The organism is Corynebacterium glutamicum ATCC 13032 (genome assembly GCF_000011325.1).
Taxonomy (GTDB): Bacteria; Actinomycetota; Actinomycetes; order Mycobacteriales; family Mycobacteriaceae; genus Corynebacterium; species Corynebacterium glutamicum.
On sequence record NC_003450.3, the window covers coordinates 805075 to 862745 of the forward strand.

The 57671-nt window shown below is 54.1% G+C and carries 48 protein-coding genes, 2 tRNA genes, 3 rRNA genes, 1 other RNA gene and 1 pseudogene (2 of these 55 only partly in view); 39 read left to right on the forward strand and 16 right to left on the reverse strand.

Annotation, left to right across the window (positions count from 1 at the left end; all coding sequences use genetic code 11):
• Window positions 1-226 carry the 3' portion of a mycothiol system anti-sigma-R factor gene (gene rsrA / locus CGL_RS03825; RefSeq protein ID WP_003858161.1) on the forward strand. It extends 44 nt beyond the left edge of the window, so 226 of the gene's 270 nt are visible here — the last part of the coding sequence; its start codon lies beyond the left edge, outside the window; the stop codon is at window positions 224-226.
• 45 nt (window positions 227-271) lie between these two features.
• Here rsrA and CGL_RS15865 read toward each other — a convergent pair whose 3' ends face one another.
• Together CGL_RS15865 and whcE are read right to left on the reverse strand one after the other, a co-directional pair.
• The gene (locus CGL_RS15865) at window positions 272-346 is read right to left on the reverse strand and encodes a 50S ribosomal protein bL37 (RefSeq protein WP_020948532.1); all 75 of its coding nucleotides are present in this window, start codon (window positions 344-346) and stop codon (window positions 272-274) included.
• A gap of 111 nt (window positions 347-457) precedes the next feature.
• Window positions 458-718, reverse strand: a complete 261-nt coding sequence (gene whcE / locus CGL_RS03830) for a WhiB family transcriptional regulator WhcE (protein ID WP_003858159.1) — start codon at window positions 716-718, stop codon at window positions 458-460.
• Window positions 719-1243: 525 nt separating this feature from the next.
• Between whcE and CGL_RS03835 the strand changes: the two genes are divergently transcribed.
• Window positions 1244-1666 carry a hypothetical protein gene (locus CGL_RS03835; protein ID WP_003858157.1) on the forward strand — a complete coding sequence of 141 codons (423 nt, stop codon included), beginning with the start codon at window positions 1244-1246 and terminating at the stop codon, window positions 1664-1666.
• Here CGL_RS03835 and CGL_RS03840 read toward each other — a convergent pair.
• Complete coding sequence (locus CGL_RS03840; protein ID WP_011013875.1) at window positions 1663-2865, reverse strand: Rv3212 family protein; 1203 nt, start codon at window positions 2863-2865, stop codon at window positions 1663-1665. The genes CGL_RS03835 and CGL_RS03840 overlap by 4 nt on opposite strands.
• Before the next feature lie 3 nt (window positions 2866-2868).
• Window positions 2869-4143 (reverse strand): DEAD/DEAH box helicase, encoded by a 1275-nt coding sequence (locus CGL_RS03845; RefSeq protein WP_011013876.1) that lies wholly within the window; start codon window positions 4141-4143, stop codon window positions 2869-2871.
• A gap of 68 nt (window positions 4144-4211) precedes the next feature.
• On the opposite strand from CGL_RS03845, the gene CGL_RS03850 reads away from it, so the two are divergent.
• Genes CGL_RS03850 through CGL_RS03885 form a run of 8 tightly spaced genes read left to right on the forward strand, consistent with a single transcriptional unit; the run spans window position 4212 to window position 16216 of the window.
• Window positions 4212-4439 carry a DUF3107 domain-containing protein gene (locus CGL_RS03850; RefSeq protein WP_011013877.1) on the forward strand — a complete coding sequence of 76 codons (228 nt, stop codon included), beginning with the start codon at window positions 4212-4214 and terminating at the stop codon, window positions 4437-4439.
• Window positions 4440-4453: 14 nt separating this feature from the next.
• On the forward strand, window positions 4454-5323 hold the full coding sequence (locus tag CGL_RS03855; RefSeq protein ID WP_011013878.1) for a DUF3152 domain-containing protein: 870 nt from the start codon (window positions 4454-4456) through the stop codon (window positions 5321-5323).
• 7 nt (window positions 5324-5330) lie between these two features.
• Complete coding sequence (locus CGL_RS03860; protein ID WP_003858145.1) at window positions 5331-6092, forward strand: TIGR02569 family protein; 762 nt, start codon at window positions 5331-5333, stop codon at window positions 6090-6092.
• 3 nt (window positions 6093-6095) lie between these two features.
• Complete coding sequence (locus CGL_RS03865; protein WP_011013879.1) at window positions 6096-9146, forward strand: ATP-dependent helicase; 3051 nt, start codon at window positions 6096-6098, stop codon at window positions 9144-9146.
• The gene (locus tag CGL_RS03870) at window positions 9139-12351 is read left to right on the forward strand and encodes an ATP-dependent helicase (RefSeq protein ID WP_011013880.1); all 3213 of its coding nucleotides are present in this window, start codon (window positions 9139-9141) and stop codon (window positions 12349-12351) included. Before CGL_RS03865 ends, CGL_RS03870 begins: the two co-directional genes overlap by 8 nt.
• A gap of 39 nt (window positions 12352-12390) precedes the next feature.
• Complete coding sequence (locus CGL_RS03875) at window positions 12391-13452, forward strand: potassium channel family protein (protein WP_003863539.1); 1062 nt, start codon at window positions 12391-12393, stop codon at window positions 13450-13452.
• The gene (locus CGL_RS03880) at window positions 13449-14165 is read left to right on the forward strand and encodes an NUDIX domain-containing protein (RefSeq protein WP_011013881.1); all 717 of its coding nucleotides are present in this window, start codon (window positions 13449-13451) and stop codon (window positions 14163-14165) included. Before CGL_RS03875 ends, CGL_RS03880 begins: the two co-directional genes overlap by 4 nt.
• A gap of 14 nt (window positions 14166-14179) precedes the next feature.
• On the forward strand, window positions 14180-16216 hold the full coding sequence (locus CGL_RS03885) for an ATP-dependent DNA helicase UvrD2 (protein ID WP_011013882.1): 2037 nt from the start codon (window positions 14180-14182) through the stop codon (window positions 16214-16216).
• Here CGL_RS03885 and CGL_RS03890 read toward each other — a convergent pair.
• Window positions 16213-17013, reverse strand: a complete 801-nt coding sequence (locus tag CGL_RS03890) for a hypothetical protein (protein ID WP_011013883.1) — start codon at window positions 17011-17013, stop codon at window positions 16213-16215. The two genes, CGL_RS03885 and CGL_RS03890, sit on opposite strands and share 4 nt — an antisense overlap.
• Window positions 17014-17109: 96 nt before the next feature.
• On the opposite strand from CGL_RS03890, the gene CGL_RS03895 reads away from it, so the two are divergent.
• A complete protein-coding gene (locus CGL_RS03895) occupies window positions 17110-17598 on the forward strand; it encodes a M48 family metallopeptidase (RefSeq protein WP_011013884.1) in 489 nt (162 codons plus the stop codon).
• A 4-nt stretch (window positions 17599-17602) separates the two neighbouring features.
• Here the strand turns inward: CGL_RS03895 and CGL_RS03900 are convergent, their stop codons facing one another.
• Complete coding sequence (locus CGL_RS03900; protein WP_003858132.1) at window positions 17603-19030, reverse strand: zinc-dependent metalloprotease; 1428 nt, start codon at window positions 19028-19030, stop codon at window positions 17603-17605.
• 85 nt (window positions 19031-19115) lie between these two features.
• On the opposite strand from CGL_RS03900, the gene CGL_RS03905 reads away from it, so the two are divergent.
• The gene (locus tag CGL_RS03905) at window positions 19116-20168 is read left to right on the forward strand and encodes a YlbL family protein (protein WP_011013885.1); all 1053 of its coding nucleotides are present in this window, start codon (window positions 19116-19118) and stop codon (window positions 20166-20168) included.
• On the opposite strand, the gene CGL_RS15615 is transcribed toward CGL_RS03905, so the two are convergent.
• Window positions 20165-20842 (reverse strand): hypothetical protein, encoded by a 678-nt coding sequence (locus CGL_RS15615; protein WP_011265619.1) that lies wholly within the window; start codon window positions 20840-20842, stop codon window positions 20165-20167. The two genes, CGL_RS03905 and CGL_RS15615, sit on opposite strands and share 4 nt — an antisense overlap.
• Before the next feature lie 76 nt (window positions 20843-20918).
• Window positions 20919-21443: a PPA1309 family protein gene (locus CGL_RS03915; RefSeq protein WP_003858126.1), complete on the reverse strand. Its 525-nt coding sequence runs from the start codon at window positions 21441-21443 to the stop codon at window positions 20919-20921.
• A 98-nt stretch (window positions 21444-21541) separates the two neighbouring features.
• Here CGL_RS03915 and CGL_RS03920 point away from each other — a divergent pair, with 98 nt between their 5' ends.
• Window positions 21542-24499, forward strand: coding sequence for a UPF0182 family protein (locus CGL_RS03920; RefSeq protein WP_011013886.1), 2958 nt, complete (start codon window positions 21542-21544; stop codon window positions 24497-24499).
• 50 nt (window positions 24500-24549) lie between these two features.
• On the opposite strand, the gene pdxR is transcribed toward CGL_RS03920, so the two are convergent.
• A complete protein-coding gene (gene pdxR, locus CGL_RS03925) occupies window positions 24550-25911 on the reverse strand; it encodes a pyridoxine biosynthesis transcriptional regulator PdxR (RefSeq protein WP_011013887.1) in 1362 nt (453 codons plus the stop codon).
• Window positions 25912-26000: 89 nt separating this feature from the next.
• On the opposite strand from pdxR, the gene pdxS reads away from it, so the two are divergent.
• The 3 genes from pdxS (at window position 26001) to CGL_RS03940 (ending at window position 27666) form a co-directional block, all read left to right on the forward strand.
• The gene (pdxS, locus tag CGL_RS03930; protein ID WP_003858119.1) at window positions 26001-26900 is read left to right on the forward strand and encodes a pyridoxal 5'-phosphate synthase lyase subunit PdxS; all 900 of its coding nucleotides are present in this window, start codon (window positions 26001-26003) and stop codon (window positions 26898-26900) included.
• Window positions 26897-27499, forward strand: a complete 603-nt coding sequence (gene pdxT / locus CGL_RS03935; protein WP_011013889.1) for a pyridoxal 5'-phosphate synthase glutaminase subunit PdxT — start codon at window positions 26897-26899, stop codon at window positions 27497-27499. The genes pdxS and pdxT overlap by 4 nt, the downstream gene beginning before the upstream one ends.
• A 93-nt stretch (window positions 27500-27592) precedes the next feature.
• Window positions 27593-27666: transfer RNA gene (locus CGL_RS03940), tRNA-Met, on the forward strand.
• 51 nt (window positions 27667-27717) lie between these two features.
• Here the strand turns inward: CGL_RS03940 and CGL_RS03945 are convergent.
• A complete protein-coding gene (locus CGL_RS03945) occupies window positions 27718-28083 on the reverse strand; it encodes an SdpI family protein (protein ID WP_011013890.1) in 366 nt (121 codons plus the stop codon).
• Window positions 28084-28497: 414 nt separating this feature from the next.
• Here CGL_RS03945 and CGL_RS03950 point away from each other — a divergent pair, with 414 nt between their 5' ends.
• From CGL_RS03950 to CGL_RS03980, 7 genes are all read left to right on the forward strand, one after another.
• Window positions 28498-29562, forward strand: coding sequence for a S1 family peptidase (locus tag CGL_RS03950; protein WP_011013891.1), 1065 nt, complete (start codon window positions 28498-28500; stop codon window positions 29560-29562).
• 290 nt (window positions 29563-29852) lie between these two features.
• Entirely contained in the window at window positions 29853-30317 is a 465-nt protein-coding gene (locus tag CGL_RS03955; protein ID WP_011013892.1) for a hypothetical protein, read from the forward strand.
• A complete protein-coding gene (locus CGL_RS03960) occupies window positions 30311-30766 on the forward strand; it encodes a hypothetical protein (RefSeq protein ID WP_011265621.1) in 456 nt (151 codons plus the stop codon). Before CGL_RS03955 ends, CGL_RS03960 begins: the two co-directional genes overlap by 7 nt.
• Window positions 30767-31015: 249 nt before the next feature.
• Window positions 31016-31177: a hypothetical protein gene (locus CGL_RS03965; protein ID WP_011265622.1), complete on the forward strand. Its 162-nt coding sequence runs from the start codon at window positions 31016-31018 to the stop codon at window positions 31175-31177.
• 1060 nt (window positions 31178-32237) lie between these two features.
• Window positions 32238-33821 carry an LGFP repeat-containing protein gene (locus CGL_RS03970; protein ID WP_011013894.1) on the forward strand — a complete coding sequence of 528 codons (1584 nt, stop codon included), beginning with the start codon at window positions 32238-32240 and terminating at the stop codon, window positions 33819-33821.
• Between the two features lie 29 nt (window positions 33822-33850).
• Complete coding sequence (locus CGL_RS03975; RefSeq protein WP_003858105.1) at window positions 33851-34282, forward strand: hypothetical protein; 432 nt, start codon at window positions 33851-33853, stop codon at window positions 34280-34282.
• Between the two features lie 273 nt (window positions 34283-34555).
• A complete protein-coding gene (locus tag CGL_RS03980) occupies window positions 34556-35068 on the forward strand; it encodes a hypothetical protein (RefSeq protein ID WP_011013896.1) in 513 nt (170 codons plus the stop codon).
• 291 nt (window positions 35069-35359) lie between these two features.
• Here CGL_RS03980 and CGL_RS15520 read toward each other — a convergent pair whose 3' ends face one another.
• The 3 genes from CGL_RS15520 to CGL_RS04000 all read right to left on the reverse strand — a co-directional run bounded on the left by CGL_RS15520 (window position 35360) and on the right by CGL_RS04000 (window position 38104).
• Entirely contained in the window at window positions 35360-35635 is a 276-nt protein-coding gene (locus CGL_RS15520) for a hypothetical protein (protein WP_172769599.1), read from the reverse strand.
• 804 nt (window positions 35636-36439) lie between these two features.
• Window positions 36440-37222: a histidinol-phosphatase gene (gene hisN, locus CGL_RS03995; RefSeq protein WP_011013898.1), complete on the reverse strand. Its 783-nt coding sequence runs from the start codon at window positions 37220-37222 to the stop codon at window positions 36440-36442.
• Between the two features lie 6 nt (window positions 37223-37228).
• On the reverse strand, window positions 37229-38104 hold the full coding sequence (locus CGL_RS04000; RefSeq protein ID WP_011013899.1) for an inositol monophosphatase family protein: 876 nt from the start codon (window positions 38102-38104) through the stop codon (window positions 37229-37231).
• Between the two features lie 78 nt (window positions 38105-38182).
• On the opposite strand from CGL_RS04000, the gene prfB reads away from it, so the two are divergent.
• The 8 genes and pseudogenes from prfB to CGL_RS04040 all read left to right on the forward strand — a co-directional run bounded on the left by prfB (window position 38183) and on the right by CGL_RS04040 (window position 43351).
• Complete coding sequence (prfB, locus tag CGL_RS04005; RefSeq protein ID WP_003863507.1) at window positions 38183-39289, forward strand: peptide chain release factor 2; 1107 nt, start codon at window positions 38183-38185, stop codon at window positions 39287-39289.
• Window positions 39290-39420: 131 nt separating this feature from the next.
• Entirely contained in the window at window positions 39421-40110 is a 690-nt protein-coding gene (ftsE, locus tag CGL_RS04010) for a cell division ATP-binding protein FtsE (protein ID WP_003858089.1), read from the forward strand.
• A 13-nt stretch (window positions 40111-40123) separates the two neighbouring features.
• Window positions 40124-41026, forward strand: a complete 903-nt coding sequence (gene ftsX / locus CGL_RS04015) for a permease-like cell division protein FtsX (RefSeq protein ID WP_003858086.1) — start codon at window positions 40124-40126, stop codon at window positions 41024-41026.
• A gap of 36 nt (window positions 41027-41062) precedes the next feature.
• Entirely contained in the window at window positions 41063-41557 is a 495-nt protein-coding gene (gene smpB, locus CGL_RS04020) for an SsrA-binding protein SmpB (protein ID WP_003858084.1), read from the forward strand.
• Entirely contained in the window at window positions 41558-41911 is a 354-nt protein-coding gene (locus tag CGL_RS04025; RefSeq protein WP_011013900.1) for a DUF488 domain-containing protein, read from the forward strand.
• Window positions 41912-41999: 88 nt separating this feature from the next.
• Window positions 42000-42376, forward strand: a transfer-messenger RNA (tmRNA) gene (gene ssrA / locus CGL_RS04030).
• A gap of 276 nt (window positions 42377-42652) precedes the next feature.
• Window positions 42653-42952 (forward strand): annotated as a pseudogene (locus tag CGL_RS04035) (transposase); the annotation flags it as partial.
• A gap of 325 nt (window positions 42953-43277) precedes the next feature.
• Window positions 43278-43351: transfer RNA gene (locus tag CGL_RS04040), tRNA-Met, on the forward strand.
• A 70-nt stretch (window positions 43352-43421) separates the two neighbouring features.
• Here the strand turns inward: CGL_RS04040 and CGL_RS04045 are convergent.
• The 3 genes from CGL_RS04045 to CGL_RS04055 all read right to left on the reverse strand — a co-directional run bounded on the left by CGL_RS04045 (window position 43422) and on the right by CGL_RS04055 (window position 45925).
• Window positions 43422-44249: a siderophore-interacting protein gene (locus CGL_RS04045; protein WP_011013902.1), complete on the reverse strand. Its 828-nt coding sequence runs from the start codon at window positions 44247-44249 to the stop codon at window positions 43422-43424.
• On the reverse strand, window positions 44249-45169 hold the full coding sequence (locus CGL_RS04050) for an iron-siderophore ABC transporter substrate-binding protein (RefSeq protein ID WP_011013903.1): 921 nt from the start codon (window positions 45167-45169) through the stop codon (window positions 44249-44251). Before CGL_RS04050 ends, CGL_RS04045 begins: the two co-directional genes overlap by 1 nt.
• A 165-nt stretch (window positions 45170-45334) precedes the next feature.
• Window positions 45335-45925, reverse strand: coding sequence for a vitamin K epoxide reductase family protein (locus tag CGL_RS04055; protein ID WP_011013904.1), 591 nt, complete (start codon window positions 45923-45925; stop codon window positions 45335-45337).
• Between the two features lie 351 nt (window positions 45926-46276).
• Here CGL_RS04055 and CGL_RS04060 point away from each other — a divergent pair, with 351 nt between their 5' ends.
• From CGL_RS04060 to CGL_RS04095, 8 genes are all read left to right on the forward strand, one after another.
• A complete protein-coding gene (locus tag CGL_RS04060; RefSeq protein WP_011013905.1) occupies window positions 46277-47293 on the forward strand; it encodes a siderophore ABC transporter substrate-binding protein in 1017 nt (338 codons plus the stop codon).
• A 250-nt stretch (window positions 47294-47543) separates the two neighbouring features.
• The gene (locus CGL_RS04065; protein ID WP_003863480.1) at window positions 47544-48545 is read left to right on the forward strand and encodes an ABC transporter permease; all 1002 of its coding nucleotides are present in this window, start codon (window positions 47544-47546) and stop codon (window positions 48543-48545) included.
• A complete protein-coding gene (locus CGL_RS04070) occupies window positions 48538-49653 on the forward strand; it encodes an iron chelate uptake ABC transporter family permease subunit (protein WP_003863478.1) in 1116 nt (371 codons plus the stop codon). Before CGL_RS04065 ends, CGL_RS04070 begins: the two co-directional genes overlap by 8 nt.
• On the forward strand, window positions 49650-50405 hold the full coding sequence (locus tag CGL_RS04075; RefSeq protein ID WP_011013906.1) for an iron ABC transporter ATP-binding protein: 756 nt from the start codon (window positions 49650-49652) through the stop codon (window positions 50403-50405). Before CGL_RS04070 ends, CGL_RS04075 begins: the two co-directional genes overlap by 4 nt.
• A gap of 637 nt (window positions 50406-51042) precedes the next feature.
• Window positions 51043-52567, forward strand: a 16S ribosomal RNA gene (locus CGL_RS04080).
• Between the two features lie 391 nt (window positions 52568-52958).
• A 23S ribosomal RNA gene (locus CGL_RS04085) occupies window positions 52959-56038 on the forward strand.
• Between the two features lie 113 nt (window positions 56039-56151).
• Window positions 56152-56268, forward strand: a 5S ribosomal RNA gene (gene rrf / locus CGL_RS04090).
• The 16S, 23S and 5S rRNA genes sit together here, the layout of an rRNA operon.
• Window positions 56269-56517: 249 nt before the next feature.
• Window positions 56518-57671, forward strand: partial view of a pyridoxal phosphate-dependent aminotransferase gene (locus CGL_RS04095; protein WP_011013907.1) — the 5' portion only. The gene runs 10 nt beyond the window's last position; 1154 of the gene's 1164 nt are visible here — the first part of the coding sequence; it begins with the start codon at window positions 56518-56520; its stop codon lies beyond the right edge, outside the window.

The following is a 57671-nucleotide window of genomic DNA, read 5'->3' on the forward strand; positions in this document are numbered from 1 at the left end:
CCCTGAATTCTTCGATGAAATGTATCAGCTACTCGACGATCAACTCAGCGAGTCCGCCTGCGAGCGTCTGCGGATTCACGCGGCAGGCTGCCCGGCATGCCAGCAACTGCTAGAGGCCGAATCGGAGTTTCGTAGTCTGTTGCGCAAGTGCTGCTGCGAATCGGCACCTGTGGAGCTCCGTCAGCGAATTTCTTACCGAATTCGTGTCGAGCATCATCTGGAATAGAAAAAACCGCCTGGAAGAAAATGTCTTCCAGGCGGTTACTCTTTCTTAAGAGTTAGGGCGACGTCCGTGGTTCGCGCCCTTCTTGCGACGATCCTTACGCTTACGTCCTCGCTTGCTCATGAGTCCTCCTTTTAGTTCAAATGTTGATCAACTGTAGATACTTTAGCGGGTGCTCATCAGCGGAACAAAGATGAGGTTACGCAGCGGGAAAAATGTAGTTGTGAAAGTTGTTTAAACTGCGATGCGTGCGCGACCGCGGCCACGGTTCTTGCGGCGCTTGAGAGCGCGACGCTCGTCTTCGCTCATGCCACCCCAAACGCCAGCATCCTGACCGGTTTCCAGCGCCCATGCAAGGCACTGGGAGGTAACTGGGCAGCGGTTGCAGACCATCTTTGCGGATGCGATCTGTGCGAGTGCTGGGCCGGAGTTGCCGACTGGGAAGAACAGTTCGGGATCCTCTTCACGGCAGATTGCTTCGTGGCGCCAATCCATTTCGATAACTCCTTTTCGTAAAAGCCTGTTGTTGTCACTGGTCCGGGCGCGCAGGAAGGAGACCATCTAGTGGCCTGAAGAGTGGATTTCACAACCCGCGATCGATAAATACGGACGCTCTTTGCGTCCTGCCGTTTACCTGGGGTTCATCTTGCGCTGCACCGGTGTTAAGAATCAGTTTTTTCTGAGTTCTTTTTGGTACTTGAAAATAGTCTCATGTACACCCGCTGTTGGCTAGACCTAGACCCCATTTTGTGAGGTAATTCACATATTCAGGCCGAGTTTTAATCGAATTCAAGGCATATATTGTGGGGTGGAACACATTGCCCTGCTGTTTGAGGCGTGTTAAAAGGCGGACTACCTGTAGTTTCTTGAAAACTAGAGAAAGAACACTCTCGCCCGATGTGTCAAATCCCCTTAAAGCTTTCACCGGAAAGTATTGTCACCTGGTGCAATATAAAAGTTAACCAACCAGTCATCCAATATGTCGCCTAAGTAGTCTTCCCAAAGTTAACAGCTAGAATCATGGCCGTGACTTCTCCGAACATGCCTGCATCAATTCGCTGGGGCGGCATCGTCGCCCTCATTCAATCCACCATCGGATTCGGTTACGCCTTTTTCCTTATTTACAGGGAAGCTACGGGCGAGACGGATCCAAGCATCGTCTACGAAACCGATAACGCCAACACGTGGGTTGGCTACGGTACCGCTGCATTCTTCATCATTGTGTTCGGAACGGTTGTTGCAGGCGCAATCAACATGATGAAGGGGCATCGCTGGGGACGCGGAGCTGTCGTCATGCTGAATATTATTTTGTTGCCGGCTGCGTATTACATGTTTATCGAAGGCCGATTCTCCTGGGCGATCGTCACAGGAATCTCAGCTCTCTTCGTTTTGGGCGCACTGTTTAATAAGCGCGCCGTCCTTTGGGCTAACAACGAGATCTAGCCTAGAGCAACGATCTCAGAGCCACGCTTTTCGACGATCACCTGCCCTACAACGCCGAGCGCAACTTCACCGTCGTAGCCCGCACGGTCCACCGGAATGGTGCGCTGCACCTCTCCGGTGTCCCAATTAGCTACCGTGATGCCCTCAGCGGTGGGGTAGAGGAGACTTCCGTTCAACGCAATGCCGGTTCCTAAAGCATCATTGAAGCTTTGTCGTACATTGAGCTGAGTGGGAGAGAACAGTACGAGGCTGTCTCCGTTGAACCAACTCATATGGTGTGGAAGATCAGCGGTCGCGCTTTGAAACGGCGGATCCGGGAACTCAACCTCATCGACTGCTTGTTCTCCAACTAGTTCACCATCATCGTTGTAGGAGACGATTCGAGGCGAAGGATCGTTTGTATACACCGCAGCCACTGATTGACCGATGGCAACGATCCTGCCATCGGTTATTTCTATGTCTTGGGTGATTTCAGGAGTTCGGGAATCGTCTGGTGTTGTGCCCATGAACCTCAAGTAAGAAGATCCGTCAGGGCAATCCTCGGTGATAGCCAATAGATCTTTGCGTGTCATGGCGGACGTAATCGAGCATTCCGGATGTGGTTGTTGCCCAGATTCTTGAGGAGCTTCCACATCGCCGTATTCGATGGTTCGCACCAGATCGGATCGCCAAAGCTCCAAGCGTTCTGTCCCGAGAACACCGATCCGATCGTTCGAGGAGATCGGTGCTACGTGGTCGCTGGAGATTGCGCTGCGTGTTGCTTGGTATTGGCCGTCGTTGGCGTTGATGGCGGTGACGTCGCCACATCCGATTCCGGTTTTGTAGGTGGCGACGGCGGCGTCGAATCCTACGGAGAGGCTGCAGAGTTCTTTGTCGCGTTCGTAGCTCCACAGGAGGGCGCCGTCGGGGGTGTAGGTCTTGATGGTGTTGCCGTCGGCGGTGGAGATGACTCCGCCGGTGATGAGGGGTTTGTGGTTTGTTGAGGTGTCGGTGGCTCGCCAATGTTCGCTGAGTGTTTCGGGGATGGCGTCCAGTGTGGTTGAGGCGATGAATGGTTCGTCGGCGGGGGTGAGTTCAGATCCTCGTATTGGTGCGGTTGCCCAGACCGTGCCGACGCCAATGACTGCTAGTGCTGTGATGACACCGGTTGCGATGAGGTCTTTTTTGGTGCGTTTGAGTGGTTGAAGCTTTGCTGCCATAAGTTATTTCCGGGTGCGGCGTGGTGGTCGTGGGGCTGTTCCGCCTAGAACTTTGGTTGGTGGTCCGACTCGTTCGGTGACACCTTCTGGGATGTCGAGTGTTTCAAGCAGCTCTGGTGAGGTGGAGAACCATTGTGGTGGGTTTGGTTGGCCGAGTTCGAGTTCGTTGTCGATGACAGTCCATTTGAGGGTTTCGTCGTAGCCGACAAGAGTGACGGCTGTTCCGTTGTGCCCTGCGCGTCCCGTGCGTCCGATACGATGGACGTAGGTCATAGGATCGTCGGGGGTTTGGTAGTTGATGACGTGGGTGACGTCATCAACATCGATGCCTCGGGCGGCTACGTCTGTGGCTACAAGGATGTCAATTTTTCCTGTGCGGAATGCGTTGAGTGATTTCTCGCGGGCTGGTTGGCCCATGTCGCCGTGCACTGATCCGACGGAGAATCCTCTGGAGGCTAGGTCTTCGGCAACTTGCGCTGCGGTGCGTTTCGTGCGGGCGAAGATGATCGTTTTGCCGCGATCTTTCGACTGCAGAATTTTCGCGGTGATGGCTTCCTTGTCCATTTTGTGTGCCTGAAAAACCACTTGTCTGGTGGTTTTGTGTGTTGCTGAGGCGTCCGATGTCTCGGCTCGGATGTGCACTGGTTTGTTCAGGAAGCTGCGTGCGAGTGTGAGGATCGCGCCGGGCATCGTGGCAGAGAACAGCATGGTTTGATGCTGGTGGGTGAGGGCACGGAGGATTTTTTCGATGTCGGGCAGAAAGCCCAGATCGAGCATTTCGTCGGCTTCATCGAGGACTAAGATCGCTACTTTGTCGAGCGATAGCGCGCCTCGTTTGTGCAGGTCGAGTAATCGTCCGGGTGTGCCTACGACAACGTCGACGCCGACTTTGAGTGCGTCGATCTGTTCTTCGTAGGGGGTGCCGCCGTAGAAGGTGAAGATCTTTAGCGGCAGGTTGGTTGCTGCGCGTTGGAGGTCGTCGCCGACTTGGACTGCGAGTTCTCGGGTGGGCACGATGACGAGGGCTCGGGGGGTACCGTCGGTTTCTGCGACGTCGGCTGAGTCGAAGACTCTATCGAGGAGTGGGACACCGAATCCGTAGGTTTTGCCCATGCCGGTGCGGGCTTGGCCGATGAAGTCGTGGCCGTCGAGCGCGATGGGAAGTGTGTACTCCTGGATCGCGAAAGTTCGGTTGATGCCGAGGGCTTCGAGTGCGTCGGTGATTTCCACCGCAACGCCGAGCTCTGTGAACGTAGGTCTGGGGCTTTCAGAAGACACAACTTAGATACTATCGTTGCACGGTTACAATAGGGTCATTCCAATACAACGATTCTTTTAGGAGAGCTATGGATATCAAGATCGGATTTGCCGATACTGCCCGTGAACTGGTCATTTCTTCTGCTTTGCAGCAGGATGAGGCCGCTGCGAAGGTGTCGGAGGCTTTGGCTAATGATTCTGGCGTTTTAGATTTGAGCGATGAAAAGGGTCGCCGTTACATTATTCGTAATAGCCGAATCGCTTATGTTGAGGTCGGCACGAGTGCTCCTCGTACTGTCGGCTTCGCTGGCGCATAGGGGCTTTTAGACACGTGTCGTCTAAGGAACCTTTTTTGGTCCGCTTTGCGCGGGATTATGGTTGGCGTGCGTACGCCATCCCGGTGTTGACGGTCATTACTGTTTGGGTGCTGTTCGACGTGTTTTCTGCCGATCAGCCCGCTAATGGTGCGAGTGGGGAAGCGTCGACAAGCTTATCGACGCCCACCTCCACCCTCCGCGCCGGCCCCGACCCCGCGCAGGCCGAACCGCAAAGCGTTCCGCTGACGGAACTGCCGCCTGGCGGCAGCTACACCGAAACCGGTGCTGGCACTTTCCGCCAGGTCGGCGCTGCTCTTCCTCGCGTGGGCGAGGGGCAGGAACAAACTTTTACGTACGTCATTGAGATTGAGGATGGCGTCAACACGGCCGCTTATGGTGGCGACGATGCGTTCGTCGCAGCCGTCGATGCGACCTTGTCCGACCCCAAAGGCTGGACCGCCGACCCCGCGTTTGCCTTCGAGCATATTTCTGGCGACGAGGACCCGGATCTGCGCATTCAACTGACCTCGCTGAGCACTACGCATGAGTTGTGTGGGAATGACATCGAGATGGAAACGAGCTGTTTCTACTCCGATGGCGGACGCGTCATGATCAACGAATCACGATGGATCCGTGGAGCCGCACCTTTTAAGGGCGATCTGGGCTCTTACCGCCAGTACTTAATCAATCACGAAGTCGGGCACGGCCTCGGCTACGCCGCCCATGATGCCTGCACCGCCCCTGGCGAGCTCGCTCCGATTATGATGCAGCAAACTTTGAGCTTGAATAATTCTGAACTTTTCCGCATCGACCCAGATGAGGTTTACCCCGACGACGACGCCACCTGCGAATTCAACCCATGGCCGTATCCTCGCGGATTTTAGGAGATAAATGTCTAATCAATTACCCGATCACGTCCGCGACGCCTTCCAAGTAGGTGCGGGACCTGCCGAACAACTCGGTCAAGCTTGGGACTTCGGATTCCGCGTCGGCAACACTGTGTTCGCCAAAGTGACGGCGCCGGAAGTGTCGGGCTGGTCGTCGAAAACCCGCGAAACCCTGAAACCAGAAGGCGTGCGCGTCGTACGACCGATCCGCTCCACCGACGGCCGATTTGTGGTTGCGGGGTGGCGCGCATCGGTGTTCTCTACGGGAACGATCAGCAAGCGAGTCGATGAGACGGTCGTTGCGGGTCTTCGTTTGGCAGATGCATTAGTGGATACGCATGCACCGGAACCTGTGGACAATGTGTTTAACCGTGCTGATGTGCAGGCCTGGGAAGAGCAGCCCGGTCGAATCGGTGAATTGTTGGAGCCGATTAATCGCGTGAACCAGGTTGGTCATGCGGATATGTTGGCGACAACGCTGTATGCGGGAACTCAGCCACCTGCAGTGACGGATTTGGTGCCAGTGCTGCGTCCGCATGGTTTCACTGCGGCATTGGTGATCGTTGATGGGTTGCTGCTGGGTGCGGTTGATGAGGGAATTCTGCGGAGGTTTTCGCATTTGCCGGAAATTGAGCAGCTGGTTTTGAGGGCATTTTTGTTCCGTCGAAACTTGCAGGAGTTCTCTGAGAACAACGATCCGAATGTTATTTCGAACCTAAACAGGGTGGAATCGACACTCGTGTCGTATGTTTCTGACAAGATTTGAGGTATGTCGGAATACAAACCACCCATTCCATCGGATCCACAAGTTCGGCTGATTAAGCCAACATCCAAGCTTCGTCCTCGTTCGTGGGAGGGCGAAGTTTCGCATTTAGTTAAACAAGGCACCGGTTTGTGGCGGGTGACTGGTGAGGCGGGCTCGGGGGTGAGCTCCGCTGTTGTCGATACTGTCCTTGAACGCATTCGCCAAGGGTGGGAGCCGTCATCGATGTTGGTTGTCGCCACGTCGAAAGAGGCGGCGAGTCGCTTGAGGCAAGAGATCTCGGAATCCGTAGCCCAGATGGATTATGTGTCGGAGGGGCCGTTGGTGCGATCGGTGCACTCGGTGGCTTTCGCGCTGATTCGTGATGCGTCGGATGATGATGTGCGGTTGATTACGGGCGCTGAGCAAGATGCGGTGATTCGGGAGTTGCTGCGTGGTCATGCTGATGATGGTCGTGGGGGGTGGCCGCAGGAGCAGCGTGAGGGTTTGCGGATGGTGGGGTTCGCTAGGCAGTTGCGTGACTTTTTGCTTCGTGCGGTGGAGCGTGGTGTGGGCCCTGATGAGTTGGTGGAATTGGGGGAGCGATTTGAGCGCGCCAATTGGGTTGCTGCGGGTGAGTTCCTTCGTGAGTACAAGCAGGTGATGAAGCTGTCGGGGGCGCATAGTTTTTCTGCGTCTGAGTTGGTGACTGAAGCGCTGCGTGGTCCTGAGCCGTCGGTGAAGTATCGCGGTGTGTTTATTGATGATGCGCAGCATTTGGATCCGAAGTCGGCGGAACTTGTGTCGCGGTTTTTCCCTGAGGCGGAGTTGGCTGTGGTGGCGGGTGATCCGCAGCAGTCGGTGTTTAGGTTCCGTGGTGCGAATCCGGATTTTCTCACCAAGTTGAGTGTGGATCACGAGGTGGTGTTGAAGGGGAGGAGGAAAGCGTCGACAAGCATTGTCGTGGCAGAGACCGAGTCGGCGCATGCGGACCTGCTTGCTGACACGGTGCGGCGCGCGCATCTCATTGATGGGCGCAGCTGGTCGGAGATCGCTGTTATCGTGCGCTCGGCCGGCATGATTGCGCCGATTTGGCGCACCCTGCTGGCCGCCGGCGTGCCCGTGCACATCAGCCCGACTGATGTGGTGCTCGCCGAACAACGTATCGTTGCCGCAATGATTCTCGGGCTGCGCGCGCTGACGGAATCGCTCAACGCCATCGAGTTGGAGGATCTTCTCCTAGGACCGATCGGTGGCGCCGATCCGGTGACTCTGCGTCGTTTGCTGCGCGGGTTGCGGCAGGCGGAGATGAAGATGGGTGGGCAGAGGCGAGCGATCGAGGTGCTCAGAAGCCTGCTCGCAGAGTCGGATGCGGAGATGTTGGGCTTTTTGACCGATCGTGAGCTGAATTTGCTCGAGCGGGTGCGATCTGTGTTGGAAGCGGGTCGTGAAGCGCTCGCGGAACACGGCAGTATCGAAGAGGTGTTGTGGGCGCTGTGGTCGGCGACCGATCTGTCGAACTCGTTGTCCGCGATCAGCCTTCGAGGCGGCGCATCGGGGTCCCAGGCCGATCGCGATTTGGATGCGATGATGGCGCTTTTCGACGCCGCCGGCGACTACGTGGAGCGCTACCCGTCAGCGGGCGTGCGGAGTTTCATTCTGCATATTTCTGAGCAGGAACTTCCGACCGGCATGCGTGAGCGACGCGGCGCGATCCCGGAGGCCGTCGAGGTGCTGACGGCGCACGCGACGACGGGTCGTGAGTGGAAGCGCGTGATCGTTGCTGAGGTGCAGGAGGGCAGTTGGCCGTCGCTCGGTGAAACTGGCACGCTGCTTGGTCAGGAAGAGTTCGTCGATTTGGTGGATGAGGGTATTGATCCCGATATCATCATTTCCCGATCCGCCGAACGACTGGCGGAGGAACGCCGACTGTTCTACCTCGCCACCACCAGATCCACCGAATCGCTCCTGGTTACCGCTGTGAATTCCCCCGACTCCGACGAAGTCCGCGAACCCTCCCGGTTTTTGGAATTGCTGAGTCAACCGATCGTTGTTCTCGAGGGGGAGGAAGCTTCGGCGATCGCGGAACCGGAGGAGATTGGGCATCGGTTGTTGTCGATTCCTGCGATGGTTGCTGAGTTGCGTCGTGTGGTGAATGATCCGCGGGATCCGCGTCGGAAGCAGGCTGCGAGGCAGTTGTCGAGGCTTGCGGAGGCGGGGATTCCGGGTGCGAATCCTGCCGAGTGGACGAATCTGCGCACTCCGTCGACTGATGAGGAGTTGATCAAGGGGGCGGTGTCGTTGTCGCCGTCGCGGATTGAGCAGTTGTTGAATTGTCCGCTGCGCGCTGTGTTGGATCGTTTGGACAGTGAGGAGGAAACGCCGATCGCGATGCTCAAGGGCACCTTGGTGCACGCGTTTGCGGAGGCGGTCGCCGGTGGCGTCGATGCGGCGCTCGCCGAAGAGAAGGTGACCAGCGCCTACATGCAGCTGGCGAACGTGCCGAGCTGGTCGCGCGAAAGCACCGAAATTGCTTTTCGACGCATCCTCTCACGTACCGATACCTGGCTGAAGACTTCTCGCGCCGATTTTACGGAAGTGGGAACGGAGATGGACGTATCGGTGACCATCGATGACTCCGTATCGATCCGTGGTCGCATGGACCGTTTGGAGCGAAACAAATCCGGCGAGTTGGTGGTTGTTGATTTCAAAACGGGCAAAACTCAAATCGCTGCAAAAGACATGGGCGATCACCCACAGTTGTTTGCGTATCAATTGGCGTTGTCGAAAGGCGTGCTGCATGGTGACAAAATCAGTGACCCCAATCCCGGCGAAACCCCCGATCCTGTAGGCGGCGGATTGCTTGTCTACCCAGCAACCGACACCAAGGCAGTCGGCCAGCGAATGCAGGATCCGAAAACTCAAGAAGATCTCGACGATTTCGCAGCGATGCTCCCCGGCTTGGCAGAACACCTCCGCGGCCCCAATCTGCTCGCCCGAGTAAATCCCACATGCTCGACGTGTCCCGTTCGAAGCCTGTGCCCAGTTCAACCCGAAGGACGTGTCATCCATGCGTAGGATTTCTCCTCGACTGCTCTCCCAATATTTGGGACAAGAGCATGCGCCAACTGATCAGCAATCTGCGATCATTGGATCCGAACCCGGCCCACTGTTGGTAGTGGCTGGTGCCGGCGCAGGAAAAACGGAGACGATGGCTGCACGAGTGGTGTGGTTGGTAGCGAACGGATTCGTCGCCCCAGATCAAGTGCTGGGTCTGACATTTACCAGGAAGGCGGCGCAACAGCTGTCGCAGCGCATCCGAAAGCGTTTGGAGACTCTTGCTGGTGTGCCTCGCCTGAAAGACATTGATCCCACCGGCCAGTTGGAGAAAAACCTTCAGGCGATCACCCCAACGGTATCCACCTATGACTCCTATGCGGGCACGTTGATTAGAGAATACGGATTGCTGCTTCCAGTAGAACCTTCCGCAAGGTTGATCACACAAACGGAGCTTTATCACATCGCTCGCAACGTGGTGAACAACTACGACGGTGAGCTCACCGCCACCCAAACGCCGGCCACTGTCACGGAATACCTCCTCAAGCTGGTATCCGAAATGGACAACCACATGGTTACCGCAGAGGATATCCGTGAGGAGTCCGATCCGTTCATTAAGCTTTTCGACGAACTCCCCAAGGGCAAGGGTCAGCGCGACAACCTCAACGCCGAAATGACGAAGTGGCGGGATACACAGGTCGCTCGCCTCCAGTACTTGCCCCTCGTGAAGGCTTTGAAAGAGGAACTGCACAATCAGGCTGTGGTGACGTTTGGTGAGCAGATGTCTAAGGCAGCTCATCTCGCATCGACGCATCCTCAGGTGGGCTATTCGCAGAGGCGACGGTTCCGCGTTGTCATGCTTGATGAGTATCAGGACACCAGCCACTCGCAGCGTGTGTTGTTGAGCAGTCTTTTCGGTGGCACCGATCCTGGTCTCACTGTTAATGCTGTGGGCGATCCAATGCAGGCGATTTATGGTTGGCGAGGTGCGACAGCGGCGAACTTGGAGAATTTCGTTGACGATTTCCCCGTCATCCATCTCGATGGAAAAACGAGAGCACCGAAAAACGAGTTGACCACAAGTTGGCGAAACCCACCAGAAGTCCTCACCCTTGCCAACGCAGTTTCGCGGGAGGTGCTTGGGTCGCCCGATGCGCCGACTCGGACGGTGCAGCCGCTGCAGCCTCGGGAAGGCGCACCGACCGGTGAAGTGTCGCTCGGATGGTTTGGTACGGCGGCGCAGGAACGTGAGTTTGTGGCTGATGAGATGGTGAAGCATTGGAATGCGCGGGAGGAGAAGGGCACATTTACTGCTGCGGTGTTGGTGCGTAAGAAGCGTCATTCGGCACCGATGGCGGAGGAGCTGACCAAGCGTGGCATCCCCGTGGAGATCGTCGGACTGTCTGGTTTGTTGGATATCCCTGAGATTGCCGATCTAATTTCTCTAGCAACTATGCTCGTGCGTCCTCACGATAATCGGGCTGCGTTGCGTATTTTGGCGGGCCCGCATGTGGGTTTGGGTGTGGCGGATTTGCAGCGGTTGCAGGGTCGTGCGCGCAATATTGCGGGTCGTGTGTCTCGTGAGCGTCGAGAGAAGAACCCAGATCCATTAGCGGAGCTTGATGCGATTATTGAGGAAGCGACTGCGATTGAACCGGAAGCTGTGGTTGGTCTAGCTGATGCGGTTGCCGATTTGGGTGAGGGCGATCGTTTCAGCGAGGAGGGGTTGAGTCGTTTGAAGCGACTGGCCACTCAGTTGCGATATTTGCGTAAGTACAGCTTGGGTCGTTCGGTGGCGGACATTTTTGCTGATATTGAAACTGTGTTCAATATTCGCACGGAGGTGTTGTCGAGGCAGGATCCTCACGCCGATGGTGCTGCTGGAACGGTGCATTTGGATAAGTTCGCAGAAGAGGTCGCAAGTCACGGTGGCATTGGGCTGCCTGAGCTGTTGGACTATTTTGAGCTCGCGAAGGATCAGGAAGAGGGCCTTGAGCCGGGTGAGGTGACGGTTCGCAGCGATCGTGTGCAGATCCTTACTGTCCACAAGGCTAAGGGTTTGGAGTGGGATATCGTTTCGGTGTTGCATGCCGATGCGTCGACCTATGATGCGAAGGCTTCGACGTGGTTGAAAAATGTCACGATGATCCCGTCGTCGCTTCGTGGCGATGCCGGGACCGGCGCCCCAGAGATGGATACCTCTGAGGCGGACGATCGCAAAGCTCTGGAAGATTCCGGCAAGGAGTACACCAGTGAAGTGCGTGAGGGGTTACGGGAGGAAAATTCGCGACTGTTTTATGTCGGTATCACGCGCAGCGAACGGGTGTTGCTCGTGACGGGTTCGGCGCTTGATGAAAGTGGCACAAAGGCGAAAGTTCCCTACGGCCACTTGGAGATCCTTCGGGATAAAGCGCCGGAGTGCGTGGTGTCGTGGTGGGAAGGGGAAGAGGGGGACGTCGAAAAGCAAAAACCTGCGGAAGGCGTCTTCCCGCAACTGCTCGCCGCTGACTCCTCCGGCGCGGATTTGGTGCGCGGCCCGCGCGCCGAGCCAAACAACGAGGGCGGGCTGGAAAGCTTGTGGGAAAAAGAGGTAAGCGCGCTTATCGACGAACACCGCCGCCTTTCCAACCCCATCGTCGAAGTCGAAACGCCCCGCGAACTCACGGCCACCGACCTCGTCTCTATGAAAAACAATCCCGAACAGTTCGCCCGACGAATGCGTCGCCCTGTCCCGTTCAAACCAAACACCTACGCAAAACGCGGCACACTGTTCCACCAATGGCTCGAAGATCGGTTTGGCAGCACCGCGCTTCTCGACGAAACCGAGCTCCCCGGCATCGACGAGGACTACTCGGATGACGCATTCATCGAACTCCGCGACGCGTTCCTAGGATCTACTTGGGAAAACCGCACACCGGAATTCGTCGAACATCCCTTCGAAGTAACGATCGGCGAACACGTCATCCGCGGCCGCATGGACGCCGTCTTCCACACCGATGGCACCTGGATGGTGGTCGACTGGAAAACCGGACGCACCCCAACCGGCCCCGAAATGGACGCAGCGATCATCCAGCTCGCTGTCTATAGACTCGCCTGGGCACGACTCAAAGGCCTCGAACCTGAAGAAGTCCGCGCAGCATTCCATTACGTCGCCCACGATCACACCTTTGAGCCGAACGATCTGCCGACTCAAGAAGAACTAGCCCGGCTGCTCAGTCAGGAATGATGCGCCTAAGATCAAACAAGAATGAAAGGACGGTGAACAATGGGCCGAATGAAAAACGATGGTGAACTCGCGGATCTGCCGGATCATGCACTTTTGAGCATTATTCGAATCCCGCAGGCGGCGAAAAGAAGCCCCTGGGCGCTGATCTTAACGCGCATCGGATACGCGATGGTGCTGCTGGTTATCGTCACCATGGTTGTCTATTTTGACCGCAACGGATACTCCGAAGACCTCACGTTCATCGACGCGTTGTACTATTCCACAGTCTCGTTGACCACCGTGGGCTACGGCGATATCACCCCGGTGACGCAATCGGCACGCCTGATCAACATCATCGTCCTCACCCCAGCACGCATCGGCTTCCTGATCCTCCTGGTCGGCACCACCTTGTCAGTGCTCACCGAAGAATCGCGCCGGGCCCTGCAAATCCAACGTTGGAGAAAACGCATGCGCAACCACACCGTCGTTGTCGGATACGGAACCAAAGGTCGCTCCGCGGTCGCTGCACTGCTTGCCGACGGCGTCCCCGCCAACCAGATCGTTGTTATCGACACCGATCAAGTCTCCCTCGACGCCGCCAACAACAGCGGACTCGTCACCGTCAAAGGCTCCGCCACCAAAGCAGATGTGTTGCGTCTAGCTGGCGTGTCACGAGCGCGCGCCGTCGTCGTGGCACCGAACCTGGACGATACTGCAGTTCTGGTGACTCTATCGGTGCGAGAAATCGCGCCGCAGGCAATGATTGTGGCCAGTGTCCGAGAATCTGAAAACCAACACCTCCTCGAACAATCCGGTGCGGACTCGGTTGTGATCTCCTCAGAAACCGCTGGCCGAATGCTCGGTCTGGCAACAGTTACCCCATCGGTTGTGGAGATGATGGAAGACCTCCTCTCACCCGACGAAGGATTCTCCGTTGCCGAACGACTAGTCGGTGAGGATGAAATCGGCTCCAACCCACGACACCTCGCTGACATCGTCCTCGGTGTTGTTCGATCCGGTGAGCTCTACCGCATCGACTCCCCAGAAGCAGAAACTGTAGAGCCCGGCGATCGTCTCCTTTACGTTCGCCGAGTATTTAGCGAGGAGGTAAATGACAAATGAGAATTCTTCCCATCGGCCCCCACGATGAAATCGCCGTCAACGGATCAATAGTCCTTCTATCCGAGCACGACGGAGACATCGTATCGGTCGGCCCCGACCTCGGCACGGTGCGAGTTACCCTTGAAGAGATCGAAAGTTTAGGTACACCGACGGCACCCCGCGATCTGGGTTCTCGGGAAGTCGACGCATGCGTATCGTTGCTCCGCAACCGCGAGTTAGTGCGATTCGATCCCCACGATGGCAGTGAATTAACCTATCGGGAACATAGCGTTGCTTACGGTGCGAGTGGCAAGCCATTGTTTCCCCGATTGGATCCAGCGGTGATCGGCATTGTGGAGCTGCGAGGTGAGGATCGTTTGCTTCTGGGCATGAATGCGCAGAAACGCCAACGCTATTCATTAATCGCAGGTTATGTTTCGCATGGTGAGTCGCTGGAAGACGCATTCACCAGAGAAGTGTTCGAGGAAGCGGCGCGCCGGGTATCTGAGATTTCCTATGTGTCGTCTCAACCATGGCCGATCTCTGGTTCGCTGATGCTGGGTATGAAGGGCTTCACGGAAGATGAGTTGCCTCAAGGCGAAACTGATGGTGAATTAGCGGAGACAATCTGGGCTTCGCCACTAGACATTATCGATCGTAAGATTCCGATCGCCCCACCCGGATCGATTGCCTACGACATGATCAACGCCTGGGCGCGAGATAAACAAAACTAAGGGAGCTTTTTACAGTGATCAATTTGCAGGACCTCGACGAGGATCAACGCATCGCTGCTTCTGCGCCTCGCGGACCAGTGTGCATTCTCGCCGGAGCCGGCACGGGTAAAACTCGAACGATTACTTATCGCATCGCGCATCTGATTGATCAGGGTTTTGTGAGCCCGAATCGTGTTCTTGCTGTGACGTTTACATCCCGCGCGGCAGGGGAGATGCGTCATCGCTTGAATCTCATGGGGATCGGTGGCGTGCAGGCAAGGACATTCCACGCAGCAGCGAGGAAGCAGTTGTTGTATTTCTGGCCTCAGGTGGCGGGTAATCTGCCGTGGCGCCTGTTGGATAATAAGTTTCAACTTGTGGGTCGTGCGGTTCGTGGTGCGCGGTTGGAATCGCAGACTGAAAAAGTTCGCGATATTTTGGGTGAAATTGAGTGGGCGAAGGCGTCGTTGATTACACCTGAGCAGTATCCGGATCGTTTGGGTACGAGGACCCCTCCGGCGCCCGCGGAGAAAATCGCTGAGGTGTATCAGCGATACGAAAACATGAAGGCAACCCCTGAGGGGATGTTGCTTGATTTCGACGATCTGTTGCTTCACACCGCCGGCGCGTTGGAGAATTCCCCGGCGGTGGCGGAGGAGTTCCGCCAGCAGTATCGCAGCTTTGTGGTCGATGAGTATCAGGATGTGACGCCTCTGCAGCAGCGGGTGCTCGATGCGTGGCTCGGCGATCGCGATGACCTGACGGTTGTCGGCGATGCGAACCAGACGATTTATTCGTTCACGGGGGCAACACCTGAATTTTTGCTTAATTTCTCGAGGAAATATCCGGAGGCAACCGTCGTCAAGCTGCAGCGCGACTACCGCTCAACGCCGCAGGTCACCGCGCTGGCCAATACCGTCATCGGCCAGGCGCGGGGGCGCGTTGCTGGCACGCGCCTGGAGCTTCAGGGAATGCGGATCGCCGGGCCGGAGCCCGAATTTTCGGCTTTCGACGACGAACCCACCGAAGCCCGCGAAGTTGCGGGCCGCATTTTGACGCTGCTTAAAAACGGCGTTCAGGCCTCAGAAATCGCCGTTTTGTACCGCATCAACGCGCAGTCGGCGGTTTTCGAGCAAGCGCTTGCCGACGCCGGCATCGTATATCAGGTGCGCGGCGGCGAAGGCTTTTTCACCCGCCCAGAAATTCGCCAAGCCCTGAGTCAACTGATCCGCACTTCCCAACGCGACGTCGATGAAAGCGATCTGGTGCGTCTGACGCAACGCACACTCGTGCCACTTGGGTTGAGTTCGGAAGAGCCCAGCGGTGCCCAAGAGCGGGAACGCTGGCAATCGCTCAACGCTTTAGTCGATCTGGTGAAAGACCTTGTTAAAGCCACACCAGATTTGGATCTCACAGGCTTGCTGCTGAAACTTCGGGAACGCCAAGAGGCGAAGCATCCGCCGACCGTCGAAGGTGTCACCTTGGCATCGCTACACGCGGCGAAAGGCCTCGAATGGGATGCGGTGTTTCTTGTCGGACTTGTCGATTCCACGTTACCGATCAGCCACGCCATTAAATCTGGCGATGAAGCAATCGAAGAGGAACGTCGCCTGTTCTATGTCGGTGTGACCCGTGCCCGCGAACACCTCCACTGCAGTTGGGCACTCGCGAGGCAAGAAGGCGGACGGAAATCGAGAAAGCGGAGTCGATTCCTCGATGGCATAGTCGTGGAGATGGCCTCCGAATCGGGCACACCTCGCAGCAATCGTCCGAAAAACTGCCGAGTGTGCGGATCGGTTCTTTCAAGCCCTGCCGAAAAAGCTGTCGGTCGGTGTGCGAGTTGCCCGATCCAAGCGGATGAACGAGTCTTCGAACAGCTGCGAACGTGGCGCAATGACACCGCGAAGCGCGAAAACAAAGCGGCGTACATGGTGTTCAGCAATGCAACGTTGATGGCGATCGCTGAAATGAACCCCACCAACGAAAACGAATTGCTCAGCGTGCCGGGTGTGGGGCCGATGAAGATCGAGAACTATGGCGATGACGTGCTCGCGATTTTGGGAGCACTTTAGGAACCTAAACTCCAACACATCGGACATTTTGGATGCACAGGGAGGGTGCGTACCGAGTTTGTTCGATCGTGGGGGTTTACTTCCTCCACAACGCCGGGCAACCATGTATCGGCAGTGACCCAGGCGACGAGTCGGGCAGCCGTCGCCATCTCCGTGACGGGATCAGGAAAGGTGGGACCGTTGGGTTGCTGATTGATAATAGAGAGCCAATGCGGATCGATATCGCAGCGATGCAGATCCACACACATCAAACACGGCCCCGATCGTGATCTCCGGCCCGGGCCGATGATGCCACGATTATCGACGATCGCGGCGCACAGATACGTCGGCGCATATTTGTGAAGCAGCGGGGATAGACGTTGGGAATGTGCGAGCTTGTTGAGAACCAAAATGTGGCTGGAGGGAAGCTCGAAAAACTCTCGAGGCGACTCATCGATGATCTGGGGTCTGGGAACAAAGCCGGAGGTTTCCAAAAGGAAGGAGGTGACGTCGACAAGCGAACCGTCCCCGAACAGCAACACCTGCGCCGCCGCCGATTCGCGGACCACACCGAATTCTAAAAGGTCCTCGAGCAAACTGCTCGCAGCGGTGGGTGCGAGGCCTGCAGTCGTGAGGTCGGCGATGACATCAACGATCGGTCGGGCGGTCCGCAGATTCCGCAGCACCGGGACGACTCGCGACGACAGCGATGGATCGATATTTAAGACGCCAGCGCGGGTGGCGTCGATGCCGAATTGAATCGCAGAATCCGGGCGGATCAGAACTTGGGCAGAGTTGGCTAAAGCGATGTGTGTCATCTGAAAAATTTCCCCCAAAACTTAATCGACACAGTTACTTCATCTGGCCTTATTTCATCACAGTTACAATCATCTGTCATGCAGGAAAAGCCAGAGATGCCAGCGATTGAGGTCATCCGTTCAGCGAAACGCACCAAAACTGTTCAAGCTCGAATTGTGGACGGGCAAATCCAGGTGCGCATCCCTGCGAGGATGTCTAAAGCGGAGGAAGAAAAAGCGGTGGGGGAGATCGTCGCAAAGCTAAAGCGACGCACCCAATCGGCCGTCTCAAGCGACGCTGACCTGATTGAGCGCGCCCATAAGTTGAACAAGACTGTGTTGGAGGGGCGGGCGCGGGTGGAAAGTATTCGGTGGGTGAGTAATCAGAAGGGGCGGTGGGGGTCGTGCACGGTGGCGACTGCGGAGATTCGGATTTCGGATCGTTTAAAGCACGTGCCGGATTATGTGTTGGATGCGGTGTTGGTGCATGAGCTGACGCATACGTTTATTGCGGGGCATTCGGCGGAGTTTTGGGAGTGGGCAGACAAAACGCCCCTGGCAGAGAGGGCCAAGGGCTATTTGGAGGCGTATCAGCGGTGGGGCTGAAGGTTTAGTTCTTGTCGGAGGTTCCTTCAGAACCGTCGTCCTCGGAATCATCTTCGGAATCGTTTTTCTTCTCTGCCTCTTCCGCAAGCAGTTTTTCCAGGGCGGTGATTTCTGCGATGGGGTCGAAGTCTTCGCCGTCGGATTCGCCGAGGAGTGCGTCGATGAATTCGGCTGGTTTGTCGATATCTTCGGCGGTTGGGAGGAAGTCGGGGTGGTTCCAGACTGCGTCGCGGCGTTCTACCCCTACTGCGTTTTCGACTCGGCGCCACAGTTCGGCTGCTTCGGAGACCTTCGGTGCGCCGAGCTCAATGCCGACTACCTGGGAGAATGCTTGTTCTGCGGATCCGCCGGTTGCGCGGCGGCGCTTCCAGGCTTCGTTCATGGCGTCGGTGGATGGGATGCGTTCGCTCAGGGCTTGGGTAACTACGATGTCGACCCAGCCTTCGACGAGTGCGAGGAGAGTTTCCAGGCGGGATACTGCGTTGGCGTTGCGGGATCCGATGCGTGGGGACAGGTCCATACCTTGGAGTTCGTTCATCATTTCCTGGAGGCGTTCAGGATCTGGGTTGTCCATTTGGAAGTTGCCCATGGCCTCTTGGATGTGTGAGGTGTCGATTTCTAGGCCGACGGCGTATTCCTCAACGGAGGAAACGAGGCGCTCGACAAGCCACGGCACGTGCTTGAAGAGGCGTTGGCGGGCGGCTTCGCGGGCACAGATGTAAACGAGCATTTCTTGCGGTGCCACGTTGAGGCCTTTGGATGCTTCGGCGATGTTGCCGGGCAGGACGGCAGATACGCCGACTGGGGAGATAGGCAAACCGAAGTCAGAGCCGGTGAGGGTCTGCTTTGCGAGGTCGCCCAGCGCATTTCCTAATTGAACTCCGAAGTTCATCGAAGACATGGAGTTCATCAAAGAAGACATCGGGCCCATCATCTCGCGGGCTTCTTCAGGGAGGTTTTCTAATTGGGCTTTGTTCATTTGCTCCGCAACAGGGGAGACAAGACGCTTCCACACAGGCAGGGTGTTTTCTAACCAGTTTTCTGGATTCCACGCTTCGACGCGGTGCCCGGAAGTGGGGAGCTGGGTGGCGTTATCGAGCCAGAGTTCAGCAAGGCGAAGGGACTCTTCGACTGCTTCCTTCTCAGAATCCTTCACCGGCGCTACGCGACCAATCTGCTGGCGGGCGATGCGTGCTGCTAAATCATAATTAACCGGGCCTGCTGCTTCGGGGGAGTTCATCGAATCTCCCATTCCGGACAGCATCTGGCCGAACTGGTTTAAAATATCGCCTAATCCGCCGGGGCCACCAGCGCCACCTTGTCCTCCGAATCCGAAGTTGCCACCGAAAAGGCCGAATGGGTCGTTGTTGCGGTTTTTGTCATCGTCGTCATCGTTGTTGCCAAAAGAGAAACCAAAGCCATTAGAGTTCATATTTACCAATCTACAAGGCAACTATTTCCTATTGCTACGATCCGAACAACGCTGTAAGCGAACACAGGTTGTAGGGTGGATATTCGTGAATCGCCGAATCAAGACTCTGACGTGGGGTGCTATCCCTTTGGTGCTGCTGGCATCGTTGGTAAGCATTGACCATATTCCGGGAACAAACATCAACTTGAGCGTGCCTTATGCCGCTGAAGGCCCAGGTCCTACGATCAATACGCTTGGTCAGGTCGACGGCGAGGATGTTGTGTCCATCAGTAGTGCTGATCTGGATGAGACCGAAGGTAACCTGAACATGACCACTGTGTCGGTTCGTTCCGGCATGACATTGTCGCAGGTAATTTCCCGATGGCTGTTTACCGATGACACAATCGTTCCCATCGAGCAGGTTTTCCCTCCCGGCCAATCCACCGAGGAAGTCGAAGAATCCAACCGCACCGCGTTCATCTCTTCGGAGTCTTCCGCAACGATCGCCGCGATGAATTACCTCAACATTCCCGTCGAAGTTGAAGTTGCAGAAGTCCTCACCGACAGCGCCGCAACCGGAATTTTCGAACCCGGCGACAAACTTCTCAGCATCGACGGCACCGCAATCTCCACTCCCGGCGATGCACAAACCATCGTGCGATCGAAAGCTCCCGGCGATGAGATCACGATTTCCTACGAGAGAAACGATGCGGAATCTCAAGCAACCATCACTTTGAGGGAACACCCGGATGATTCTTCGGTGGCGTTGTTGGGTATTTCAATGTTGTCGGTGCCTTCGAGCGCGATTGAGGTTGATTACAACTTGGAAGATATCGGTGGTCCGAGCGCTGGCATGATGTTTTCGTTGGCGGTCGTCGATAAGCTTTCGCCTGGCGCGCTGAATGGTGGCAAGTTTGTCGCTGGCACTGGCACCATCGCGGAGGACGGGTCGGTGGGCCCGATTGGCGGTATTGCGCACAAGGTGCGCGCTGCGGAGGACGCGGGCGCGGAAGTGTTTTTGAGCCCTGCGGACAATTGCGCGGAGGCGATGAGTGCGAAGCCTCAGGATATGACGATCTTGAAGGTGGATTCGTTGTCTCAGGCAATCGATCAGATGGCTGCCTACAACGAGGGCTCTGATTTCCAGACGTGTGGCTAGTTTTTAGACGCTGAGGTTTCTTCCGAGGACTCTTCAGTGTCCTTCGGTGTCGACAGCCCAAGTTCGTAGATGCGTTCCTCCGGATCGATTTTGTCGGAGGACACCATTTGCTGCAGCACTAGGCCTTGGTCATTATCAACGACCGTGATAATCGACATCGTGCCAATCGTGGTCCAGCCCACAACCTTGGATCCGGAATCCTCAACCACGCGTGAGCTGCGCAGTTCCGTGAGCAGCTGCGTCGTGCTCGTGGCCTTCGACGCATTGTCAAAGAATTGGAATTGGCCAACTTCCGGCCCGTTGCACGCGAAGGAATCCTCGACCCCTGACGGGTCGCAGGTTTCGAATTGCTCAAAAAGCTCGACGGGCGCGAGCGAGGAGAAAGCTTTATAGGCGACTTCAACGTCCTTGGTCATACGAGGTTTGCTTGTCGACGTCTCCCCACTCTCTTTCGTCGACGTTTCGGCAGTGCTTGACTCTGTCGTTTCAATTACTGAAGACGAAGCAGTGGTAGCAGGAGTTGTCGTTGCTTCCGTTGTTGTCGCAGGAGTTGTTTCTGCCGTGGATTCAGTGGAAGTTTCGGTGGATCCGCCGCCCGTACATGCAGCTAAAAGAGGAATGAGCGCCACTAATCCCAGTGCAACGCGGACATGCTTGTGCGGGGTGGACGCCACAGTGTGAACTCCTCAAATAAATTGTGGGCGGGGTTAACTTAATTTATCCTAGCGAACCTGGACGAAAAGTCAGTTTTTAGATTTCGTCTGGGTCCGCTTCGAGGGTGTAGCGCAGTGCTGCGATTACACCCGGTGCAACCCCTGGGCCGCCGCGCAGTTCGATTTCATCTTCAGCAAACGGTCCGCGTTCTGCCAATTCCTCTTCGGTGGGGCGAAGCTGCAGAAGGGTGAGTTCTGCTTCGCCGCGCAAAACGCCGGAAAAAAGACGAGCGGGTCGTGGTTCTGAGCCTGCAACGGCAGCATCGGTGAACATAATTTCCTGAGCCAACACCGCGCCGGCAATCTCTGCTGGCCACGCCAAACGGGACACATAGTCACCTAACGCTTCGGAACCTGGCAGCAAGTTGTCAGGGAGGTTGTCCTGTACAACAAGGGTTAGTGGGGAGTCGTCAGCTGCCTCATCAAGAGTATCCACCAGCATTTCAGTGGGGACCAATGCGAACAGGGTAGGGCCGGCGTCCCAACCTTCGGCGTGGATAAACTCGACGGCTTCGAGCATCGCTTTATTCAGTGCTTGGGGACTAAAAATGGAATCGTTCATAATTTTTTCCTTTTGTGAACTACTTGTTGGCCTTTATAGGTGATTAAACCGTAGAGTGGGGGAGAAACGCATAATCACGTACATATAAGGATATTGTCTTGTCGACTGGTCTCACACCTCCTCCCCAACCGATCAAGCGACCTCCCAAGGCGGTGACATGGATCTTCGCCATTATCGCGTTGGTCATTCTCATCGCCCCAATGAGTGTTGGCTTCTATACCGACTGGCTTTGGTTCGGTGAAGTCGATTTCCGAGGCGTTTTCAGCAAGGTTATTGTCACTCGCATTGTTCTCTTTGTGATCTTTGCGCTAATTGCTGGGTTTGTCACATGGCTTGCTGGTTATTTTGTGACAAAACTTCGACCTGATGAGATGTCGGCGTTTGATACCCAGTCGCCTGTGTATCAGTACCGTCAGATGATCGAAAACAGCCTTCGTCGCGTTATGGTGATCATTCCAATTTTCGTCGCGTTGCTGGCTGGCCTAATTGGTCAGCGTTCGTGGCGCACCGTTCAAATGTGGCTGAATGGCCAGGACTTTGGCGTTTCGGATCAGCAGTTCGGCTTGGATTATGGATTCTACGCGTTTGATCTTCCGATGCTTCGCCTCATCGCTGACTCACTGTCGATGATGTTGATCGTTGCTTTCCTGATCGCACTCGTTGGCCATTACCTCATGGGTGGCATTCGCGCTGGAAACCAGATGACGGGCCAGAAGTCCTTTGTATCCCGTGGTGCGCGCACTCAGCTTGCGGTAACTGCTGGTCTGTGGATGCTTGTTAAGGTCGCTGGCTACTGGCTGGATCGCTATGACCTGCTGACTAAGGAAAACTCAACCTTCACAGGTGCAAGCTACACCGACATCAATGCACAGCTGCCAGCGAAGATCATCCTGCTGGTTATCGCATTGTTCGTGGCGATCGCGTTCTTCTCTGCGATCTTCCTGAAGGACCTCCGCATCCCAGGTCTTGCCGTAGTTCTGATGCTGCTGAGCTCTGTGATCATTGGTGCTGCTTGGCCTTTGATGCTGGAGCGTTTCTCCGTTCAGCCAAACCGTGCAGAAAAAGAAGCCGAGTACATTTCTCGAAACATTGAATCGACTCGCTATGCCTATGGCATCACCGATGAAGATGTCACCTACGAGGAAAACTGGGGAGCAGGGGAGACCACCAATGAAGAAGTCGCCGCTGATTCTGCAACGATTTCTAACATTCGTCTGCTGGATCCACAGATCCTGTCACCAACCTTCACCCAGCAACAGCAGCTGCGAAACTTCTACGGTTTCCCAGACCAGCTGGCGATGGACCGCTTTGAAGTAGATGGCAAACTCCGCGACTTTGTTGTGGCAGCACGTGAGCTCGATCCAAACGCCCTGCAGCAAAACCAGCAGGACTGGATTAACCGTCACACTGTTTATACCCACGGCAACGGCTTCATTGCAGCTCAAGCAAACCAGGTGGATGAGGTCGCCCGCGACGTCGGATCCACTCGTGGTGGTTACCCTGTCTACACCGTCTCTGATTTGCAGTCGAATGCTCGTGCTGCAGAAAGCGAAGATGCTGAGGAGCTTGGCATCAAGGTTGATGAGCCTCGTGTGTACTACGGACCACTGATTGCTTCTGCGACTGATGGTGCTGACTACGCAATTGTCGGTGACACCGGCGATGGCCCAGTCGAGTACGACACTGACACCTCCAGCTACACCTACGAAGGTGCTGGCGGCGTGGACATTGGAAACATGGTCAACCGTGCGATGTTTGCATTGCGCTACCAGGAAATGAACATGCTCCTGTCTGATCGTGTTGGTTCCGAATCCAAGATCCTATTTGAGCGCGATCCTCGTTCCCGTGTGGAAAAGGTTGCACCTTGGTTGACCACTGACTCCAAGACCTACCCAACTGTGATTGATGGTCGCATCAAGTGGATCGTCGATGGCTACACCACCTTGGATAGTCTTCCGTACTCCACGCGCACCTCACTGACGGAAGCGACTCAGGATGCTGTCATGCCTGACGGCACCCCACAGCCACTGATCACAGATAGGGTCGGTTACATCCGCAACTCCGTGAAGGCTGTTGTTGATGCGTACGACGGAACTGTTGAACTCTACGAATTCGACACCGAAGATCCTGTTCTGAAGGCATGGCGTGGCGTGTTCCCAGACACCGTGAAGGACGGGTCGGAGATTTCCGATGAGCTTCGCGCACACCTGCGTTACCCAGAAGATTTGTTCAAGGTCCAGCGTGACATGCTGGCCAAGTACAACGTTGATGATTCTGGAACATTCTTCACCAACGATGCGTTCTGGTCTGTCCCAGGTGACCCAACTGCAGCGGAGGGCCGCCAGGAACTTAAGCAGCCTCCTTACTACGTGGTGGCAGCAGACCCAGAGACCGGTGAGTCCAGCTTCCAGCTGATCACCCCGTTCCGTGGACTTCAGCGCGAGTACCTCTCTGCACACATGTCTGCGTCGTCTGATCCAGTTACCTACGGTGAAATCACTGTTCGTGTGCTGCCTACCGATTCTGTGACCCAGGGTCCAAAGCAGGCCCAGGATGCGATGATGTCATCTGACCAGGTTGCTCAGGACCAAACACTGTGGCGTGGATCGAACGATCTGCACAACGGAAACCTGTTGACCTTGCCAGTTGGTGGCGGAGAGATCCTCTACGTTGAGCCGATTTACTCGCAGCGCAAGGATCAGGCATCGGCCTTCCCGAAGCTTCTGCGCGTGCTGGTCTTCTACAAGGGTCAGGTTGGTTACGCACCAACGATCGCTGAAGCCCTATCGCAGGTCGGCATTGATCCGAAGGAAGCGCAGGACATCGAAGAGGTAGATGGCACCGCTACGACGCCATCGACTGATGAGACTGACACTGACACTGATCAGCCTGCAACCGAAACCCCAACTGCACCAGTGAGTGAGGCGGAAGGAATCGCGGCCATCAACGATGCGTTGAGCAACCTTGAAGCTGCTCGCGATAGCTCTTTCGAAGAGTATGGTCGTGCACTCGATGCGCTTGATCGTGCCGTCGATAGCTACCAGTCCGCACAGTAGCGTTTGAGTAAACAGCCCGAGAGGATCGTTCCTCTCGGGCTGTTTTTTCTTTAGCCTAGAGACACCGCATCGCTGATCTCAGCAAGCACCCATCTGAGGGTGTCTTCGTCGTGGGAGCCGAAGCCGAAGACGATGCCGTTGTCTGCGCCGGTGCCGCCCCAGTAGTGGGAAAGCGCGGTGACGTTAAGGCCTCGGGAGGCGAGTGTGGTGACGACGAGGTCTTGGGGTTTGTCGCAAAGGAGAACTGCGTGGAGGCCACCGTTGATGGGGCGAAGCTGCGTATTCGGGAGGTCACCGAGGGTGTCTTGGACGATGGAGCGGCGGTGTCGGTAAAGGCGCCGCAAACGTTGGGTGCGGCGTCGTAAAGCGCCTGAGGCGAGGTAGGACGCGAGCGCGTGTTGGGTGATGGCGCCGACTGGCTGGCCGAGAATCCCGCGAAGCGTGGCGAGCACGCGCGCCTGGGGCGTCGGCGCGATGAGGTATCCGCAGGCGACTTGTGGTGTGATCACGGAGGAAAACGTGCCGAGCAGAATCGTGCGATCGGGCGCCAGCGCACGCAGCGGCGGAAGCGGCATACCGACGTAGCGCAGCTCAGAATCGAAGTCGTCTTCAATAAGCAACGCATCGTTTGCCTCAGCCCACGCGACTAGCGCGGTGCGGCGATCGGCGGGCAGCGAGCCGCCGTAGGGATATTGATGGCTAGGGGTTACCAGTAGCGCGTTGAGGTCGTGGGGCAGCGCGCGGGGTACGAGGCCGGATTCGTCGGTCGGCACATCGATCGTCTCATGGCCAAGCACCTGCGGGATGCGGCGCAGGCTGGGGTAGCCGGGCGATTCGACGCCGATGCGGGCAGGCGCATCCATGGTGCGCAGCAGCAGACTCAGCCCCTCGCGCGCGCCGGCGGTGACGATGATCTGCTCCGGCTCGACCATGAGGCCACGCATCTGGCGCAGGTGGTCGGCGATCTCGATCCGCAGCCTCAAAAGTCCCTGCTCAGGGGAGTGCGTGGGTGGCTTGGCGCAGGCTTCGCGCCACGCAGCGCGCCATGCGGAATCGGCGAGCGTCGCGGTATCGGGCACGCCGGGGCTCAGGTTGAGCAGCGGGGGCGGGACGCTTCTCGACGTCTCCTTCTTCTCAATTTCCACAGGCTTCAACAAATGCAGATCTGGGTTGATCGTTGTACCGGAACCGCGGGCGGTGCTGAGGTAGCCTTCACCGGCCAATTGGTCATAAGCGGTCACCACACTGCCGCGGGATACCCCCAATTGGGTGGATAGTGAGCGACTGCTGGGAAGCGGGTCTCCTGGGGTGAGAATTCCCCTCGCCACGAGACGACGGATCTGTTCTGTGAGCTGCGTGGGGATGGATGTTGGTTCGTGTGGGTTTAAGGCGATGGGAAGGTCGGCAAGCATGGCTTCATCGTCCTCAAAAAAGTGGTCTAATGCAAGTGACTGAAAGTGGATCTACCGCTAGTCCACTTTGTGGCGTTGGATCATCTGTCATGACCGAAACTCAAGAAACTTACCAAGCAACCACTCGTGTGAAGCGCGGCCTTGCCGACATGCTCAAGGGTGGTGTGATCATGGATGTGGTCACCCCTGAACAAGCGCGCATCGCCGAAGATGCAGGTGCCAGCGCAGTTATGGCACTCGAGCGCGTTCCCGCCGATATCCGTTCTCAGGGCGGCGTTGCTCGCATGAGTGATCCTGACCTGATCGAAGGAATCGTCAATGCGGTCTCCATCCCGGTCATGGCGAAAGCTCGCATCGGTCACTTCGTGGAAGCTCAGGTTCTGGAAGCTCTCGGTGTTGATTTCATCGACGAGTCCGAAGTTCTCAGCCCTGCCGACTACACGCACCACATCAACAAGTGGAAGTTCGACGTTCCTTTCGTCTGTGGCGCGACCAACCTCGGCGAAGCTTTGCGACGCATCACCGAAGGCGCTGCAATGATCCGTTCCAAGGGCGAAGCCGGCACCGGCGATGTCTCTGAAGCTGTCCGTCACCTGCGCACCATCCGCGGCGACATCAATCGCCTGCGCTCCCTGGATGAGGATGAACTCTTCGTCGCCGCCAAGGAATTCCAGGCACCATACGACCTGGTCCGCGAAGTCGCCTCCACCGGCAAGCTCCCTGTGGTCACCTTCGTTGCAGGTGGCGTCGCAACCCCAGCCGACGCTGCACTCGTGCGCCAAATGGGCGCCGAAGGCGTCTTTGTCGGCTCCGGCATCTTCAAATCCGGCAATCCAGCCGCCCGCGCCGCAGCGATCGTCAAGGCTGCAACGCTTTTCGACGACCCCTCCGTCATTGCCGACGTATCCCGCGGCCTGGGTGAAGCCATGGTGGGCATCAACGTATCCGACGTCCCAGCACCACACCGACTCGCCGAGCGCGGCTGGTGATCGTTGGAGTTTTAGCTCTCCAGGGCGGGGTGGAAGAACACCTCACCGCCTTGGAAGCTCTCGGAGCGACGACCCGAAAAGTACGTGTGCCAAAGGACCTTGATGGTCTCGAAGGCATCGTCATCCCCGGCGGGGAATCCACCGTGTTGGACAAACTGGCTCGGACATTCGACGTGGTAGAACCTCTAGCGAATCTCATTCGCGACGGCCTACCCGTTTTCGCTACCTGCGCTGGCCTGATCTATCTGGCGAAACACCTCGACAACCCAGCAAGGGGACAACAAACCTTGGCGGTAGTGGACGTGGTGGTGCGTCGAAACGCATTTGGCGCCCAACGCGAATCCTTCGACACCACCGTGGATGTTTCCTTCGACGGTGCAACATTCCCCGGAGTGCAGGCCTCGTTTATCCGAGCTCCCATCGTCACTGCTTTTGGTCCTACGGTAGAAGCGATCGCTGCTCTCAACGGTGGGGAGGTGGTTGGTGTACGCCAAGGCAACATCATCGCGCTGTCTTTCCATCCCGAAGAAACCGGCGATTACCGCATCCACCAAGCCTGGCTGGACCTGGTGAGAAAACACGCTGAACTGGCGATTTGATGTTTTCGGTAGCGCTCTGTATAGTTTCTACTCGTTGCACAGAGCGCGAAAGCAATCATTGCAAAAGATTAGATGGTTTTATGATCATCGCGTCGCGGGGTGGAGCAGCTCGGTAGCTCGCTGGGCTCATAACCCAGAGGTCGTAGGTTCGAATCCTGCCCCCGCTACTAAGTTAAAAATCCCCTCAACTTCGGTTGGGGGGATTTTTTCATTCCTATCTATATGACTGATCGGGCCGCGTTGTTAGCGACTCTCGTGGCTAAGAGCAAGACAGCAACCTCGCACAGCATTCCGGCCAAGTCAGAGAGAATACCCCAGGGAGTACCGAGAGCTAGTTCGGTAGCAATTGCAATTGGGGTCGTTATCGCTGCGACCCATCCAATCGTATAAATAAGTGGCAATGCAGCGGAGTGTCCCTCTTTCCAAGCAGCGTTGGAAGCTTGAGTGTGGCGGGAGCGAATTCCTGCCGAGCTATGCCTATCTAATTTCGCCTGTGCTGCCATGCGTGTCATTGAAATGCAGACAACTGCTATAAGGACTACCGAAAATAGCATCAGTACAACACTGCCTAGACTTGAATCCATGAGGAGTCCTTCTCATTGTTTTCTTGAGGATAACACGTGTGGGAATACATATCTTGGTGTTGCGGTGCAGGCGGAGGAGCTAATCTGCTTCTGAATGTGGACATGACACCAATAAATCATTACCCCTAAATGGGGGATTATGAGAAATGGGGCTACTTTGGCATTTCGAGGCGGGCGTGTATCTAAAAGATGGAGTTTCCCCAGTTCAAAAGCCTTAATGTATGAAAATATTCGGTATTTCACAGCCCTTTCCTAACGTAGCCTTTGAGCGTATTTCGGAAAATGAAGTGAAATTTCTCCCAGTCAGAATTACCTAGGTCACACTTCGAATTTTAGCAAGCAAAAGTTACCTAGAGCGTGGCATTATGTAGTGCATTGCCCTTTTGCTGTTATGAAAGTGAACTAAAGATATCTATGCGCAGACCGGTCTCACGCCGCGCCATTTTTGCAACATCTGTTTTGGTTGCGGGGGTGAGCATCATGTCACCTTCGGCCAACGCAGCTGAGGCTCCGGCATCGGAATGGGTGAATACGACAGCGATCGTAGATCAAGCGAATGCTCAGTTGTCGCAGTTTGGCGTGAGTCTTGACCGAAGTGCAGCAGAACTTTTTGATGATCAGGCAAACTCCCAAATTGATGCAGCGCTTTCACCGTATGCCGATAAGGTTCCAACCTCTGGCGGCCAGGTAGTCGAGCAAAGTCTTCAGGTTGTGGAGCAGGAAGTTCAAAAGGCACTGCCCAACTATGAAATCCGTACCGATCTGCAATCCCAGGTGATGGGTGCAACTCTAGGAGAGGTGCTGCACCGAGTTCCTGGATCATGGTTTGATGCGCCAGCAGTTCCTGAAGAATCCAGGATTGTAGAGGAACAGGGTAAATCCCTGTATGGGCCCGGTACCCCGATCTATCTCAACGGAAATTCCATGTGCACGCTTGCGGTGACTGGAACTGATGCAGATGGGCGCAAGATCGGTATCACTGCAGGTCACTGTGGAAAATCGGGCGATGCAGTCCGTTCGGCTGACTCCTTCTGGGTCGGCGATACCGGAACAGTGGTGTACAACGCGCCTAACGCTGACTACTCCGTGATCGAGTTCGGTTCCAATGCAGAGTTGAGCAATACCTACAACGGTGTCACCGCGAATGCTGTCGGCGGTGGCGTGACTAATGGCCAAGAAGTATGCAAAAACGGAGTTGCTACTGGCTACACCTGTGGTTTGGTGTGGACTGCTGATGAGCGCATGACGATGTCTCAGGTGTGTGCGGGTCGTGGTGATTCGGGTGCTCCGCTGATTGCAGATGGTCGTGTGGTTGGTCTTGTATCTGGTGGTGTAATTCCTGATTACAACCTGGCATGCGCCACTCCGTTGCAGGGACCTTTCTTCATGCCAACGCTGTCAGTGAACATGGATACTGTCCTAACTGATTTGGATTCGCAGGATCTTCCCGGTCGAGGTTTTCAGCCAACTGCTGGATAGAATTTAGAAAATCCGCCGTTCCACACAAGGAACGGCGGATTTTTTGATGACTAAGTGAGTTTGGATGCGGAAGATTTGGGCTATTTCCATAAATCGAACCAGGTGACCGAGAGTTAGAAGCCTGGAGAGGACGGTTCGCTTGGAATCTTTCCCCTTGTTCGAGGGTCCTGCCTTTTATCTGGGTGGTGGAGTTATGAAAAACTTGCGTATTAGACCAAGAGCCGCTTTTTTCGGGGAGTCTTTGGTCTCCATTGACTCTGTGTCGGAGCCGAAAAAAGAGCTTGGATCGCTTGTTTAAATCTAAGCTTCGTTTAGTTCTTGCCGGGCACTTTTTGAACGCGGATCCATCGGCGATGGCTTCAATTTTCGATGTGGATTTTGAATCTGGTGTTATTAGTTCCGTCATTAGGGCACGTGAGCTTACGTTGGATGACTTCTCTTTGGGCTGTGTTACGCCTTTGGTTGCTTTTGTGGGTTGGGAGTTTCCTCAAGGGGTTGAGCCGTGTTTACCGGTGAAGGTTGAGCAGTCGATCATTTATCCGCGTACTAGTGAGGGGGTAGGTGCTTCTCAAGGTGAAGGGATGGGTGATGCTGATTTTGAAGGGTTCTCTGGTGCGTGGTGTGCTGGTCTGGAGCTCTACCTGGCTCTGAAGCTGGGTGCTCGTGTGACATGTCAGATGGGGTATTCGCTGGAAGGTCTCACTCGTATGGTCAGCCCTCGATGTCTTTACGGTCTGCGCTTCGGCAAATGGTAATTGATCGATCTGCTGCTAAAGAGATTTTCGGTAGAGGGTCTTTGGAAGAGCTCACGATTAAGATTGCGACGAATGCTGGTTATGGGAAGCTCTCTCAAGATGTTGCTCCTCGTTCAGGCTGGAATGCTTTCGAGGAGACTATGGAGTCTATTGGTGGTTCTGCGGTTACTAGTCCTTATCATGCTGCCATGACTACAAGCTTGGTTCGTGCCTTGCTTTTGGCTATCTCAAATGAGATTGAGATTCTTAGTGTTACTACTGATGGTTTCATTACCAGGGAATCTAACATTGAGGCTCTTGAGTGTTGTGGCATTGCTGATGTATTTCGTGATTCGCGTGGTGCGCTGACAGGTGACCGGACGGTGTGGGAGATCAAGCATCTTCAAGATGATTTGCTGAATTTCACAACTAGCGCCAATATCTCACCTTCATATGAAGGTGGAGGATAGCGAAGGTCGAGTTATCGAAAAGGGTGGTGTGTGCGCTAAAGGTGGGTTGAAACCCCCAAAAATATAAAGCGTGGGAGTTTAGAAGAGCGGGTGTGGTTTCGCCACGCCGTGCTTTCACACATAGGTAAAATTAATAATCCTTATCATAGTTTTCCTTCGTTTCGTGAGCTGTCGTGCTCTCACAACCGTGTTGACTTCGTCAAAGGATCACATTCACCGTAGATTTCTCTGGATTACGATTTTCAACGGATGTCATTGCAAGAATTTGTAGTTGTTGATTTTATTGATGGTTTTGAAGTAGTGGGTTTCAAGACTGTTGCGTGGGACTCTGTGAAGGACTACCAACGTGCTTGTTATATTGCTGATCATCGTCCGGGTACCACTGTGGTCCAGATCGTCCTAGGGGGTTGATTACGGATCGAACACGATTGGACTCATTGGTTTGAGAGATTTAACAGTGAGGAACATCGTCGTATTCGTACTGCCGAGTCTGTGCGCTTGACTAAATTGGTTGCTGGCCATAAAGAGGTCAGGTGGAATCTTCCAGTGTTGTCTTCAAAAGCTAGTGTGGTTCAGGTCTTTGGGTTACGGGGATTTCACTCGAGCACAGTGGGACCATATGAGTAAAAGCGAGGCGTAAGGACGTTCTCAAGGGTATTGACATTGGTGGTGGATGCTTTGATTGCTCAAACTTGATGTGTATCTCTTGACATTAGAGGCTGTTAAAAAAGATCATGAAGATTTTCTTTGGCGTTTAGCGCTGTGTGTAATCTTTGGTTTTGAATTGTGGGTCACCGATTCATCAGTTGAAGTTTTTTACTGATGGAACGGTATTTTTATGTTGATGAGATTCTGCTAGTGCGGGAAATATGCAAGATCTGACAAATAAGTACGGGGGCATCGCAAGACTTTTAATTACTATTTAATTGGCACCTTGTAGATACGTGAGTCGGCGCTGATGGACGTGTCCGTTACTTTGGCTTTTCGCAGAAGCCGAGATTGTGGCCGGTGTGACAGCCTATATTGCGCTAGATATTTTGGTGCTGCATACGATGATCACGTCGCTATGACGCAACGCCATTCGTGATCTGTGTTCTGGAACTTATGCGTGATTTTCCTGCACGAGCAATCAAAGACTGCACCTAGCTGGAGTTCATAGCTGGAAATGAAGAAACCATTTGCTTCTGAAGTATGTCCGCACTCGCTTAGCTGATGTCATCCAATGTAGAGAAGTTCAAAAGCTGAAGCAGGGGAGCACAATTCTACTTCGCTACAGGAAAATCTCCATTCAAGCATCCAGCACACAAGGGCTAAAAAGTCAGTAGCCAAAAGTTACCTTTCTCGCGTGATATGTGCCATGCCCGGAACGGGGGTAAAAATACACGTAAAACAATTTTATGCAAAGAACTTATAGTGTTTTCAGGTTAGGGTCAGATCATTCACATCAACTAGTAACGAAAGGGTTATGTGAATGAAACTGTTTTCTCAAGCTGCAGGTATCATCGCCGCAGCGCTCCTTGTCACAGGTGGTATAGCGCCTGTGGCACAGGGGCAAGCGCTTCAGGTGGTTACACCTGAGCAGCAAGAGTCCTATGTCCAACAGTTCCATCACGACGGTGATACCCCACCTGTTGTTGATGGGGTTGGTGGCTACACCGAGCAAGAAGTCGCCGAGATTCATGAGGCTATCCGTCAAGCCCAAGACTCTGGTGCACCTAATGATGAACTTATTCCTGGTGAGATGTGGTCAGATAAGGTCGAGTTACCCTCAACGATTGATAAAGCAGCTGCTGATGAAGCTGAGATAGCTATTGCACAGCAACAGTCCCAACCCCAGGCGAGAGGACTAGCCGCTGCTGCAGCGTGTCAGACATTTTGGCCGTCACCTTATCAAGTTTGTGGTGCTATCTTAGAGCGCTATATCCAGCAGGGTGCCCAGTTTGGGTGGATGTTGTTGCTTACTGAAGGCCAAGCGCTTAACCCTGATGGTCAGGGATATCGTCAGCGGTTTATGAATGGGTTTATCTATTGGCATCCTTCTACTGGTGCGCACGCGGTTAATAATTACAGTGCACAAGTCTGGGAGCGTAACGGTTGGGAGTCTGGGTGGATGGGGTATCCCACTGGTGGTGAAGTCCCTGTGTCTGGGTCTAATCCGATTGATGGTGAGTTGAGTGGGTGGGTGCAAACCTTCCAAGGTGGGCGAGTGTATCGCAGTCCGGTATTGGACGGTTTCCAGGTGGCCAGTATTAATGGGCTGATCTTGGATAAATGGCTTGAATTGGGTGGTCCTGATAGTGACCTTGGTTTTCCCATTGCGGATGAGGCTGTGACAGCTGACGGTGTGGGTAGATTTTCTGTTTTCCAGAACGGAGTTGTCTACTGGCATCCGCAACACGGAGCTCACCCTATATTAGGGAATATATACAGTATCTGGAGAGAAGAAGGAGCTGAGAGTGGGGAATTCGGTTACCCTATCGGCGATCCAGAAAAGTATACAGAAAACATGGCTAATCAGGTATTCGAAAAAGGCGAACTTGCAGCTAACCTATACCCCAATCCTCTTGAGGCTTTTATTGAGTTTTTACCCTTTGCTAATCTTGAGGAAGCAATAGAGTATTTTGAGAACGGATTGTCAAATTCTCGTGTAGAGGCGAATTCACTTAACGCCAAGAAAGATTCGATTCAATGTCAATCGCAATCCGCTAACATTCATGTGAGAACGAAGAGTGACGGAGTCGGGATTAGGGTTCCAAAGATTGGGTTTAAGGCTAGGATGGATTGCGACCTTCCTGGAACTGTCTCAGATGTAGTGGGGTATGGATGGATTTACTACGACTATTGGGGACGATGGGCTCAAGCAGCATATGCACAACAATTCTTCGGTAATAGGAATTCTGTTGTGCAAACCAATTTAGAGGCGGGTTGCAGCGGGGAGAAGAATACATTATTTTGGGGTACTTCATATTTTCAGGTGACTTATGAAGGTCAGCCGTATTTCGGTCAGTCAGCAACTAACTACGCTTATCTTCCGTGTACGATAGACCGTAGTTAACATAAGGAATGGAATAGGAGAATTGCGGCATGTATTCCGACAAGCTGATTCTCTTGTTCCTTTCTGAGCAGGATTCAAGCTATGAATGCTGCGTAGGTTTATTAGATGGCTCAGATGGACTTGATTATATTGAAAAGCTTCTGAAGGGTAGGAAGCTGAAGAACCATTTTCTTGAATGGGAAGATATTAACAAGGCTGATGTTGCTCGTGAAGAAATATATAAAGGGCAATTGGTGCATCTGGTGTTTGTGACGGCTCTTTCCACGCCTGGTGAAATTTCTTTTGTTTTTCCAGGTCAATCTCTTATGAGTGCAACACTCGAAGAAGACTTTGCTGCGCTTGTGCTCGAAGAGGAGCGCACATCATTTAGACCTGAACTGTCTCACCTGTGGTCACTCCCCGTAGGGTGGGTAGCTCCGGGGCTTGAGGGTTTCGTGGAGCGTAATTCCGAGGCAGCTTGAACCACCGCTTTCTGAGCCGGAAACCTCACGCGATAATGGCATCGAAAGACAATTGATTCATGCTGAATTCAGAGATCTACAACCTGTTGCGATAGTCCATCTCACGATGTGCCTAGTGTATGAGCTAATAAAGCTTAGACCTCTCTGCATCCCTGATAGCACTTTCGTAGTTATCAGATGCTATTTTGAGCTAGAAGTGGATCTTATCTACCAGGGTGAAAGCCAAACAACGCTGTACCTTTCTTTGCTGATGGGTGCAACGAAGACGGAGTTATGATGAAGGAACGACGAATCAAGACTTTGGCAGCCTTAGTAATCTGCGGCCTGACTGTTTCAGGATGCGGCAATTATTTGGGAGACATTAATGTCAAAGGGCGCGCTGGTTTTTCAGTATCTGAAGCAGGTGATCTCATTGTTCGTGTACAACCATGTGGGTTGCCTATTGATACAGTAGACATGGCCGGCCCAATGCCACAGGATCAACCACCCCAAGCAAACCCGGTGTATCTTCAATTGAGTGATCCCGACGGTCGTACTGATCCTTTCATAGTAGATCCTGAAAACTTAGACCCGAGCTGGGCAATTATAGCAGGTGACGGCCTGCCAACAGATCCTGATGCACTCATCATCGTTAATGCGCATGTCGAGGGTGAGAGTACTCAAACCTCACAGGTGTCAGCGTATGTTAGGGATGTTCAGGGGTTGAGGACAGATCAAATCTATGTAGGTACCCTTGAAAGCTCACGAATAGTTGACGAGAGTACTTTTCTTCATTGTCGCAAGTAGCGTGTGGATCACTGCTGACGTTGAAGGTCAGGTTGGATTGACGCGTGCAAGTGACGGAGCGATCTCAATCGTGGTCCAACCATGTGGCCTTGAGATAGACATGGTTGCGATTAAAGGACTTCTCATCTTGCAGACTATTGAGGATTTTCACCAGTGCAGCACACCCTTGTTGATGAGAGTAGCGATGTAGTTTAGTGTCGCGTAAGTCTTTTTCAATCCTGAAAACAACACCCCGTACTGAATTTATGCAGTACGGGGTGTTGTCTGCGTGAATACCGATTTGTGTCATATCTAGAGCACTATGCGTGGAGGGCGGATCGCTAAGCCTCGTTCAACATATGCATAGGACAACGGTTGATAGCCGTTGTCCGTATGGAATCCACCGTTGAAAATGTATTCCATAAAAATTGTGCCTTCATTACTGAGAAAATCCGTATCGCGATTGAGTATCTCGTTGACCATGTCGATTGAGTCTTTAGTTGAAAAAATCTCTGCGAGCTGTTCAAGCTGATCGTAATGAGGTACAACCCTACCGTTGTTGATCTCCTTAAATTGCTCGCGGATCATGATCTCTTGTCGAGGAGTGGTGCACATATCAATCATGTCTTGGAGGTCGCGCTCGTTGAGTGTCGTCGGTTGCTGTAGTTCTTGTTCCGGCTTTGGTGCTGACGATGTAGCTATGTGTGTAGCTTCTGTGCGTCTTTTTTTCAGCTCTGCGTTCTTTCCAGTTATTTATAGATCTAGGAATCACTACTTCAAACAGGTGATTGACGCCCTTTTAGGTTAATTGATTTAGTGACGTCACCTATTACTGAAGTCGCAAATGAATTGAGTTTTGATGGGCTTTTAACTAGACGCGGTTCTTTTACTAGCTCTTCCAGCGTTCCATTTTGGTGTCGCACGCCCCAGAACTTAAGGAATCGTTAGTGACTTTGTTGCCGTTTTTTTGGTGATTTTTGAGACGTAACCTTCAATCTTTTGAAGATTCGAATTATTTTCGAGAGGCATGCATAAAAAATATATCGTATTGTCGATATTATTGGGATGTTCAGACATATTCGGAGCCGAAATATACGTTGGAGGCCAAGACTCGGATTGGCGGGGTCGGTTTTGGTCAGATATGACAGTCAGCCTGCAATTACTATCTGGAACTCTAGAATCAGGGTCCTCTCAGGATCGTATATAAGAGGCTGAAATGCTTCAATTATACCTCTCTGAGAAATTTGATCCTTATAAAACGGCTCCTGTGCTCTTTGTACTTTCTGGGTAGTGGGGTTGAGGAAAATTCGACCAGGTGGCCGAAAGATCCACCCCACCCCAGACGTCGGTCAAATAGGACGGTATCCGGAAAACCAAGCAAAACCCGGGAGTCTATTTTAAACGATCCAGCGTCTCATCGTGCAGGATGCCGTTGGTGGCTACTGCATCGCCACCGTGTGGTCCATCGACGCCAGCCAGTGAGGTGAACTTTCCTCCGGCTTCGGTGACCAGGATGGACAGGGGAGCAAGATCCCAGAGGCTGACTTCTGGTTCAGCGGCGATATCGACGGCACCTTCGGCGACGAGGCAGTAGGAGAAGAAGTCGCCGTAGCCGCGGAGTCGCCAGGTGGTATCAGTTAGGGAGACGAACTGATCGCGCAAATCTCGTTCGGCCCAGCCGGAGAGGGAGGAGAAGGAGAGGGAGGCGTCGTCAAGCTTGGACACCTGGGACACGGACAGTTTGCGTGGGGAGCTGCCGTTGAAGGTGCGCCATGCGCCGGCCCCTTCGGATGCCCACCAACGCCTAGCCAGTGCGGGTGCGGAGATGACACCTGCGACGGGTTTGCCGTTGTCGAGCAGCGCGATCAGGGTTGCCCATACGGGGACGCCGCGGACGTAGTTTTTGGTGCCGTCGATGGGGTCGATGATCCACTGGCGGCCGCTGAATTCTACGTCGCCACCGAATTCTTCACCGAGGATGGAGTCGGCGGGGCGGGCGGTGGCGATTTTCTCACGGAGTGCTTCTTCGGTCGCCAGGTCGGCATCGCTGACGGGAGTCATGTCTGGCTTGGAGGATACTTCCAGGTCAGAGGCTTCGAAGCGGTCGAGGGTGATGGAATCGGCAAGTTCGGCAAGTTCGAGGGCTAAGGCTAAATCGTCTGCATATTTGCTCATGTGTTGTTAGTCTAGTGCGCTTAAAGTTTCGGAGATCTCACTAACTGCTTCCGCGTTTCCTGCAACGGACCATTCGACGCCGCCGGCGGTCACTTTGATGCATGCTCCGCCGACGCCTTCGATGAGTGCGCGGCCGGGTAGCCAGTCCCAATCTGCGACGCTGTGCTGCACCCATGCGCCGATGCTGCCGTCGGCGATGTTGGCCAAATCGATGGAGCCGGCGCCGAACATGCGCAGCGTTGCAGGGTGGGTGGCAACGCTCATCCACGCCTTTTGAATATCAGGTTCCGCGATGCGTGACGGGTGGATGTAGGTGGCCAGGGAGATTTGATTGAGGGGGGCGTCGACAAGCAAATCTAGCTCCTTGCCGTCGAGCGTGGTGCGGATTCCCGGGCCACCGAACCACGTATAACCCATGGCTGGGCGGTGTACGGCGCCGAAAAGCACGCGCGATGGCGCGGATGGATCGCCCTCGACCAGCGCGAGCGCCGAGCACCAATAATCTGAGCCCTGGGTGAAGTTGTAGGTGCCATCAACCGGGTCGATGACCCAGGTTTTTCCGCTTTTCGACGCCCGGTCCGCGCCTTCCTCGCCAAGCACGCCGTCCTCAGGCCGCAACGCTTCAAGAACGCCTGCGACGAAGGCCTCGGCCGCACGATCGGCATCCGTGACCACATCAGACACAGAAGTCTTGTAATCCGTATCCACACCGTTTTCGCGCATGCGCCATGCCAAACGTCCAGCGTTGTACACCAGTGCCTGCGCAAGATGCTCATCAGAATCCTGATCGTGAGCAATCACGAAGGTCTTTGTGATGGTTTTGATCATGTCTTCGAGGCTTGCAGCGGGATGTGTCTGCTCTGGATTAGTCATGCCTTCCATTGTGCATGCCGTCGGCCAAGTGTGCTGAATAAGGTGGCGTTCTAAGAATCACAATCGGTGCGGGTAATATGTGCAATCATGCGTCCCGAATTTTCTGCAGAACTCTCCGAGCTAGACAGCACGCTGACAACCATTGAAAAAGTGCTGAACCCGCAAGAGATGTCTGACCGAGTCAGAGAACTTGAAGCTCAAGCAGCTGACCCGTCTCTGTGGGATGACCCTGACCATGCACAGCAAGTCACCTCTGAGCTGTCCCACGTCCAGGCGGAGCTGCGCAAAATTACCGATCTGCGCCAGCGCATCGAAGATCTGCCCATCATGGTGGAACTCGCAGAGGAAGAAGACGGCGATACCTCCATCGCGGAAGAAGAACTCGCCGATCTGCGTTCTCTGATCGATGCGTTGGAAGTAAAGACCATGCTGTCGGGTGAATATGATGCTCGCGAGGCAGTGATCAATATTCGATCCGGTGCCGGTGGTGTCGATGCTGCGGACTGGGCTGAAATGCTCATGCGCATGTACACCCGCTGGGCGGAAAAGAACGGCCACAAAGTAGATATTTACGATATTTCCTACGCCGAAGAAGCCGGCATCAAATCCGCCACCTTCGTGGTCCACGGCGACTACATGTACGGCCAGCTCTCCGTGGAGCAAGGCGCACACCGCCTCGTGCGCATCAGTCCTTTTGATAACCAGGGCAGGCGCCAAACCTCCTTCGCCGAGGTAGAAGTTCTTCCCGTGGTGGAAAAAGTGGACTCCATCGACATCCCTGATGCCGATGTTCGCGTCGATGTCTACCGCTCCTCCGGCCCAGGTGGTCAGTCCGTGAACACCACCGACTCTGCCGTGCGCCTGACCCACATCCCAACCGGCATCGTGGTGACCTGCCAAAACGAGAAATCACAGATCCAAAACAAGGCATCCGCGATGCGTGTTCTCCAGGCAAAACTGCTTGAGCGTAAACGCCAGGAAGAACGCGCCGAAATGGATGCCCTCGGAGCTGGAGGCAATGCATCCTGGGGTAACCAAATGCGTTCCTACGTGCTGCACCCTTATCAAATGGTGAAGGATCTGCGCACCAACTTTGAAGTCAACGATCCGCAAAAAGTCCTTGACGGCGATATCGATGGCCTTTTGGAAGCAGGTATTCGCTGGCGAATGGCTGAGAGCCAGTCGGCGGAATAAAGGTTGGTTTTCTGGCAGAATCTGGCGATTTCTTAAGAATTACCGGTTATTTGTCGTTGAGTTCTCCTCTGAGCACTCAGGGTAGTCACTTCCGTTTCTTTAGCCACAGGAGTTTCGCTAAAGTGTGACCCGTGATCACCTTCGAGAACGTCACCAAGAACTACAAGACATCAACCCGCCCTGCATTAGACAATGTGTCCCTACACATTGAAAAAGGCGAGTTCGTGTTCCTCATCGGCCCATCCGGCTCCGGAAAATCAACCTTCCTGCGCCTGATGACGCGGGAGGAAAACGTCAGCTCCGGATCGCTGACACTGGCTGATTTTCAGGTGAACAAACTTCGCGGCACGCAAGTAAACAAACTGCGCCAACGCATCGGATATGTGTTCCAAGATTTCCGACTCTTAAAAAACAAGAATGTCTACGACAACGTCGCATTCGCATTGGAGGTCATCGGGAAGAAGAAGGACAAGATTCAAGAACTTGTCCCCGAAACTCTGGAAATGGTTGGCCTTGCCGGAAAAGCCAACCGCATGCCCAACGAACTATCCGGTGGTGAGCAGCAGCGCGTGGCCATCGCCCGAGCTTTCGTGAACCGCCCACTCGTCTTGCTTGCTGATGAACCAACCGGCAACCTCGACCCCGATACCTCCGATGAGATCATGATTTTGCTCAACCGCATCAATCGCCTCGGCACCACGGTGGTCATGTCCACCCACAACGCCCGAACTGTCGACGACATGCGCAGGCGAGTAATCGAACTGCAATTGGGCAAACTAGTCCGCGATGATGCCCACGGCGTCTACGGCGAAATGCGATAGGGGAGTACTTCACATGGCTTTTGGATATGTACTGCGTGAAGCTGTTCGCGGCATGGGCCGCAACGTCACCATGACCATCGCGCTCATCATCACCACCTCTATTTCCTTGGCACTTCTTGCCACTGGATTTTTGGTGACCAACATGACCGACCGCACCAAGGACATCTACCTGGATCGCGTCGAAGTGATGATCCAACTCGATGAGGACACCTCTGCCAACGATCCCGAATGCACCGCGGAGTCCTGCACCGAAGTTCGTGATGTCTTAGAAGGACTCGACGGCATCGATTCCATCACCTACCGTTCCCGCGAGGCCTCCTACGAACGATTCGTAGAAGTTTTCAAAGATACTGACCCAGTTCTCGTCGCTGAAACCTCTCCCGACGCATTGCCAGCAGCGTTCCACGTCCGACTTGAAGATCCACTTGCCGTTGAGATTCTCGATCCGGTCCGCGATCTTCCTCAAGTAAGCAACGTGATCGACCAGGTGGATGATCTGCGCGGAGCAACCGAAAACCTTGACTCCATCCGCAACGCCACCTTCCTCATCGCGGCTGTGCAAGTTTTGGCATCGATCTTCCTGATTGCCAACATGGTGCAAATCGCTGCATTCAATCGTCGTGAAGAAACTGAAATCATGCGCATCGTCGGCGCATCGCGGTTCTACACTCAGGGACCATTCGTCTTCGAAGCGATTCTATCCACCCTCATTGGTGCGGTTTTCGCCGTCGGCGCGCTCTTCTTGGGTAAAGAACTCGTCATTGATAAAGCACTCCGCGGACTCTACGATTCCCAGCTCATCGCACCAGTTACCACCACAGATATTTGGCTGGTCGCACCGATAATTTCCGGCATTGGCGTGGTGATCGCCGGCATTATCGCACAACTCACCCTGCGCTTCTACGTGAGGAAATAAGACTATTGAACTCCTTGCCGTAGACTTAGAAAGACTATGGCCAAGAAGAAAAAGAAAGTCGACGAAAACAACTCAGTTCTCGCGACCAATCGCAAGGCCCGCCATGACTACCACATCATTGATACGTGGGAGGCGGGCGTGGTGCTCTTAGGCACCGAAATCAAATCACTGCGCGAAGGTAAGGTATCCCTCGTGGATTCCTTTGCCACCATTGATAACGGAGAAATCTGGCTTCAGCATCTCCACATCCCGCAGTATTCCATGGGCTCCTGGACAAACCACACGCCCAAGCGCACCCGCAAACTTTTGCTGCACCGCAACGAGATTGATTCCCTGATGGGTAAAGTCCGCGACGGCAACCGCACGTTGGTTCCGCTCAAGCTTTACCTCAAAAACGGTCGCGTCAAACTCGAACTCGGACTCGCACAAGGTAAGCAGGATTACGACAAGCGCCAAGATATCAAGCGTCGCACCGAAGAACGCGAAGTCACCCGTGAGCTCGGCCGTCGCATTAAGGGAATCAACGCGTAAATGAGTATTCACATCGCAAAAGTCCACGACGTCCTCAAAGGTGAAAAAACCTACGGAACCACCATTTTGGTGGATCGGCTCTGGCCACGCGGTGTGAAAAAAGACGACCTTGAGCCAGACCTCTGGCTCAAAAGCGTCGCCCCCACAACCGAACTCCGAAAATGGTTCGGCCACGACCCAGCTAAATTCTCCGAATTCAGCACCCGTTACACCGAAGAGCTCAACGCCAGCAACGACAAAGACCTAGAGACGCTTGTCGACGCCACCTCCCGCCACCCCGTAACCCTCCTCTACGGTGCTGCCGACCGCGACCACAACCACGCCATTGTTCTAGCCAAGTGGCTAAAGAAATAACTCCTTGCAAATAGTTGCAAACTTAAGTTATGATGAACCATCTTGTGGAACTCGCACGAGCCCACCACAGGAATCAGTAAGAATCAATGGGGCTGACATGGTTTCGACTACGTTGATTTAGCCAGGGGAAGCGTGCCGGTGAAGGCTGGAGACCACCGTAAGCGTCGCAGCAAACCAATAAGCGCCGAGAAGTCTCAGCGCGACTACGCCCTCGCTGCATAAGCAAGCGACCGCGTGTCTGTCAGCCTAGGGAAGTCCCTGACCTAGATCCTGGCATCGACTAAGGGACTTGCTGTTCAATCGCGTCAGCGGGGTTGAACAGGACTTTTACCGTTGACTGGGCTCATCATCCGGAAGTGTTCGTCCTAGCCGGAGGGCCAAGCAGAGATCTTTGCGCGAACTGCGCACGGAGAAGCCCTGGCGAGGTGACGTAGGACCCGGGTTCAATTCCCGGCAGCTCCACCGAAACGAAGTTCCCCACACCATCTGGTGTGGGGTTTCTTTGTTTTTCACTCTCATAAAAGGGGAAAATGTCTTCCTATGCGTACATTCGCCAGCAAGATTTGGTCAAAATCAGGATATCTTGTGGTCTAATGCACCATGGGGTAGAAGGAAAGGCGGGTAAGAGATTGCGCGGATAGGAAGATACAGGGGGCCACGGTGGGGTGGTGAACAAGAGCAGGCACGAGGCCTGGTAGATACGGATTCGACCAAGAAAACGTACACCACTCAGGAGCACTCGTGCTTGCCCTTCCATCCTCTATCATCGACCCCCTCTGGTGCCAGTTCGCCGCGCTGATCCCACCCGTGACCGACACCCACCCACTTCGGTGCCACCGCCCACGCATCCCGGACCGGATCATCTTCGACAAGCTCATCCAGGTCCTCGTCCTCGGCGCCTCCTATGCCAAGATCGCCGACACGACATGCTCGGCCACCACCTTGCGCACCCGCCGGGACGAGTGGATCACCGCTGGCATCTTCGAGCAGCTGGAACAGATCTGTTTGGAATTCTACGACCGTATCGTCGGACTCGATCTCTAAGTTCGGATTGGCTCGAATTGTCGCATTGTGCGCCGACTGAAGCGCCCTGTCTATCCCTACCTGGTGCCGAAAAAGTTGCTCGGTGAGCATCAAACGGCTAGGTGTCCGTCGTAGAGACAGGTTTTCTTAGCGATTATCTTGAAGAGAATGTGGCTACTATCCATGCTAGTTGTGTTGCGGAGCTGTGGGAATTGAACCCGGAACCTCGGTTTTCCACTGGGAATTCGCCAATAATTGGTAAAAAATAATAATGGGTGTACAGTGATCATCGAAGCAAACAGCGAAAGCATGTTGTTTCAACATATGTAGCAATACATAGCGTCGCGGGGTGGAGCAGCTCGGTAGCTCGCTGGGCTCATAACCCAGAGGTCGTAGGTTCGAATCCTGCCCCCGCTACTAAGATTCCAAAACCCTCTTCAACTTTTGTTGAAGAGGGTTTTGGCGTTCTGGGGTCTGAATCTGAAAGCTAGTCTACGGTTCGTCGGCCGTATTTCCAGTAGCCGAGGAAAGTGATTCGTGAGGAATCAACTCGGTAGCTGTTGATTAGTTCTTTGCGAATGAAGCGCACCATGCTAGTTTCACCGGCGATCCAGAAGTGTACTGAAGGATCTGCTGCATTGGCTGAAGCCCATTGGAAGACCTTTGCTTTGTAAGCGTCGATGTCTTCGAAAGTGAGCTTGGTGGAGCTATCGGCGATCAATACATCATCTTCTAGGCTGTCTACGTGGAGGAAAACCGTAGTAGGTACTTTTGATTGATTGACGATATTTGCGATCGCGGGAGCTGATGCACAATCGCCGATGAGACAGAGGCGATCGATCGCAGAAGTCGGATGATAGGTGATTCCGTAGCCGGTTTCTCCTGCGCGTACGTCAGGGCCGGTGATGATTAGTTCATCGTCAACACTGCAGTTCTTTGCCCATCTGGATACTGGTCCCGAAGGGTTGTGAAGATAGATATCAATGTCTACTTCGCATAGTTCGGGTCGGACCGCAGATGGGGTGTAGGTGCGCAAGATCGGTCGTTGGTCCGCTGGAAAAGACTTAGCACGAGGAAGCCACGTTGTCGGTGGGGGAGTGGGTTCGTCGAGAATTCCGAAATCTGGGATGTTCCCAGCCGGGCTTGGAATGATCAGTTTGATGCGTTGGTCCAAACCCCACTGGCCAAAGAATCGGAGCTTGTCACCAGTGACGGTGATCCGCATGAAGCCGGGACTAAGCCGTTGCTTCTGCGAGATCTGCACGGGGAAGGCACTGTATTCCCACTTGAGCTGATCGGGGAGAGCTGTGGACATTATTGCTGTGCGTCGAGGAAGGCATCGATGTCTTCCAAGACTTTGCTGCCGCCAAGTGGACCGACGCCAGATACCCAGTAGCTGGTATCGACAAGGGTGAGTGATGGGAACTGTTCGCGGTTTTCTCGGATTACTTCGGGGAGCTCATTTTCATCGGTGACATCAGTTGCGGTGACAAAGACGTAGTCGGCGGTGGCGAGCATGAAGTTCTCAGGAGCGATGTCGGCCTGGAGGTCATCCTTCCATTCCTGATCAGGAATGGTGAGTCCTGCGCACTCCAAAGAGCTGCCGGCAAATGAGGTCGGGCCGTATAGGCTCATGGTTTGCTCGTCGCGGGGACGAATCATGTTGACGGTCTTACCTTCGACATCATGCTCGGACTTGATCTCTTCGCACTTGTCATTAAAGCCTTGGATGAGATCCTCGGATTCCTGCTTCTTGCCCAATGCATCGCCGATGAAGACGACATTGTCTTTCCACGGATCAACATGGGTTGTCATGAACACGGTTGGGGCGATGGATTCGAGGCGGTCGTAGATTTCGGCGTGGCGGGAATCGGTGCCCAGGATCAGGTCGGGCTCGAGAGCAGCGATCGCTTCGATATTTGGCTCAGAAACGGTGCCGACAGGCTCGATTCCATCGACGCCGAGATATGCAGGAATACCAGTGACGTTGTTGGCGACAGCTGCACCCACTGGGGTGATTCCGAGGGCGATTGCGGTGTCTAGCTCAAGTGGCTCGAGGACAACGACGCGCTGAGGATTTTCGGGAACTTCGGTTGTTCCGTGAGCGTCTGTGAATTCGCGAGTCGCAGAGCTGGTGGATGCTTCCTCTTCTGAGCTGGAGGAACAAGCAGTAAGAGGTAGTGCTGCTGCGAGAAGCACGATCAGTGCGGAGGAGAGTTTTCTGCGAGATGACATGGGCTGTGAATATCCTGACTTTAGATTGAAAAAGATTAGGCAAACCTTACAGCTTCGGTCAGGTGTGTGTAAATAGGGGAAAACTTAGACGTGGGGGTGGGCGTCGGCAAGCAAAAAAGACCGGCACAACCGCAAAGGTTGCGCCGGCCTGAAAGCCTTAAATGCCTAGAACATGTAGCGGAATGACCACACAGCTGCGGCTGCGATGAGCAGCAGCCAGACGATCGCGATGACCCACTTGTATTTGTACAGTGCGTTGACGAACGTGCTGTCGGAGCCGCTGAAAGTTTTCACATTCCATGCAGTGACCAGCACGAACATGATGATCGATACGGTCCACACGCCCATGCAGTAAGGGCAGAGCGCGCGGATGACGGACATGGATTGGTAGGCGAGCCAGTGGCAGAACATCATGGCAAAAGTGAGTCCGGCCTGGGCGCCGAACCAGAACCAACCGCGGAACCCGCCGCCCGCGAGGATGCCGGCGCCGATGATGGCGACAGCGGCGAAACCGGCGATGCCGATGAGCGGATTCGGGATGCCGAACGCGTTAGCTTGGCCGGAACGCATGACATCGCCACAAGCTAGGACTGCATTGAAATCGCAGCTGGTGATGTGACCGGGATCCTCGAGGATGGCAAGTTTTTCGGCCATGATGATCACCGACAAAATGAGGCCGATTATTCCGCCGATCATGAGCACCCAGCCAAGCCAAGTTGGGGCCTTGGGTGGGGCGTTGTGGATTTCGGTAGACACGGGGAGACCTCCGGGTGGGAAAACGTTTGTTGACTGACGATTAATCTTAAGTCTTTTGGCTTGATTTCTTGTGCTGTGCGCCGAAGTTCACAGGCTAGCTATACAGAAAGTGCCAAATTAGACAGGTTTTCGCTACAGAAAGCGTAATGCCCTTCATAAATTTATGCAGGGGTGACAGGGTTAGCTAAGACCTGCGCGTATGCAACGAAAATATGTGTCTTAAGTCGCAAAGGTTTGGCTTGGTTAACTAGCTGTGTTAACTTTCATCTTTAGGTAACCTAACCTCACTAAAACTCTGGGAATACTCTGGCAGTTTTGGTGGATTATTTTTATAGACTTTCAAAGGACGACATGGTGAAAAACCGATTCAAGCTAGTTTCAATCGCAACTGTTGCTGCCCTGGCGCTCGTTGGCTGCTCTTCCACCGACAGCACCTCTTCCGAGTCTTCTTCCGCTGCAGAGTCAACCGCTGCAGCTAGCACCCTGACTATCGAAGACAACCACGGCACCGAAGGGATCTCCCTGCCAATCGAGGGCGTCGCTGCGACCGACAACCGCGCATTCGAACTGCTTGATCGCTGGGGTGTAGAGCTCGTTGCAGCTCCACTTCAGCTGGTTCCATTTACCGTTACGGGCTACACCGAAGAGGGCGGCGTCGCTAACCTTGGCTCCCACCGCGAGCCAGACCTGGAAGCACTTGCTGCTGCACAGCCTTCCCTGATCATCAACGGCCAGCGCTTCGCTCAGTACTACGATGACATCATTGCCCTGAACCCTGACGCAACCGTTGTTGAGCTAGACCCACGCGATGGCGAGCCACTTGACCAGGAGCTTATCCGCCAGGCTGAAACCCTCGGTGAGATCTTCGGCGAAGAAGAAGATGCTGCAAAGATCGTTGCTGATTTCGAGTCCGCACTTGAGCGCGCTAAGACCGCATACGCAGCAATCTCCGACCAGACCGTCATGGCAGTTAACGTTTCCGGCGGAAACATTGGCTACATCGCTCCTTCCGTTGGACGCACCTACGGCCCAATCTTCGACCTGGTTGGACTCACCCCAGCACTCGAGGTTGGCAACGCGTCCTCCGACCACGAGGGCGACGACATTAACGTCGAAGCAATCGCAGCTGCAAACCCAGACCTGATCCTGGTCATGGACCGCGATGGTGGCACCAGCACCCGCAACGAAGCTGATTACGTTCCAGCAGAGCAGATCGTCTCCGACAATGAAGCACTGGCAAACGTCAAGGCTGTCACCGACGGATACGTTTACTACGCACCTGCAGATACCTACACCAACGAAAACATCATCACCTACACCGAGATCCTCAACGGCATGGCAGATATGTTCGAGAAGGCAGCTCAGTAGGGGATCGATCCCACACTGACCCCTAAGTAATGCGCAAAGTTTTATGCGTAAAAATTTCTTAGGTTAGGCTCTAATATGAAAGGCTGTCTTGTAAAGAACAAGGCAGCCTTTTTACTTGTCTTAAATAAATATTTTGAATTGAGAACCAAGACCTCGTTTTGGCCGCAAGTTCTCGTTAGTTAAAAACTGTAGGAAACCAGGTTCCACACATGACACACAATCGGTTTAACAGGGAAGGGGATCGGCACTGATGGCAACACCAGCATCGGCTCCCACTTCCGAACCACGTCTCAAACGCACCAGAGCCAAGCTTTTTGATTGGAAGCTTCTCATCGGCATCATTTTCGTCGCCGGCCTCGTGGTGCTTTCCCTCCTCACCGGCCAATACGACATTTTCGGTGGCGATGATGGCCAACTGATGTTCGAGGCAGTTCGCATCCCGCGTACCGTTTCCCTCATTTTGTCCGGTGCAGCAATGGCGATGTGTGGCTTAGTCATGCAGCTGTTGACCCAAAACAAATTCGTGGAACCCAGCACCACAGGAACAACCGAATGGGCAGGTCTTGGCCTCCTCTTCGTGATTTACTTCGTGCCAGCCGCGACCGTTTTGGATCGCATGCTCGGTGCCGTGGTGTTTTCCTTCATCGGAACCATGGTGTTCTTCCTCTTTCTACGCCGAGTAACACTGCGTTCCTCATTGATCGTCCCGATTATCGGCATCATGCTCGGTGCCGTGGTGTCATCGATCTCCAGCTTCTTCGCCTTGCAATTCGACATGCTCCAGCAATTGGGAACATGGTTTGCGGGTTCCTTTAATACAGTGTTCCGCGGACAGTACGAAGTGCTGTGGATCGTTGTCATCGTCGTTATTGCAGTGTTCTTCTTCGCAGACCGGCTCACCGTAGCTGGCCTTGGCGAGGAAATCGCGACAAACGTGGGTCTCAATTACAACCGCATGGTCCTTATCGGAACTGGCCTCATCGCCATCGCAACAGGTGTGGTCACCGTCGTGGTTGGTAGCCTGCCATTCCTCGGACTCATCGTGCCCAACGTTGTGTCCATGTTCCGTGGCGATGACCTGCGCTCGAACCTGCCATGGGTATGCCTAACCGGCATCGCGATCGTAACCATTTGTGACTTGATCAGCCGAACCATCATCGCGCCTTTCGAAATTCCAGTTTCAGTAATCCTGGGCATCATCGGCGCAGTGGTCTTCGTGATCATGATTGTGAGGCAACGTGGCCGTGGATAAAGATATTGAAAACCGCACCTCAGACCTTTCTCGATGGGAAACTATGGAGGAATCAGCAACGGTCGAGGGACGCACCGATGTCGAACTAGCATCAGCGCCGAGCAAACGACGCACCTCAGGTGCATTCCAAACAGCGCGCGCCAAGCGCCGCTACTGGATCATCATGGCCGCGCTGCTGGTCACCGCGCTTGCCTTCACCTGGGGCCTCATTTGGTACAAGAACCCGATGCCCGTTGGGCATCCGGCCTTCGCGCTGATTGCAGAACGACGCATGGAGTCGGTCTTTGTCATGCTGATTGTTGCGGTTTGCCAAGGCTTTGCGACGGTTGCGTTCCAGACCGTCACCAACAACCGCATTATCACGCCGTCGATCATGGGCTTTGAATCTCTCTACACACTGATTCATACCTCCACAGTGTTCTTCTTCGGCGCAACTGCACTGCTGGCCACCAGAAATCTCGAAATGTTTGTCGGCCAGCTGGTGATCATGGTTCTTTTGACCTTGGTCCTCTACACCTGGCTGCTTTCCGGAAAACGCGGCGATATGCACGCCATGCTGCTTGTCGGCATCATCATTGGTGGCGGACTCGGATCCATCTCCACCTTTATGCAGCGCATTCTGACCCCATCAGAATTCGATATTCTTTCCGCCCGACTTTTCGGATCAGTAAACAACGCGGAAACCGAATACTTCCCAATTGCTGTTCCACTAGTAGTAGTGGCGTCCGTCTTGTTGCTGCTAAGCTCTCGACGCCTCAACGTTGTAGGGCTTGGCAAAGATGCCGCAACCAACCTTGGAATTAATCACCGACGATCCTCCATTTACACACTGGTTCTCGTCTCTGTATTAATGGCAGTATCCACCGCACTTGTCGGACCGATGACATTCCTCGGATTCTTGGTCGCGACCTTGGCATATCAATTCGCCGACACTTACGACCACCGATACATCCTTCCGATGTCCGCACTCATCGGATTCGTCGTACTCAGCGGCGCTTACTTTGTCATGAACCACGTGTTCCGCGCACAAGGCGTCGTGTCCATCATTATTGAGATGGTCGGCGGTACCGTCTTCCTCATCGTCATCCTCAGAAAGGGCAGACTGTGATTACGTTAACTAATGTCCGCAAGGAATACTCCAGCGACGTTGCCATCGGCCCCGTCAACCTTGAGATCCCAGCCGGCGGCATCACCGCGTTGGTCGGCCCAAACGGTGCAGGCAAGTCAACACTGCTCACCATGATCGGTCGACTCCTCGGCATCGATGAAGGCAACATCACCGTAGCCTCCTACGATGTCACCTCAACCGCATCCAAAGATCTGGCCAAGATCATCTCCATCCTGCGCCAGGAAAACCACTTTGTTACCAAGCTGACCGTGCGCCAGCTCGTAGGTTTCGGACGCTTCCCATATAGCAAGGGCCGGCTGACGGAAGAAGACGAGGGAATCATCTCCCGCTACATCGACTTCTTCAATCTCACCGAACTCGAAGACCGCTACCTCGACCAGCTTTCCGGCGGCCAGCGCCAGCGCGCCTATGTCGCCATGGTGCTGTGCCAAGAGACGGACTACGTGCTTCTCGACGAACCCCTCAACAATCTTGATATCGCACACTCGGTGGAAATGATGAAACACCTCGAGAATGCTGCAGCCCAATTTGGCCGCACCATCATCGTGGTTCTTCACGACATCAACTTCGCCGCGCGCTACGCCGATTACATCGTGGCCGTAAAGCACGGAATGATCGAAAAAGAGGGAACACCTGAACAGATCATGAAAAACGAGATCCTTTCAGAAATCTTCAATACAGAGATCGAAGTTATTGAAGGACCACACGGCAAGATTGCTTGCTACCACTAAATGAAGAGAAATAAGCCGACATTTGATGTCGGCTTTTTCTTTTTTCTCGGGCTATTTGAGCTTGAGTCGGGCGGAAAGCGCTTCAACCTGCGGATTTGTAGAAAATCTGGGAGTAACGTACATTTAAACGCACACCAGCAACGTGGCCAAGAGGTTACAAGCTGGTTAAGACATGCAGAATGATTAAAAAAGAAACTTTGACTTTTTTAAATCGACTCTGTAAGGTCAATCAAGCTGCTAGGGGAGCAAGTACAAACATTGTATCTTGTTTTCAGAGTGTGCGTATGTTGTTTGAGAACTCAATAGTGTGCCATTTATTATTTTTGTCACTACCACAACCACTTAGGTTGTGGTGGGTCATGCCGGGTGGTGGATCGCCAATTTTATCCATCACTGTAAACAATAATCTTATTGTTGGCATGATTTTGTGGGTCTGCTTGTTCCCCGTCAAGGGACTAGGCCCACGTTGAAGACACGATGATCCTTATGTGGGTTGTGGTGTTTTTTTAGAATCATTATTTTTTGATAATGCCAGTAACACCCCATTATCTGATCGCACTGTGTGTGGTTGGTGGGGGTGTTGTTGTTTTTGTCAGGTGTTGGGCTTTTCACGGCCTGAACAATCTATTTATTGTTTTTTGTGGAGAGTTTGATCCTGGCTCAGGACGAACGCTGGCGGCGTGCTTAACACATGCAAGTCGAACGCTGAAACCGGAGCTTGCTTTGGTGGATGAGTGGCGAACGGGTGAGTAACACGTGGGTGATCTGCCCTACACTTTGGGATAAGCCTGGGAAACTGGGTCTAATACCGAATATTCACACCACCGTAGGGGTGGTGTGGAAAGCCTTGTGCGGTGTGGGATGAGCCTGCGGCCTATCAGCTTGTTGGTGGGGTAATGGCCTACCAAGGCGTCGACGGGTAGCCGGCCTGAGAGGGTGTACGGCCACATTGGGACTGAGACACGGCCCAGACTCCTACGGGAGGCAGCAGTGGGGAATATTGCACAATGGGCGCAAGCCTGATGCAGCGACGCCGCGTGGGGGATGAAGGCCTTCGGGTTGTAAACTCCTTTCGCTAGGGACGAAGCCTTTTAGGTGACGGTACCTGGAGAAGAAGCACCGGCTAACTACGTGCCAGCAGCCGCGGTAATACGTAGGGTGCGAGCGTTGTCCGGAATTACTGGGCGTAAAGAGCTCGTAGGTGGTTTGTCGCGTCGTCTGTGAAATCCCGGGGCTTAACTTCGGGCGTGCAGGCGATACGGGCATAACTTGAGTGCTGTAGGGGAGACTGGAATTCCTGGTGTAGCGGTGAAATGCGCAGATATCAGGAGGAACACCAATGGCGAAGGCAGGTCTCTGGGCAGTAACTGACGCTGAGGAGCGAAAGCATGGGTAGCGAACAGGATTAGATACCCTGGTAGTCCATGCCGTAAACGGTGGGCGCTAGGTGTAGGGGTCTTCCACGACTTCTGTGCCGCAGCTAACGCATTAAGCGCCCCGCCTGGGGAGTACGGCCGCAAGGCTAAAACTCAAAGGAATTGACGGGGGCCCGCACAAGCGGCGGAGCATGTGGATTAATTCGATGCAACGCGAAGAACCTTACCTGGGCTTGACATGGACCGGATCGGCGTAGAGATACGTTTTCCCTTGTGGTCGGTTCACAGGTGGTGCATGGTTGTCGTCAGCTCGTGTCGTGAGATGTTGGGTTAAGTCCCGCAACGAGCGCAACCCTTGTCTTATGTTGCCAGCACATTGTGGTGGGTACTCATGAGAGACTGCCGGGGTTAACTCGGAGGAAGGTGGGGATGACGTCAAATCATCATGCCCCTTATGTCCAGGGCTTCACACATGCTACAATGGTCGGTACAGCGAGTTGCCACACCGTGAGGTGGAGCTAATCTCTTAAAGCCGGCCTCAGTTCGGATTGGGGTCTGCAACTCGACCCCATGAAGTCGGAGTCGCTAGTAATCGCAGATCAGCAACGCTGCGGTGAATACGTTCCCGGGCCTTGTACACACCGCCCGTCACGTCATGAAAGTTGGTAACACCCGAAGCCAGTGGCCCAACCTTTTAGGGGGGAGCTGTCGAAGGTGGGATCGGCGATTGGGACGAAGTCGTAACAAGGTAGCCGTACCGGAAGGTGCGGCTGGATCACCTCCTTTCTAAGGAGCTTTATTAACCCACATCAGACTGTGTCTGGTTGGTGGGTTGTTGGTGTTGGAACCCGTATGTGGTTGCCATCAACATATTTTTAATCGGGTGGAGATGACCCCTCGGGTGACAACAACACAGCAAACAGTGCTGTGATTAATAGGTGGCATGCTGTTGGGTGTCTGGAATGACATCGCAAGCATCACCTTTTGGTGGTGTGTGTGGGTTGTTTCTAACATCGAGCATCGTCAACACGGGTAGAGAATGTTGTGTTCTTTGGTTGTGGTGGGGGTGGTGTGTTGTGTGAGAACTGTATAGTGGACGCGAGCATCTTTATTTTTTTGTTTTTTGTTGTGTGATACCGAACGCGCCCGCACTTTGTGTGTGGGTTATAGTATTTTGTTTGTTGTTTTGTAGGGCACACGGTGGATGCCTTGGCATATCAAGCCGATGAAGGACGTGAGAGGCTGCGTTATGCCTCGGGGAGTTGCCAACTAAGCGTTGATCCGAGGATGTCCGAATGGGGAAACCCAGCCGCAGTGATGTGTGGTTACCTGCCAGTGAATGTATAGCTGGTGTGGAGGTTTACACGGGGAAGTGAAACATCTCAGTACCCGTAGGAGAAGAAAACAATTGTGATTCCGTTAGTAGTGGCGAGCGAACGTGGATGATGGCTAAAACTTATGTGTGTGATACCCGGCAGGGGTTGCATGTAGGTGGTTGTGGGGCAATGACGTTCATATTCTGCCGGATGTGGGCATGTGCTGCGTGGTTAGTGGAAGTGGTGTGGAAACACCTGCCGTAGAAGGTGAGAGTCCTGTACACGAAGATCATGGTGGTGTGTGTGGTTGTTGATACCCCGAGTAGCAGCGGGCTCGTGGAATCTGCTGTGAATTAGCCGGGACCACCCGGTAAGCCTGAATACTTGATATGACCGATAGCGGATTAGTACCGTGAGGGAATGGTGAAAAGTACCCCGGGAGGGGAGTGAAATAGTACCTGAAACCGTGTGCTGTCAATCCGTCAGAGCATCCTTTGTGGTGTGATGGCGTGCCTTTTGAAGAATGAGCCTGCGAGTCAGCGGCATGTCGCGAGGTTAACCCGTGTGGGGTAGCCGTAGGGAAACCGAATCCTAACGAGGGTGTTTTAGTGGCATGTCTTGGACCCGAAGCGGAGTGATCTACCCATGGCCAGTGTGAAGCAGCTGTAAGAGGTTGTGGAGGCGCGAACCCACTTAGGTTGAAAACTGAGGGGATGAGTTGTGGGTAGGGGTGAAAGGCCAATCAAACTCCGTGATAGCTGGTTCTCCCCGAAATGCATTTAGGTGCAGCGTCGTGTGTTTCTTGCCGGAGGTAGAGCTACTGGATGGTTTAGCGGGACCAACATCTTAGCGACATCAGCCAAACTCCGAATGCCGGTAAGTTAGAGCACGGCAGTGAGACTGCGGGGGATAAGCTTCGTAGTCGAGAGGGAAACAGCCCAGATCGCCGGCTAAGGCCCCTAAGGGTGTGCTAAGTGGAAAAGGAGGTGGGGTCGCGAAGACAGCCAGGAGGTTGGCTTAGAAGCAGCCATCCTTGAAAGAGTGCGTAATAGCTCACTGGTCGAGTGATTCCGCGCCGACAATGTAGTGGGGCTTAAGTACACCGCCGAAGCCGCGGCAATGATCTTTATAGGATTGTTGGGTAGGGGAGCGTCGTGCATGCGTTGAAGCTTTGGGGTGACCTTGGGTGGAGTGTGTGCGAGTGAGAATGCAGGCATGAGTAACGAATGATGCGTGAGAAACGTATCCGCCGGATGACTAAGGGTTCCTGGGTCAAGTTAATCTTCCCAGGGTGAGTCGGGGCCTAAGGCGAGGCCGACAGGCGTAGTCGATGGATAACGGGTTGATATTCCCGTACCCGAGTATGAGCGACCATGGTGAATCAGTGATACTAACCACCCATAAGCACCCGCGAAAAGGCTTTGCTTTTTTGTGGTGTGTGGTTGCGTGGGACCTGATCTGGTAGTAGCTAAGTGATGGGGTGACGCAGGGAGGTAGCTCAGCCACTTATTGGATTGTGGTGTAAGCGTGTGGCACGCAGTGTTGGTAAATCCGCACTGTTTTTGTGTGAGGCGTGATGCGGAGCCCGTAAAGGGTGAAGTGGGTGATCCTGTGCTGTCGAGAAAAGCCTCTAGCGATGTTGATATTCGGCCCGTACCCTAAACCGACACAGGTAGTCAGGTAGAGAATACTAAGGCGTTCGGGTGAACTGTGGTTAAGGAACTCGGCAAAATGCCCCCGTAACTTCGGGAGAAGGGGGGCCACGGCGTGTGAACAACTTTTCGTTGGGAGCGTGTTGTGGTCGCAGAGAATAGAGGGAAGCGACTGTTTACTAAAAACACAGGTCCGTGCGAAGACGTTTAAGTTGATGTATACGGACTGACGCCTGCCCGGTGCTGGAAGGTTAAGAGGACCGGTTAGCCGTAAGGCGAAGCTGAGAATTTAAGCCCCAGTAAACGGCGGTGGTAACTATAACCATCCTAAGGTAGCGAAATTCCTTGTCGGGTAAGTTCCGACCTGCACGAATGGCGTAACGACTTCCCTGCTGTCTCAACCACAGGCCCGGTGAAATTGCAGTACGAGTAAAGATGCTCGTTACGCGCGGCAGGACGAAAAGACCCCGGGACCTTCACTATAGCTTGGTATTGGTGTTTGATTCGGTTTGTGTAGGATAGGTGGGAGACTGTGATCATATGACGCTAGTTGTGTGTGAGTCGTTGGTGAAATACCACTCTGATCGGATTGGATGTCTTAACCTTGGCCCATGATCTGGGTTGGGGACAGTGCCTGGTGGGTAGTTTAACTGGGGCGGTTGCCTCCTAAAATGTAACGGAGGCGCCCAAAGGTTTCCTCAGCTTGGTTGGTAATCAGGTGGTGAGTGTAAGTGCACAAGGGAGCTTGACTGTGACACTGACAGGTGGAGCAGGGACGAAAGTCGGGACTAGTGATCCGGCACCTACTTGTGGTTGTGGTGTCGCTCAACGGATAAAAGGTACCCCGGGGATAACAGGCTGATCTTCCCCAAGAGTCCATATCGACGGGATGGTTTGGCACCTCGATGTCGGCTCGTCGCATCCTGGGGCTGGAGTAGGTCCCAAGGGTTGGGCTGTTCGCCCATTAAAGCGGCACGCGAGCTGGGTTTAGAACGTCGTGAGACAGTTCGGTCTCTATCCGCCGCGCGCGTTGAAACTTGAAGGAAGGCTGTCCCTAGTACGAGAGGACCGGGACGGACGTACCTCTGGTGTGCCAGTTGTTCCGCCAGGAGCAGGGCTGGTTGGCTACGTACGGGAGGGATAACCGCTGAAAGCATCTAAGCGGGAAGCCTGTTTCGAGATGAGGTTTCTTTTGAGGTTCCCTAGAGATTATGGGGTTGATAGGCCAGATCTGGAAGCACTGTGAGGTGTGGAGGTGACTGGTACTAATTTACCGATAACAACAAACCATTACGGTTTGGTGTAACGCAACGTAACGAAAACAGAACAATATGTGTTCGCGTCCATTATGCAGTGTCTGACACAGCACAACCAACCTTTGGTTGGTGTGGTGTGTGGTTGTGTCGGTGGTGATAGTAGCAGGGAAACGCCCGGTCCCTTTCCGAACCCGGAAGCTAAGCCTGGTTACGCTGATGGTACTGCACTCGGGAGGGTGTGGGAGAGTAGGTTACCGCCGACCAAAAACTTAAAATAGTATGGATAAGCCCAGAAACACTGTGTGTTTCTGGGTTTATTCGTGTTTGAGGGGGTGTGGTGGATACACATGGTTGTGTGTTCACCGCACCCTCTCTTTTTTTGTGTTTGTGGGGGTCTTGGGCCCCTTGTGCACGCGGCACGCACGCTGGGGGCAAGCGTCGACAAGCACAAACTTTTTGCTTAATTGAATCCTTTGCGCACCAATCAATGGGGGATCAAATATAGTAGCTGCATGAGTAATGACTTCGTCGTTTCTAGGCTTAGACCCTTTGGTGAAACGATTTTTGCAACCATGACCCAGCGAGCTGTTGAGGCGGGTGCAATCAATCTTGGTCAGGGCTTTCCTGATGAGGATGGTCCTCGTCGGATGTTAGAGATCGCGTCGGAGCAGATTCTCGGGGGAAATAATCAGTATTCGGCGGGGCGTGGGGATGCTTCGTTGAGGGCAGCTGTGGCTCGTGATCATTTGGAGAGGTTTGATCTGGAGTACAACCCTGATTCGGAGGTGTTGATCACGGTGGGGGCCACTGAGGCGATTACGGCGACTGTGTTGGGTTTGGTGGAGCCTGGGGATGAAGTGATCGTTTTGGAACCGTATTACGATGCGTATGCGGCGGCTATTGCGTTGGCGGGGGCGACGCGGGTGGCGGTTCCTTTGCAGGAGGTGGAGAACTCGTGGGATGTGGATGTCGATAAGTTGCATGCGGCGGTGACTAAGAAGACGCGGATGATTATCGTTAATTCGCCGCATAATCCGACGGGTTCGGTGTTTTCTAAGAAGGCGTTGAAGCAGTTGGCGGGTGTTGCTCGTGCGTATGACTTGTTGGTGTTGTCAGATGAGGTGTATGAGCATCTTGTTTTTGATGATCAGAAGCATGTGAGTGTCGCGAAGCTGCCCGGTATGTGGGATCGCACGGTGACGGTGTCGTCGGCGGCGAAAACGTTCAATGTGACTGGTTGGAAGACGGGGTGGGCGTTGGCACCGGAGCCGTTGTTGGAGGCGGTGTTGAAGGCGAAGCAGTTTATGTCTTATGTGGGGGCTACACCTTTTCAGCCGGCTGTGGCGCATGCGATTGAACATGAGCAGAAGTGGGTGTCAAAGATGTCTAAGGGGCTTGAGCTCAAGCGGGATATTTTGCGTACTGCGTTAGATAAGGCGGGGCTGAAGACTCATGACAGTATGGGCACGTATTTCATCGTTGCGGATATTGGGGATCGTGATGGTGCGGAGTTCTGTTTTGAGTTGATTGAGAAGGTTGGGGTGGCGGCGATTCCGGTGCAGGCGTTTGTGGATCATCCGAAGAAGTGGTCGTCGAAGGTTCGTTTTGCGTTTTGCAAAAAAGAAGAGACGCTCCGCGAAGCTGCGGAGCGTCTCAAGGGGATTAA

Coding starts and splice junctions, on each gene's coding strand:
- whcE (WP_003858159.1), bottom strand. CDS start 718: ATGGATTGGCGCCACGAAGCAATCTGCCGTGAAGAGGATCCCGAACTG.
- CGL_RS03835 (WP_003858157.1), top strand. CDS start 1,244: ATGGCCGTGACTTCTCCGAACATGCCTGCATCAATTCGCTGGGGCGGC.
- CGL_RS03840 (WP_011013875.1), bottom strand. CDS start 2,865: ATGGCAGCAAAGCTTCAACCACTCAAACGCACCAAAAAAGACCTCATC.
- CGL_RS03850 (WP_011013877.1), top strand. CDS start 4,212: ATGGATATCAAGATCGGATTTGCCGATACTGCCCGTGAACTGGTCATT.
- CGL_RS03860 (WP_003858145.1), top strand. CDS start 5,331: ATGTCTAATCAATTACCCGATCACGTCCGCGACGCCTTCCAAGTAGGT.
- CGL_RS03865 (WP_011013879.1), top strand. CDS start 6,096: ATGTCGGAATACAAACCACCCATTCCATCGGATCCACAAGTTCGGCTG.
- CGL_RS03870 (WP_011013880.1), top strand. CDS start 9,139: ATGCGTAGGATTTCTCCTCGACTGCTCTCCCAATATTTGGGACAAGAG.
- CGL_RS03875 (WP_003863539.1), top strand. CDS start 12,391: ATGGGCCGAATGAAAAACGATGGTGAACTCGCGGATCTGCCGGATCAT.
- CGL_RS03880 (WP_011013881.1), top strand. CDS start 13,449: ATGAGAATTCTTCCCATCGGCCCCCACGATGAAATCGCCGTCAACGGA.
- CGL_RS03890 (WP_011013883.1), bottom strand. CDS start 17,013: ATGACACACATCGCTTTAGCCAACTCTGCCCAAGTTCTGATCCGCCCG.
- CGL_RS03895 (WP_011013884.1), top strand. CDS start 17,110: ATGCCAGCGATTGAGGTCATCCGTTCAGCGAAACGCACCAAAACTGTT.
- CGL_RS03900 (WP_003858132.1), bottom strand. CDS start 19,030: ATGAACTCTAATGGCTTTGGTTTCTCTTTTGGCAACAACGATGACGAC.
- CGL_RS03915 (WP_003858126.1), bottom strand. CDS start 21,443: ATGAACGATTCCATTTTTAGTCCCCAAGCACTGAATAAAGCGATGCTC.
- pdxR (WP_011013887.1), bottom strand. CDS start 25,911: ATGCTTGCCGACCTTCCCATCGCCTTAAACCCACACGAACCAACATCC.
- pdxS (WP_003858119.1), top strand. CDS start 26,001: ATGACCGAAACTCAAGAAACTTACCAAGCAACCACTCGTGTGAAGCGC.
- CGL_RS03945 (WP_011013890.1), bottom strand. CDS start 28,083: ATGGATTCAAGTCTAGGCAGTGTTGTACTGATGCTATTTTCGGTAGTC.
- CGL_RS03950 (WP_011013891.1), top strand. CDS start 28,498: ATGCGCAGACCGGTCTCACGCCGCGCCATTTTTGCAACATCTGTTTTG.
- CGL_RS03960 (WP_011265621.1), top strand. CDS start 30,311: ATGGTAATTGATCGATCTGCTGCTAAAGAGATTTTCGGTAGAGGGTCT.
- CGL_RS03965 (WP_011265622.1), top strand. CDS start 31,016: ATGTCATTGCAAGAATTTGTAGTTGTTGATTTTATTGATGGTTTTGAA.
- CGL_RS03970 (WP_011013894.1), top strand. CDS start 32,238: ATGAAACTGTTTTCTCAAGCTGCAGGTATCATCGCCGCAGCGCTCCTT.
- CGL_RS03975 (WP_003858105.1), top strand. CDS start 33,851: ATGTATTCCGACAAGCTGATTCTCTTGTTCCTTTCTGAGCAGGATTCA.
- CGL_RS03980 (WP_011013896.1), top strand. CDS start 34,556: ATGATGAAGGAACGACGAATCAAGACTTTGGCAGCCTTAGTAATCTGC.
- CGL_RS15520 (WP_172769599.1), bottom strand. CDS start 35,635: ATGATCCGCGAGCAATTTAAGGAGATCAACAACGGTAGGGTTGTACCT.
- hisN (WP_011013898.1), bottom strand. CDS start 37,222: ATGAGCAAATATGCAGACGATTTAGCCTTAGCCCTCGAACTTGCCGAA.
- CGL_RS04000 (WP_011013899.1), bottom strand. CDS start 38,104: ATGGAAGGCATGACTAATCCAGAGCAGACACATCCCGCTGCAAGCCTC.
- prfB (WP_003863507.1), top strand. CDS start 38,183: ATGCGTCCCGAATTTTCTGCAGAACTCTCCGAGCTAGACAGCACGCTG.
- ftsX (WP_003858086.1), top strand. CDS start 40,124: ATGGCTTTTGGATATGTACTGCGTGAAGCTGTTCGCGGCATGGGCCGC.
- smpB (WP_003858084.1), top strand. CDS start 41,063: ATGGCCAAGAAGAAAAAGAAAGTCGACGAAAACAACTCAGTTCTCGCG.
- CGL_RS04025 (WP_011013900.1), top strand. CDS start 41,558: ATGAGTATTCACATCGCAAAAGTCCACGACGTCCTCAAAGGTGAAAAA.
- CGL_RS04045 (WP_011013902.1), bottom strand. CDS start 44,249: ATGTCCACAGCTCTCCCCGATCAGCTCAAGTGGGAATACAGTGCCTTC.
- CGL_RS04050 (WP_011013903.1), bottom strand. CDS start 45,169: ATGTCATCTCGCAGAAAACTCTCCTCCGCACTGATCGTGCTTCTCGCA.
- CGL_RS04060 (WP_011013905.1), top strand. CDS start 46,277: ATGGTGAAAAACCGATTCAAGCTAGTTTCAATCGCAACTGTTGCTGCC.
- CGL_RS04065 (WP_003863480.1), top strand. CDS start 47,544: ATGGCAACACCAGCATCGGCTCCCACTTCCGAACCACGTCTCAAACGC.